At 63.2% G+C, this 56,117-nt stretch carries 49 protein-coding genes, 1 tRNA gene and 1 pseudogene (1 of these 51 cut by a window edge); 20 read left to right on the forward strand and 31 right to left on the reverse strand.

What is annotated here, in order from left to right; genetic code table 11:
• The 3 genes from PWG15_RS00275 to PWG15_RS00285 form a co-directional block, all read right to left on the reverse strand.
• Window positions 1-2,232, reverse strand: the 5' portion of a protein-coding gene (locus PWG15_RS00275) for a methyl-accepting chemotaxis protein (protein ID WP_275022508.1). 168 nt of this gene lie to the left of the window's left edge; only the first 2,232 of its 2,400 coding nucleotides appear in the window; the start codon lies at window positions 2,230-2,232; its stop codon lies off the left edge, out of view.
• A gap of 389 nt (window positions 2,233-2,621) precedes the next feature.
• Window positions 2,622-3,521, reverse strand: a complete 900-nt coding sequence (locus PWG15_RS00280; RefSeq protein ID WP_275022509.1) for a ribokinase — start codon at window positions 3,519-3,521, stop codon at window positions 2,622-2,624.
• Between the two features lie 51 nt (window positions 3,522-3,572).
• Window positions 3,573-4,766, reverse strand: coding sequence for a DNA recombination protein RmuC (locus PWG15_RS00285; RefSeq protein ID WP_275022510.1), 1,194 nt, complete (start codon window positions 4,764-4,766; stop codon window positions 3,573-3,575).
• Between the two features lie 151 nt (window positions 4,767-4,917).
• Between PWG15_RS00285 and def the strand changes: the two genes are divergently transcribed.
• The 3 genes from def to truA all read left to right on the forward strand — a co-directional run bounded on the left by def (window position 4,918) and on the right by truA (window position 7,226).
• Window positions 4,918-5,442, forward strand: a complete 525-nt coding sequence (gene def, locus PWG15_RS00290) for a peptide deformylase (RefSeq protein WP_275022512.1) — start codon at window positions 4,918-4,920, stop codon at window positions 5,440-5,442.
• 105 nt (window positions 5,443-5,547) lie between these two features.
• Entirely contained in the window at window positions 5,548-6,483 is a 936-nt protein-coding gene (fmt, locus tag PWG15_RS00295) for a methionyl-tRNA formyltransferase (protein ID WP_275022513.1), read from the forward strand.
• Entirely contained in the window at window positions 6,483-7,226 is a 744-nt protein-coding gene (gene truA, locus PWG15_RS00300; RefSeq protein ID WP_275022514.1) for a tRNA pseudouridine(38-40) synthase TruA, read from the forward strand. The genes fmt and truA overlap by 1 nt, the downstream gene beginning before the upstream one ends.
• A gap of 19 nt (window positions 7,227-7,245) precedes the next feature.
• Here the strand turns inward: truA and PWG15_RS00305 are convergent, their stop codons facing one another.
• From PWG15_RS00305 to PWG15_RS00325, 5 genes are all read right to left on the reverse strand, one after another.
• Window positions 7,246-7,842 (reverse strand): hypothetical protein, encoded by a 597-nt coding sequence (locus PWG15_RS00305; protein ID WP_275022515.1) that lies wholly within the window; start codon window positions 7,840-7,842, stop codon window positions 7,246-7,248.
• On the reverse strand, window positions 7,829-9,022 hold the full coding sequence (dapE, locus tag PWG15_RS00310; RefSeq protein ID WP_275022516.1) for a succinyl-diaminopimelate desuccinylase: 1,194 nt from the start codon (window positions 9,020-9,022) through the stop codon (window positions 7,829-7,831). Before dapE ends, PWG15_RS00305 begins: the two co-directional genes overlap by 14 nt.
• 208 nt (window positions 9,023-9,230) lie before the next feature.
• Window positions 9,231-12,416 carry an efflux RND transporter permease subunit gene (locus PWG15_RS00315; RefSeq protein WP_275022517.1) on the reverse strand — a complete coding sequence of 1,062 codons (3,186 nt, stop codon included), beginning with the start codon at window positions 12,414-12,416 and terminating at the stop codon, window positions 9,231-9,233.
• A 127-nt stretch (window positions 12,417-12,543) separates the two neighbouring features.
• On the reverse strand, window positions 12,544-13,746 hold the full coding sequence (locus PWG15_RS00320) for an efflux RND transporter periplasmic adaptor subunit (RefSeq protein WP_275022518.1): 1,203 nt from the start codon (window positions 13,744-13,746) through the stop codon (window positions 12,544-12,546).
• 83 nt (window positions 13,747-13,829) lie between these two features.
• On the reverse strand, window positions 13,830-14,654 hold the full coding sequence (locus PWG15_RS00325; protein WP_275022519.1) for an alpha/beta hydrolase fold domain-containing protein: 825 nt from the start codon (window positions 14,652-14,654) through the stop codon (window positions 13,830-13,832).
• A 140-nt stretch (window positions 14,655-14,794) separates the two neighbouring features.
• On the opposite strand from PWG15_RS00325, the gene PWG15_RS00330 reads away from it, so the two are divergent.
• Window positions 14,795-15,706, forward strand: coding sequence for a LysR family transcriptional regulator (locus PWG15_RS00330; RefSeq protein ID WP_275022520.1), 912 nt, complete (start codon window positions 14,795-14,797; stop codon window positions 15,704-15,706).
• A 3-nt stretch (window positions 15,707-15,709) separates the two neighbouring features.
• Here PWG15_RS00330 and PWG15_RS00335 read toward each other — a convergent pair whose 3' ends face one another.
• A complete protein-coding gene (locus PWG15_RS00335) occupies window positions 15,710-16,132 on the reverse strand; it encodes a winged helix-turn-helix transcriptional regulator (protein ID WP_275022522.1) in 423 nt (140 codons plus the stop codon).
• A 56-nt stretch (window positions 16,133-16,188) separates the two neighbouring features.
• On the opposite strand from PWG15_RS00335, the gene PWG15_RS00340 reads away from it, so the two are divergent.
• The gene (locus tag PWG15_RS00340) at window positions 16,189-16,506 is read left to right on the forward strand and encodes a DMT family transporter (protein ID WP_275022523.1); all 318 of its coding nucleotides are present in this window, start codon (window positions 16,189-16,191) and stop codon (window positions 16,504-16,506) included.
• A gap of 88 nt (window positions 16,507-16,594) precedes the next feature.
• Here PWG15_RS00340 and PWG15_RS00345 read toward each other — a convergent pair whose 3' ends face one another.
• From PWG15_RS00345 to dapD, 3 genes are all read right to left on the reverse strand, one after another.
• Entirely contained in the window at window positions 16,595-18,565 is a 1,971-nt protein-coding gene (locus PWG15_RS00345; RefSeq protein WP_275022525.1) for a DEAD/DEAH box helicase, read from the reverse strand.
• Window positions 18,566-18,704: 139 nt separating this feature from the next.
• On the reverse strand, window positions 18,705-19,088 hold the full coding sequence (locus PWG15_RS00350; RefSeq protein WP_275022527.1) for a DUF805 domain-containing protein: 384 nt from the start codon (window positions 19,086-19,088) through the stop codon (window positions 18,705-18,707).
• A gap of 5 nt (window positions 19,089-19,093) precedes the next feature.
• Entirely contained in the window at window positions 19,094-19,951 is an 858-nt protein-coding gene (dapD, locus tag PWG15_RS00355) for a 2,3,4,5-tetrahydropyridine-2,6-dicarboxylate N-succinyltransferase (protein WP_065372254.1), read from the reverse strand.
• Between the two features lie 366 nt (window positions 19,952-20,317).
• On the opposite strand from dapD, the gene PWG15_RS00360 reads away from it, so the two are divergent.
• Entirely contained in the window at window positions 20,318-21,217 is a 900-nt protein-coding gene (locus PWG15_RS00360) for an LOG family protein (RefSeq protein ID WP_275022528.1), read from the forward strand.
• 286 nt (window positions 21,218-21,503) lie between these two features.
• Here PWG15_RS00360 and PWG15_RS00365 read toward each other — a convergent pair whose 3' ends face one another.
• Both PWG15_RS00365 and PWG15_RS00370 read right to left on the reverse strand, forming a co-directional pair.
• Window positions 21,504-22,025, reverse strand: a complete 522-nt coding sequence (locus tag PWG15_RS00365; RefSeq protein ID WP_275022530.1) for an EF-hand domain-containing protein — start codon at window positions 22,023-22,025, stop codon at window positions 21,504-21,506.
• A 127-nt stretch (window positions 22,026-22,152) separates the two neighbouring features.
• Window positions 22,153-22,866 carry a pyrimidine 5'-nucleotidase gene (locus PWG15_RS00370; RefSeq protein ID WP_275022531.1) on the reverse strand — a complete coding sequence of 238 codons (714 nt, stop codon included), beginning with the start codon at window positions 22,864-22,866 and terminating at the stop codon, window positions 22,153-22,155.
• 156 nt (window positions 22,867-23,022) lie between these two features.
• Here PWG15_RS00370 and PWG15_RS00375 point away from each other — a divergent pair, with 156 nt between their 5' ends.
• From PWG15_RS00375 to bchE, 5 genes are all read left to right on the forward strand, one after another.
• A complete protein-coding gene (locus tag PWG15_RS00375) occupies window positions 23,023-23,814 on the forward strand; it encodes a sterol desaturase family protein (protein WP_275022532.1) in 792 nt (263 codons plus the stop codon).
• A gap of 57 nt (window positions 23,815-23,871) precedes the next feature.
• Complete coding sequence (locus tag PWG15_RS00380) at window positions 23,872-24,786, forward strand: EamA family transporter (protein WP_275022533.1); 915 nt, start codon at window positions 23,872-23,874, stop codon at window positions 24,784-24,786.
• Between the two features lie 77 nt (window positions 24,787-24,863).
• Window positions 24,864-25,943: a bifunctional transcriptional activator/DNA repair enzyme AdaA gene (locus PWG15_RS00385; RefSeq protein ID WP_275022534.1), complete on the forward strand. Its 1,080-nt coding sequence runs from the start codon at window positions 24,864-24,866 to the stop codon at window positions 25,941-25,943.
• Window positions 25,940-26,710, forward strand: a complete 771-nt coding sequence (locus PWG15_RS00390) for an isocitrate lyase/PEP mutase family protein (RefSeq protein WP_275022535.1) — start codon at window positions 25,940-25,942, stop codon at window positions 26,708-26,710. Before PWG15_RS00385 ends, PWG15_RS00390 begins: the two co-directional genes overlap by 4 nt.
• Before the next feature lie 146 nt (window positions 26,711-26,856).
• The gene (bchE, locus tag PWG15_RS00395) at window positions 26,857-28,431 is read left to right on the forward strand and encodes a magnesium-protoporphyrin IX monomethyl ester anaerobic oxidative cyclase (protein ID WP_275022536.1); all 1,575 of its coding nucleotides are present in this window, start codon (window positions 26,857-26,859) and stop codon (window positions 28,429-28,431) included.
• Window positions 28,432-28,558: 127 nt separating this feature from the next.
• Here bchE and argB read toward each other — a convergent pair whose 3' ends face one another.
• A complete protein-coding gene (gene argB, locus PWG15_RS00400) occupies window positions 28,559-29,446 on the reverse strand; it encodes an acetylglutamate kinase (protein ID WP_034797321.1) in 888 nt (295 codons plus the stop codon).
• A 157-nt stretch (window positions 29,447-29,603) separates the two neighbouring features.
• On the opposite strand from argB, the gene PWG15_RS00405 reads away from it, so the two are divergent.
• From PWG15_RS00405 to msrB, 4 genes are all read left to right on the forward strand, one after another.
• Complete coding sequence (locus tag PWG15_RS00405; RefSeq protein WP_275022537.1) at window positions 29,604-30,143, forward strand: sigma-70 family RNA polymerase sigma factor; 540 nt, start codon at window positions 29,604-29,606, stop codon at window positions 30,141-30,143.
• Window positions 30,140-30,862: an anti-sigma factor gene (locus PWG15_RS00410; protein ID WP_275022538.1), complete on the forward strand. Its 723-nt coding sequence runs from the start codon at window positions 30,140-30,142 to the stop codon at window positions 30,860-30,862. Before PWG15_RS00405 ends, PWG15_RS00410 begins: the two co-directional genes overlap by 4 nt.
• Before the next feature lie 160 nt (window positions 30,863-31,022).
• Window positions 31,023-31,580 (forward strand): fasciclin domain-containing protein, encoded by a 558-nt coding sequence (locus PWG15_RS00415; RefSeq protein ID WP_275022539.1) that lies wholly within the window; start codon window positions 31,023-31,025, stop codon window positions 31,578-31,580.
• A gap of 165 nt (window positions 31,581-31,745) precedes the next feature.
• Window positions 31,746-32,243 carry a peptide-methionine (R)-S-oxide reductase MsrB gene (msrB, locus tag PWG15_RS00420; protein ID WP_275022540.1) on the forward strand — a complete coding sequence of 166 codons (498 nt, stop codon included), beginning with the start codon at window positions 31,746-31,748 and terminating at the stop codon, window positions 32,241-32,243.
• 39 nt (window positions 32,244-32,282) lie between these two features.
• On the opposite strand, the gene PWG15_RS00425 is transcribed toward msrB, so the two are convergent.
• The 6 genes from PWG15_RS00425 to rpmH all read right to left on the reverse strand — a co-directional run bounded on the left by PWG15_RS00425 (window position 32,283) and on the right by rpmH (window position 37,121).
• Window positions 32,283-32,822 carry a DUF1269 domain-containing protein gene (locus PWG15_RS00425; RefSeq protein WP_057248054.1) on the reverse strand — a complete coding sequence of 180 codons (540 nt, stop codon included), beginning with the start codon at window positions 32,820-32,822 and terminating at the stop codon, window positions 32,283-32,285.
• Window positions 32,823-32,981: 159 nt separating this feature from the next.
• Entirely contained in the window at window positions 32,982-33,635 is a 654-nt protein-coding gene (gene yihA / locus PWG15_RS00430; protein WP_275022541.1) for a ribosome biogenesis GTP-binding protein YihA/YsxC, read from the reverse strand.
• A 56-nt stretch (window positions 33,636-33,691) separates the two neighbouring features.
• Window positions 33,692-34,624 (reverse strand): DMT family transporter, encoded by a 933-nt coding sequence (locus tag PWG15_RS00435; RefSeq protein ID WP_275022542.1) that lies wholly within the window; start codon window positions 34,622-34,624, stop codon window positions 33,692-33,694.
• 156 nt (window positions 34,625-34,780) lie between these two features.
• The gene (yidC, locus tag PWG15_RS00440) at window positions 34,781-36,568 is read right to left on the reverse strand and encodes a membrane protein insertase YidC (protein ID WP_275022543.1); all 1,788 of its coding nucleotides are present in this window, start codon (window positions 36,566-36,568) and stop codon (window positions 34,781-34,783) included.
• A complete protein-coding gene (gene rnpA / locus PWG15_RS00445; RefSeq protein WP_275022544.1) occupies window positions 36,568-36,966 on the reverse strand; it encodes a ribonuclease P protein component in 399 nt (132 codons plus the stop codon). Before rnpA ends, yidC begins: the two co-directional genes overlap by 1 nt.
• A 20-nt stretch (window positions 36,967-36,986) precedes the next feature.
• On the reverse strand, window positions 36,987-37,121 hold the full coding sequence (gene rpmH / locus PWG15_RS00450; RefSeq protein ID WP_077962533.1) for a 50S ribosomal protein L34: 135 nt from the start codon (window positions 37,119-37,121) through the stop codon (window positions 36,987-36,989).
• Between the two features lie 395 nt (window positions 37,122-37,516).
• On the opposite strand from rpmH, the gene PWG15_RS00455 reads away from it, so the two are divergent.
• From PWG15_RS00455 to PWG15_RS00465, 3 genes are all read left to right on the forward strand, one after another.
• Window positions 37,517-39,517, forward strand: coding sequence for a methyl-accepting chemotaxis protein (locus PWG15_RS00455; protein WP_275022545.1), 2,001 nt, complete (start codon window positions 37,517-37,519; stop codon window positions 39,515-39,517).
• Between the two features lie 491 nt (window positions 39,518-40,008).
• On the forward strand, window positions 40,009-41,490 hold the full coding sequence (locus tag PWG15_RS00460) for a sensor histidine kinase (RefSeq protein WP_275022546.1): 1,482 nt from the start codon (window positions 40,009-40,011) through the stop codon (window positions 41,488-41,490).
• Window positions 41,491-41,742: 252 nt separating this feature from the next.
• Window positions 41,743-41,819 (forward strand) — tRNA-Arg (locus PWG15_RS00465).
• 741 nt (window positions 41,820-42,560) lie between these two features.
• Here PWG15_RS00465 and PWG15_RS00470 read toward each other — a convergent pair.
• The 6 genes from PWG15_RS00470 to PWG15_RS00495 form a co-directional block, all read right to left on the reverse strand.
• Entirely contained in the window at window positions 42,561-42,983 is a 423-nt protein-coding gene (locus PWG15_RS00470) for a DUF1810 domain-containing protein (RefSeq protein ID WP_275022547.1), read from the reverse strand.
• 40 nt (window positions 42,984-43,023) lie between these two features.
• Entirely contained in the window at window positions 43,024-44,010 is a 987-nt protein-coding gene (locus tag PWG15_RS00475; protein ID WP_275022548.1) for an aldo/keto reductase, read from the reverse strand.
• 182 nt (window positions 44,011-44,192) lie between these two features.
• Entirely contained in the window at window positions 44,193-44,777 is a 585-nt protein-coding gene (locus tag PWG15_RS00480; protein ID WP_275022549.1) for an IMPACT family protein, read from the reverse strand.
• A gap of 366 nt (window positions 44,778-45,143) precedes the next feature.
• Window positions 45,144-48,851, reverse strand: coding sequence for a trifunctional transcriptional regulator/proline dehydrogenase/L-glutamate gamma-semialdehyde dehydrogenase (gene putA / locus PWG15_RS00485; RefSeq protein ID WP_275022550.1), 3,708 nt, complete (start codon window positions 48,849-48,851; stop codon window positions 45,144-45,146).
• A 187-nt stretch (window positions 48,852-49,038) separates the two neighbouring features.
• Window positions 49,039-49,353 carry a YkgJ family cysteine cluster protein gene (locus PWG15_RS00490; protein ID WP_275022551.1) on the reverse strand — a complete coding sequence of 105 codons (315 nt, stop codon included), beginning with the start codon at window positions 49,351-49,353 and terminating at the stop codon, window positions 49,039-49,041.
• Window positions 49,354-49,393: 40 nt separating this feature from the next.
• Window positions 49,394-50,200, reverse strand: coding sequence for a 2', 3'cyclic nucleotide phosphodiesterase SpdA (locus PWG15_RS00495; RefSeq protein ID WP_275022552.1), 807 nt, complete (start codon window positions 50,198-50,200; stop codon window positions 49,394-49,396).
• 195 nt (window positions 50,201-50,395) lie between these two features.
• Here PWG15_RS00495 and PWG15_RS00500 point away from each other — a divergent pair, with 195 nt between their 5' ends.
• The gene (locus PWG15_RS00500; RefSeq protein WP_034797259.1) at window positions 50,396-51,430 is read left to right on the forward strand and encodes a proline racemase family protein; all 1,035 of its coding nucleotides are present in this window, start codon (window positions 50,396-50,398) and stop codon (window positions 51,428-51,430) included.
• A 106-nt stretch (window positions 51,431-51,536) separates the two neighbouring features.
• Here the strand turns inward: PWG15_RS00500 and PWG15_RS36530 are convergent, their stop codons facing one another.
• Both PWG15_RS36530 and PWG15_RS36445 read right to left on the reverse strand, forming a co-directional pair.
• Window positions 51,537-51,821: a tetratricopeptide repeat protein gene (locus PWG15_RS36530; protein WP_425536767.1), complete on the reverse strand. Its 285-nt coding sequence runs from the start codon at window positions 51,819-51,821 to the stop codon at window positions 51,537-51,539.
• A 66-nt stretch (window positions 51,822-51,887) separates the two neighbouring features.
• A pseudogene (locus PWG15_RS36445) lies at window positions 51,888-52,397 on the reverse strand (sel1 repeat family protein); the annotation flags it as partial.
• A gap of 213 nt (window positions 52,398-52,610) precedes the next feature.
• Here PWG15_RS36445 and PWG15_RS00510 point away from each other — a divergent pair.
• Entirely contained in the window at window positions 52,611-53,234 is a 624-nt protein-coding gene (locus tag PWG15_RS00510; RefSeq protein WP_342457055.1) for a FecR family protein, read from the forward strand.
• A 66-nt stretch (window positions 53,235-53,300) separates the two neighbouring features.
• Here PWG15_RS00510 and PWG15_RS00515 read toward each other — a convergent pair whose 3' ends face one another.
• On the reverse strand, window positions 53,301-55,163 hold the full coding sequence (locus PWG15_RS00515; protein ID WP_275022555.1) for a CHASE2 domain-containing protein: 1,863 nt from the start codon (window positions 55,161-55,163) through the stop codon (window positions 53,301-53,303).
• A gap of 5 nt (window positions 55,164-55,168) precedes the next feature.
• The gene (locus PWG15_RS00520; RefSeq protein WP_275022557.1) at window positions 55,169-55,873 is read right to left on the reverse strand and encodes a Crp/Fnr family transcriptional regulator; all 705 of its coding nucleotides are present in this window, start codon (window positions 55,871-55,873) and stop codon (window positions 55,169-55,171) included.
• Window positions 55,874-56,117: the final 244 nt, after the last annotated feature.

Below are 56,117 nucleotides of genomic sequence, written 5' to 3' on the forward strand. Positions count from 1 at the left end.
GGCGGTGCCGCGCAGCATCTCCGACGAGGAAGGCTGGGCCGACGTTGTAGCCTGGGCGACGCGGAAACGGGCGACCAGCGCATTGAGCGTCCGGGCCTCTTCGTTGAGCGCCATGCCGGCGGCTGTCGTCTCTTCGACCATGGCGGCGTTCTGCTGGGTCACCTGGTCCATCTGGTTGACGGCCGAGTTGATCTCCTTGAGGCCGACGGCCTGCTCTGAGGCCGAGCTCGAGATCTGGCGGATGAGGCCGTTGATCTGAACGACCTGCTCGGCGATCTTCTCGAGCGCGCCGCCAGCCTTGCCGACGAGGTCGACGCCTTCGCGCACCTGGCCGGCCGAGGTGTTGATCAGCGTCTTGATCTCCTTGGCGGCATTGGCGGAGCGTTGGGCAAGCTCGCGGACTTCCTGGGCGACCACGGCAAAACCCTTGCCGGCTTCGCCTGCGCGGGCCGCTTCGACGCCGGCATTCAGTGCCAGCAGGTTGGTCTGGAAGGCGATTTCGTCGATGACGCCGATGATGCGGCTGACCTCGTGCGACGACTGCTCGATGCCCTTCATCGCGGCAATCGCCTTCTGCACCACTTCGCCCGACTGTCCGGCATCGCTGCTGGCCGCCTCCACAGATTTCGCGGCGACCTTGGCGTTTTCGGCGCTGGCGTTGACCTGTGATGTCAGCTCGTCGAGCGCTGCTGCGGTCTCTTCCAGGCTTGCTGCCTGCTGTTCGGTGCGGTGCGACAGGTCGTTGGCGGCGCTGCTGATTTCGCTCGTGCCGTTGCCGATGTTGACGACCGAATGGTTGACGGTGCGGATCGTCTCTTCGAGGCTTTCCATCGTCGCGTTGAAGTCGCGCTTGAGCTGGGCATATTCGCCCGGGAACTCGTCCGTGATGCGGAAGGCGAGATCGCCTGACGAGAGATGCGACAGGCCTTTGCCGAGGCGGGCGACGATGTCGCGCTGCAAGGCGCTGCTCTCGGCGCGCTCGGTTTCCGACCGGCCGCGTTCGCGCTCGGCCTGTTCGCGCTCATGGCGGGCTTCGCCTTCAAGACGCTTGGTGTCGGCAAGCTGGTGGCGGAAGCCTTCCAGCGCCTTGGCGACTTCGCCGGTTTCGTCGGAGCGCTCTTGCCCTGCGATCGCCTTGGTGTAGTCGCCATGGCTGAGGCTGTTCACGTCCTTGACGAGGGCGGAAAGCGGCTTCTGAACGAAGCCGCGCACGGCGAGGTAGAGACCGAGCAGCACGGCGCCGAGTACGACGAGGCCGCCGACGATCATCATGTAGGTCTGGTCCTTGACCGGCGCATTGATCGCCGAGCGCGGTACGTCGACAAGCACAACCCAGCTCGTGTTCACGCCCGAAAGCGCGAACGGATAGACGAGGCGATCGAAGGGTTCGTTGCCGTCGTAGGAAAGGTTGGAAATGACACCCGGCTTGCTGGAAGCAAGCGCGTTCTTGACGATGTCGTTGCCTTCGCCGTCATAGTCCTTGAGCAGCAATTCCGGGATCGGCGCGACCAGCCACTTGCCGCTCTGCGACAACAGGTAGACGCGGCCGGTGTCGAACGGCTTCAGCTTCGCAAGGCCCTCGGCCAGCGAGGCGAGCGAGATGTCGACGCCGGAGACGCCGATCAGCTTGCCGCCGGACATGACGGGGTAGGCGATCGAGCTCATCGCGGTCGGAACATCGGTACCTTCAGCCGTATAGGGCTGGGTGATCGCACCCTTGCCGCTCTTGGCCGCAAGCGCATACCACTCGGCCGGATAATCGGCCTTGAAGGTGGAGTACTGGATCTCGTTGTTGCGGGTCTTCGACCAATAGGGCGTGAAGATGCCGAGGTCGTTGCCGCCCAGTTCCTTGTTGTTGACCACATCTTCCTGGCGGCCGTCGAAGGCTTTGGGCTCTTCGGCGAACCAACTGCCGAAGGCGAAGGGGTTCTGCTCCAGGTTCGCCCTCAGAACATTGATCACCCCGGTGCGTTCCATCGACTTTTCGGCATGTGCCCGGCCGATGACGCCGGCCATCGAGCGGGCAGCGCTTGCAAGCTCGCCCACGTCGCCTGCGATGTCGGAGGCGATCGCGCGGGCTTCGCCATTTGCCTGTTCGAGGACCAGCGTTTCCACACGGTCCTGGGTCTGGGAGATGAGAACGAAATTCGAGGCGAGCAGGACAAGTGCAATCGTGCCGCCTGTCACCGCGATCAGTTTGGTCGCCAGCGATTTGGCTTGGAACTTGAACATGAAATCCTCACGTGCTGGGAGGTCCGCCGGCTTTCGCCTGCGGTGGACGCATTTCGCAATGGGGGTGAACTCCATCATGGAGCGTCAGATGCCGACCGGCATGTCGGAGACAACCGGGTCATGTCGACCGGCTTTCTCAGGGTCCTGAATAGACTGGAGAATCTTAAAATTGGGCCAACGCCAGCGCTAATTCACGCGTCGCTTTGATAAAATTACACGCAAAGTTTTATCTCCGCGACATCTGCTGTCCGGATTGCGCAAGCGGTGATTTCGAGAGGGTGGAAACGCGCGGCGGCAGAGAGCCGGCAAGAAAATGCGGGCGATTTCCGCCCGCATCAGATGTCCTTTGGGGTCTGTCACGGGTCGCTCCGACCCGTGGTTATCGCGATCTAGATACGCGACGCCACTTCCGAGGAAAGCGGGATCGAGGGCTGGGCACCACTCTTCAGGCAGGCGAGTGAGCCGGCGACGGCCGCGCGGCGCAGCGCGTCGGCAAAGGCAATGCCAGCGTCGAGGCTGGCGGCAAGATAGCCGCAGAAGGTGTCGCCGGCGCCGACGGTGTCGACCGGCTCGATCTTCAGGCCCTTGGCACGCTGGATCTGGCCTTCATGCACGGCCACGACGCCTTCGGCGCCGAGCGTGACGATGACCGTTTGGCCGGTCTCGGCGTGAAGCGCCTTCATCGCATCTTCCCGCTCAGCGCTGCTGATGCCGCTCTTGCCGGCAAGCAGCTCGAATTCGGTTTCATTGGCAATGACGATGTCGGCCATGCGTCCAAGGCGGGCCGCATCCGGGGTCAGCGGCGCGATGTTGATGACCGAACGCACGCCCTTTTGTTTGGCCTCAGTCAGCGCTTTTTCGACGGACGCGGCCGGAATTTCGAGTTGCAGCATCAGCGTGTCGCCGGGCGTCATCCCATCGACCGCCTTCACCGCATCGGCCTCATTGACGGTTGCATTGGCACTGGCGACGACGACGATGACATTCTCGCCGTCACCGCCGACCAGGATATGCGCGGTGCCGGTCGGCTCATTCACCGTCTTGGTCAGCGACAGGTCGGTGCCAGCACCCTTCAGCAGTTCCAGCGCACCTTCGGCGAAGCTGTCGGCGCCGACGGCACCCGCCATCTGCACCGTCGCGCCGGCACGCCGTGCGGCTAGCGCCTGGTTTGCGCCCTTGCCGCCCGCGGCGGTCGAAAAGCCCGTTCCGGCAACGGTCTCGCCCGGCTTCGGAAGGCGTGCGGTCGTGGCGATCAGGTCCATGTTGATGGACCCAAAAACAGTAATCATGTGAGAATGTCCCGTCGGATTGCAAAGTGGGCCGGAGAGTGCCCGACTGCGTCAGTCCTCGTCAACCACCCGCAGGCGCAATTGCCCGACGCGATTGTCGACGGCGGCACGCGGGTCGCTTGCCTCTCGCGTGCCCCCCTCGGCCTGGAGTTCGAGTGCCTCGATCTTGGCGCCGCGCCGGGAGAGCTTGCTGGAGGAGACAAGAATGTCCTCGACGTCCTTCTGGCTCATGGCGAAGTGGCCCTGAAGCTTGCGCACGCGTTCGTCAAGGCGGCTGAGGTCCTCCATCAGCCTTCCGACTTCGCCCTGGATCAGATGCGCCTGTTCACGCATGCGGGCATCCTTGAGGATCGCCTGGATCACCTGGATCGACAGCAAGAGCAAGGAGGGCGAGACGATGACGATCCGCTGGCGATGCGCTTTCTGTACGATCGCCTCGAAATGCTCGTGGATGTCGGCGAAGATTGATTCCGAGGGGACGAAGAGGAAGGCGGTATCCTGCGTCTCGCCCGCAATTAGGTACTTGCTGGCGATGTCGCGAACATGTGTCTCCATATCGCGGCGGAAGAGTTGCGCGATCTGCTGCCGACGCTCAGGGGTCTCCGCGTCGCGCATCGCGTTCCAGGCTTCGAGCGGAAACTTGGCGTCGATGACCAGCGGCGGCTGGCCGTTCGGCATGCGGATGGTGCAGTCGGGCCGCGCGCCGTTCGAAAGCGTCGTCTGGAATTCGAAGGCGCCGATCGGCAGCCCGTCGGCGATGATCGCCTCCATGCGTGACTGGCCAAACGCACCGCGCGTCTGCTTGTTGGAAAGGATCGCCTGCAGCCCGGCCATGTCCTTGGCGAGCGACTGGATGTTGTTCTGGGCGGTGTCGATGACAGCCAGCCGCTCCTGCAGCCGTCTGAGGTTCTCGTGCGTCGCCTTGGTCTGCTCGGTGATCGAGGCACCGAGCCTATGGGTCATGCCGTCGATGCGCTGACCGAGCGTCTGGTTAAGCTCCGCCTGTCGTGCGCCGAAAACCTCGGCCATGGCGGCGACCCGCCCTTGCATCTCCGTCTGGGCGGCAAGCAGCATCGCCATCTGTTCCTGCCGTTCCTCGTCACGGGTATCCCGCCGCCGCGAAAACGCCATCAGGACAGCAACGACGACCACAAGGCCGGCGGCAATTGCAAGATGGCCCAGAGTGATCGGCAATGTGCCGACGAAAAACAGCGGCTGGGCGAAGGGAAGGGGCGCAGGTTCCATGCGCTAAACCTAACAGATTCTTTGATTATGGATAGATCAAAACAAGAACATCTGCCGCGCTCAGCGAACGCGACCGGCGACAGCGGCGGGGGCTGGTGGTGGCAAGGCAATTTTCTTGCACGCCGATGGAAAGATCGGCTATGGGAGCAGCATGACGATCAAGCCGCTTATCATCCTTCCCGATCCTGTGCTTCGCCAGGTTTCCTCGCCGATCGAGACCATCGACGCGGACGTCCGCCGTCTGGCCGACGACATGCTCGAAACCATGTACGATGCCCCCGGCATCGGCCTTGCCGCCATTCAGATCGGCGTTGCCCGGCGCATGCTGGTGCTCGACGTGTCGAAGGAAGGCGACGAGAAGACCCCGCTCGTCTTCATCAATCCCGAGATCGTCGCTTCGTCCGATGCCCGCTCGGTCTACGAGGAAGGCTGCCTGTCGATCCCCGATTTTTACGCCGAGGTTGAACGCCCCGCGTCGATCACCGTCAAGCATCTCGACCGGGACGGCAAGCAACAGGTGATCGAGGCCGACGGTCTGCTTGCCACCTGCCTGCAGCATGAGATCGACCACTTGAACGGAGTGCTGTTCATCGATCACATCTCCAAGCTCAAGCGCGACATGGTGATCCGCAAGTTCACCAAGGCCGCCAAGACGCGCGGCGCGAAGGCGATCTGAACTGCCGGTCGCAGACGAAGTCCGACAAATCGCGCGAAGGGCTTGATTTGAAGGCGGGAAACCCGTTTGAAGGGGCCTGATTTCAAAAGGACGGAGTAAGCCGCCTTGTCGCTTCGCATCATCTTCATGGGCACGCCGGAATTTTCGGTGCCGACACTCGCAGCGCTTGCCGAAGCCGGCCATCAGATTGTCGCCGTCTATACGCAGCCCCCGCGACCAGGCGGCCGTCGTGGGCTCGACCTGCAGAAGTCGCCGGTGCATCAGGCGGCCGAGTTGCTCGGCATTCCCGTGCTGACGCCGGTCAACTTCAAGGACGAGGCGGATCGCCAGACCTTCCGCGATTTCGATGCCGATGTTGCCGTCGTCGTCGCCTATGGTCTGCTGCTGCCCGAAGCGATCCTCACCGGCACCAAGCTCGGCTGCTATAACGGCCACGCCTCACTCCTGCCGCGCTGGCGCGGTGCTGCCCCCATCCAGCGCGCGATCATGGCCGGGGATCACGAGACCGGCATGATGGTGATGAAGATGGACAAGGGGCTGGACACCGGCCCCGTTGCACTGACCAAGGCTGTTGAGATCGGCGAGACCATGACCGGCGGCGAGCTGCACGACCGGCTGATGCAGATTGGCGCCACACTGATGAAGGAAGCGATGGCCAAGCTCGAAGCCGGCGACCTGTCGTTGACGGCGCAGCCGGAAGAGGGCGTTGTCTACGCGGCGAAGATCAGCAAGACGGAAACCCGCATCGATTTCGCCCGTTCTGCCCGCGAGGTCCATGACCATATCCGCGGCCTGTCGCCATTCCCGGGCGCCTGGTTCGAACTCGAAATCGCCGGCAAGCCGGAACGCATCAAGGTTCTCAATTCCGAACTCGCCTCGGGCTCCGGCACGCCCGGCACGGTGCTCGACGACAATCTCGCGATTGCCTGCAGCGACGGTGCCGTGCACCTCACGCGCCTGCAGCGCGCCGGCGGCAAGGCGCTTGGTGCCGCCGATTTCCTGCGTGGAACGCCGGTTGCTGCCGGCACGAGGATCGGCTGATGCCACGGTTCAAACTGACCGTCGAATATGACGGCTCGGATTATGTCGGCTGGCAACGGCAGGACAACGGCCAGTCGGTGCAGGGCGCCATCGAAAAGGCGATCCTGTCCCTGACCGGCGAGACCGTTTCGATCCGCGGCGCCGGCCGAACGGACTCGGGCGTGCACGCCAGCGGCCAGGTCATGCATGCCGATCTCACCCGTCCGTGGAAGCCCTATACGCTGCGCAACGCGCTGAACGCGCATCTGGGTCTTGCGGGCGAGCGTGTGGCGATCCTCGAGGCCGAGGAAGTGTCGCAGGAATTCGACGCGCGCTTCTCGGCTCTTCGCCGGCACTATCTCTATCGCATCATTTCACGGCCTGCGCCGTTGGCGCTCGAAGCCAGGCGTGCCTGGTGGGTGCCGAAGCCGCTCGACCATGAGGCTATGCACGAAGGCGCGCAACGGCTCGTCGGCCATCACGATTTTACCACCTTCCGTTCCGCCCATTGCCAGGCAACGAGCCCGGTGCGTACGCTTGATCGGCTGGACGTTGCCCTTGTTGCCGGCGTCATCGAAATCCGCGCGACGGCGCAGAGCTTCCTGCACAACCAGATCCGCTCCTTCGCCGGCTCGCTGAAGCTGGTGGGCGAGAGCAAGTGGACACCCGACGACCTGCAGGCCGCACTCGAAGCGCGCGACCGCAAGGCCTGCGGACCTGTCGCGCCGCCCGATGGGCTCTACTTCCTGCAAGTGGATTATTGAATGCGCCTGGTCCCGGAGCTCAGCCCGGGATCAGCCCGAAGAACCGCTGCAGCAGGTCGCCGATCATCATCGACGGAAGCAGGAAGAGCGCCGTCAGAGCCGAGGCAAGCAGCGTCTGGTTGCCCGTCACCGTGCGCAACAGCCGGAAGAGCACGGCGACACTGACGACGAGCAGCGTCAGCCAGATCAGGCTGGTCAGGCCCTGACTACCGGGAATGGTGAGCCGTATCGCCGCCGGGACCGCCATCGCGTAGGAAAGCGGCACGGAGAGCCAGTTGGTGGTGACGATGATCGGAACGACCGCCCCGGCAAAACCGAGCGGACGGGATAAGATGGCGATCAGCACCAGCGGAAGCAGCCAGCTGACGAGATCGACGACCAGCAGCTTGAAGATGAAACCGACGCCGATGGTCGTGCCGGCGGGCATCGCCGAGAGATAATAGAACCGCCACGACGCCCAGGTGACGGCGATCGCCGGCAGACACCAGAGCATCGAGGTAAACGAGCGCCAGAGGCCGCTCTCGCTGAAATCGAGCCAGCGAAAACCCTCCTCATTGCCCTGGGCCAGGAGCCAGAGGCCCTTGATATAGGCAAGAACCTCGTCAAGCAGCGGCATGACCGAACCAGCTTGAGATGAAGGTCTCGTAGATGTTGGTCAGCGTCTCGAGGTCGGCGACGGCAACGCGTTCGTCGACCATATGCATGGTCTGGCCGACGAGGCCAAACTCGACCACGGGGCAATAGTCCTTGATGAAGCGCGCATCCGAAGTGCCGCCGGTCGTCGACAGCTTTGGCTGGCGCCCGGTGACCGCCTCGACCGCGCCCGAGAGCGATGAGATCAGCGCGTTGTTGCGTGTCAGGAACACGTGGCTCGGGCGTTCGGCCCAGGTGACCTCGTAGCGAACGGGTGTACGGTCGGGCCGGAGGCTGCCGCTCGCTGCCGCACGGTCGAGCCGGGCGATGATCTCGGCCATCAGGCTTTCGGCCGTCCAGGTGTCGTTGAAGCGGATGTTGAAGGCCGCAGTCGCCTTGGCCGGGATGACGTTGACGGCGCTGTTGCCGACGTCGATCGTCGTCACTTCGAGGTTCGACGGCTGGAAGCTTTCGGTGCCGTTGTCGAAAGGCGGGTCCATCAGCGCCTGCGTCAGTTGCAGGATGCCGCGCACCGGGCTGTCGGCAAGATGCGGGTAGGCAGCATGCCCCTGAACGCCGTTGACGGTGATGCGGCCGGACAGCGAGCCCCGCCGGCCGATCTTGATCATGTCGCCGAGCTGGTCGGGATTGGTCGGTTCGCCGACGAGGCAGGCATCCCAGCGCTCACCCTTGTCGGCTGCCCATTGCAACAGCTTGGTGGTGCCGTTGATCGCCGGGCCCTCTTCGTCGCCGGTGATGAGAAAGGATACCGAGCCCTTCGGGAGCCCATGCTTTTCGATGTGGCGAGCGATCGCCGCGACGAAACAGGCGATGCCACCCTTCATGTCGACCGCGCCGCGGCCATACATCTCGCCATTGGCGATGTCGGCCGAGAACGGTCCGTGGCTCCAGGCGGCTTCGTCGCCGACGGGAACGACATCGGTGTGACCGGCGAACATCAGATGCGGGCCTTCGCTTCCGAGCCGTGCGTAGAGGTTTTCGATATCGGGCGTTCCGACGTCCTTCGCCATCACGCGATCGACCGCAAAGCCGAGTGGCTTCAGCATGGTTTCGAGCGCGGAAAGCGCGCCGCCTTCTGCCGGGGTGACCGAGGGGCAACGGATGAGAGTGGCGAGGTTTGCGATCGGATCGGTGGGGGTCATCTAACGCTATGCCGTCTGCATGGCCGCATGGGCCTTGGGAATGGAGGCTGCTGGTTTATCCGATCGCCAGCGAACTGTCACGCACGATGGGTGCTACCGCCCAGGATGCAAAACGGCGCTGAACCTGGGCGGAGGCGCAGCGCCGTAGCTTCGACGGGCCGGAGTGATCCGGCCCGCCTGAAGATCGTGAAAGGGAAGCAGAAGGGCGTTATTCTCCCGGCGCCAGATGCGGCGCCTCGATTTGGGCCCCCGTGTGCTTCAGCGGCCGCTCGCCGGCGAGCTTGCGGATCAGCACATAGAAGACCGGCGTCATGAAGATGCCGAAGGCGGTAACGCCGATCATGCCGGCAAAGACCGCGATACCCATGGCCGAGCGCATTTCCGCACCGGCACCGGTCGACATGACAAGCGGCACGACGCCCATGATGAAGGCCATCGAGGTCATCAGGATCGGGCGAAGACGCAGCCGGCTCGCCTCGATCGCAGCCTTCACCGGGGTGCTGCCCGACAGTTCCAGTTCGCGGGCGAACTCGACGATCAGGATGGCGTTCTTCGCCGATAGCCCGACCAGCACGATCAGACCGATCTGAGTGAAGACGTTGTTGTCGCCTCCGGTCAGCCAGACGCCCACCAGCGCCGCCATGATGCCCATCGGCACGATCAGGATGATGGCGATCGGCAGTGTCAGGCTTTCATACTGCGCGGCAAGCACGAGGTAGACGAGCAGCAGCGCCAGCGGGAAGACCAGGATGCCGGAGTTGCCCGCCAGGATCTGCTGGTAGGTCAGGTCCGTCCATTCGTAGCCGATGCCCGGTGGCAGGGTTTCAGCAGCGATCCTCTCGATGGCCGCCTGTGCCTGGCCGGACGAGAAGCCCGGTGCCGGGCCGCCATTGATGTCGGCGGACAGGAAGCCGTTGTAGCGGATCGCCCGTTCGGCGCCGACCGTCTGCTCGACCTTCAGGAGCGCCGACAGCGGGATCATCTCGCCGGACTGCGAACGCACCTTCAGCTTGCCGATGTCGTCGGCATGGCTGCGGTAATTGGCATCTGCCTGGATGCGCACGCTGTAGGTGCGGCCAAAGGCGTTGAAGTCGTTGACGTACAGCGAGCCCAGGTAGATCTGCAGGGTCTCGAAGACGTCGGTGACGGCCACGCCGAGCTGGCGCGCCTTCACGCGGTCGAGGTCGGCATAGAGCTGCGGCACGTTTATCTGGTAGCTCGAATAGAGCCCCGCCAGTTCCGGCGTCTGGTAGGCCTTGGCGAGGAAGGCCTTGGCCGCCTCGTCGAGCGCTTGGTAGCCGAGGCCGTTCTTGTCCTCGAGCTGCAGCTTGAAGCCGCCTGTCGTGCCGAGACCCTGAACGGGCGGCGGCGGGAACATGGCGATGAACGCATCCTGGATCGCGCCGAATTCCTGGTTGAGCTGCATGGCGATCGCGCCGCCGGACAGTTCGGGCGACTTGCGTTCCTCGAAGGGCTTGAGCGCGACGAAGACGATGCCGGAGTTCGACGAGTTGGTGAAGCCGTTGATCGACAGGCCCGGGAAGGCGATGGCGTTTTCGACGCCCGGGTGCTTGAGCGCGATCTCGCTCATGCGCTTGATCACGTCTTCCGAGCGGTCAAGCGTCGCTGCATCGGGAAGCTGGGCAAAGCCGATCAGGTACTGCTTGTCCTGTGCCGGCACGAAGCCGCCGGGGACCGCGCGAAACAGCGTGAAGGTGACGCCGAGAAGCAGGACATAGACGACCATGATCAGCGACTTGCGCGTCAGGATGCGTCCGACGCCGCGGCCATAGGCTTCCGAACTTGCACCGAAGAACCGGTTGAAACCGCGGAAGAACCAGCCGAACAGCCTGTCCATCACCCGCGTCAGCCAGTCCTTGGGCGCGTGGTGGTCCTTTAAGAGAAGGGCGGCCAGTGCCGGCGACAGCGTCAGCGAGTTGAGGGCGGAGATCACCGTCGAGATCGCGATCGTCAGCGCGAACTGGCGATAGAACTGGCCGGTAAGCCCGGTGATGAAGGCGAGCGGCACGAACACGGCGACGAGCACCAGCGCGATTGCGATGATCGGGCCGGAGACTTCCTGCATGGCGCGATAGGTCGCCTGGACCGGCGACAGACCTTGCTCGATGTTGCGTTCGACGTTTTCCACCACGACGATTGCGTCGTCGACGACGATGCCGATCGCCAGCACCAGGCCGAAGAGGCTGAGCGCATTGATCGAGAAGCCGAAGACATACATCACCGCGAAGGTGCCGACGATCGAAACCGGAACGGCAACGAGCGGAATGATCGACGCGCGCCAGGTCTGCAGGAAGATGATGACGACGAGCACGACAAGGGCGATGGCTTCAAGCAGGGTGTCGACGACCGATTCGATCGAAGCGCGCACGAACTGGGTCGTGTCGTACACGATGCTGTAGTCGACGCCTTCGGGCATGGTGAGTTTCAGCTCGGCCATGGCCTTGCGCACGTCGTCGGAAATCTGGATCGCGTTCGACCCAGGAGCCTGGAAGACCGCCATGCCGACGGCGGGCTTGTTGTCGAGCAGTGAGCGCAGCGAGTAGTCGGACGCGCCCATCTCGACGCGGGCGACGTCGCCGAGTCGGGTCACTTCGCCTTGGGCGCCGGATTTGACGACGATGTTCTCGAAGTCTTCGGGCGTCTGCAGGCGGCCCTGCGCGTTGACGGAAAGCTGCAGGTCGAGACCGGGCACGGACGGTGAAGCGCCGATGACGCCAGCCGCCGCCTGTACGTTCTGGCCGCGTACCGCATTGGCGACATCGCCTGCGGCAAGGCCACGCTCGGCCGCCTTCTGCGGGTCGATCCAGATGCGCATCGAATAGTCGCCGCCGCCGAAGATCTGCACCTGGCCGACACCTTCGATGCGAGCCAGCCGATCCTTGACGTTAAGCACACCATAGTTGCGCAGATAGTTGATGTCGTACTGGCCGTTCGGCGAAAGCAGGTGCACGACCATGGTCAGGTCGGGCGAGCTCTTGACGGTGGTGACGCCAAGGCGGCGCACCTCCTCTGGCAGCCGCGGCTCGGCCTGCGAGACGCGGTTCTGCACGAGCTGCTGGGCCTGGTCCGGGTCGGTCCCGAGCGCGAAGGTGACGGTCAGCGTCATCAGGCCGTCGGCGGTCGCCTGGCTCTGCATGTAGAGCATGTCTTCGACGCCGTTGATCTGTTCTTCAAGCGGCGTCGCCACCGTCTCGGCGATAACGGCCGGGTTGGCGCCCGGATACTGCGCGCGCACGACGATCTGCGGCGGGACGACTTCCGGATATTCGGAGATCGGCAGACCGGTCATGCCGATCAGGCCGGCCACGAAGATCAGGACCGAAAGGACGCCCGCGAAGACCGGGCGGTCGACGAAGAAGCGTGAGAAATTCATGGTATCCCCCTTGGGATGAGTTCGGCAGACCTCGACTGTGCGCGGCGAAGAGCGTCGCCGCGCGGCAAGGTGTCTGCTGAGTGATGCCTGGGCCGCCTCTTCACACCGGGCAAAGAGGCGCTTCAGATTACTTGGCGATCGAAGCGGTCGTTTCCTCGACCTGCTGCGGCGCGACGACGACGCCGGGGCGAACCCGCTGCAGACCGTTGACGACAATGTTCTCGCCGGTTTTCAGGCCGCTTTCGACGATGCGCAGACCATCGGAATTCGGCCCGAGCTTCACCTGGCGGTACTCGACCTTGTTGTCGGTGCCGACGACGAAGACGAACTTCTTGTCCTGGTCGGAGCCAATGGCCCGGTCGCTGATCACGAGCTTTTCCTCGGGATCCGGCTCGCCGATGCGGATGCGGACGAACTGTCCGGGGATCAGCTTGCCTTCGGCATTTTCGAGCGCAGCGCGTACCCGGATCGTACCGGTTGCTGCATCCACCTCGTTGTTGATGAGCTGGATGTGGCCCGTGATCGGCGTGCCTTCGTCGGCAGCCGTGCCAACCTGGACCGGAAGGCGCTCGATCGCGTTGCCGCCGGCCGAAGCCGCGAGCTTGGCTAGCGCTGTCGTGACGACCTCTTCGCTGGCGTTGAAGCTCGCATAGATCGGATCGACCGAGACGAGCGTGGTGAGCACCGGCGAGGCGGAGCCGGCGGCGACAAGGTTGCCGGCGGTTACGTCAAGCCGTCCGACGCGGCCGGAGATCGGCGCCCGTACCTCGGTATATTGCAGGTCGAGTTCGGCGGTACGCAGCGCCGCCTTGGCCGAGCGCACTTCCGCCTGGGCCTCGTCATAGGCGCTGGCGCGCTGGTCGACGCTGCTCTGCGGCACGGCGCTGGTGGTTACCAGCTTTCGGCCGCGCTCGAGTTCGATCTTGGCAAGCGCCACGCGCGCTTCGGCTGCCTCGACCTGGGCCTTCGCCCGTTCGACGGCCGCGGCATAGGGCTCCGGATCGATGGTCACCAGCAGGTCGCCCTGCTTGACCAGTGCACCTTCGCGGAAATGTGCCTTGAGGATGGCGCCACCGACCCGTGGGCGAACCTCGACCCGCTCGATCGCTTCGAGCCGGCCGGAGAATTCTTCCCAGGTGGTGATGCGCTTGGACTGCGCCCGCGACACCGAGACCGGCACGGCCGGAGGCGGCGCCGCGGCGGTCTCGGTTGCGGCGTCGGCCTCGAAATGCTGCGGCAGGCCGAGCATGACGGCACCACCACCGGCGACAGACAAAAGGATACTCAGGCCGGCGCCCCAGAGGGCCCGACGGGTCACTGTCGATGTCATCTTTTCTCTCCTTGCCGGTTGGGAGCCGGCGCTTTGCTTTCGACGTCAGATCGGGGGATGGGCTGGGTGACCGCTGCCCGCGTCTAACGCACCGTCATTTCCGCCGGCTTTGCCCCCGCCTTCTGGAAGAAGCGGGAGAAGATGCCGGTAATTTCTTGCTGCTGCGTCGCCCAGCTTTCCTTGGCGACCGTGTTTTGCGGGAGCCATCCGGCGCGGCCGGGCAGGACGTGAGATTCGACCGTCACGCCCGCCTTGCGCAGGCGCTCGGCATAGGCTTCGGTCTCGTCACGCATCGGACACTCCTCGCTGGTGAGGATCAGCGAGGGCACCAGGCCGGCGAGCCGCGTGCAGTGGGCCGGCGCGGCGTAGGGGTGGGTGAAGCCACCGCTTTGCCCGAGGTAACGCTGCCAGCCGTCGGCGATCGATTGCGCCGAGGACTGCGGACAGTATTGCCTGAACGATTCCGTCGCCAGGCACGGATCGAGCATCGGAGAAAGCAGGATCTGTCCCTTGAGATCGGTCAGATACTGGTCACGCGCCATCAGCGCGGCGCCGGCGGCAACATTGCCGCCCGCCTCTTCGCCGGCCACGAACAGCGACGACTTCTTGTGCGCGTACTGCGGGCAGCGCGAGCGCATCGACGACAACATGGCATAGGCGACATCAAGTGCTGCGGGAAACGGATTGAGGCAGGCTGCCGAATATTCCGGCGAGATCACCACGGCTCCAGCCGCCGCAAGTGCCTCGGCGACGCGCTCACCGGCGGCGATCGTTCCGCCCATGAAGGAGCCGCCATGCAGGTGCAGCACGACCGGTGGCGGATTGAGCAAAGCTTCGCCGCGGTAGACGCGTGCCGTGCAGCAGCCTTGGCCGGTCTGCATCGTCTCCACTTTGAACTGTTCGCCCATCTCTCTTGCCTTCGGCCCGAGCTCAACCCACATGTGGCGACAACACGCCACGGTAGGAGAATAACATTGTCTTCTGTCTGGAATAGTCTTTTCAAACTGACTACACTATTCGTATTCTCGAACAATCACGGCTCTTGAAAATGGACCAGCTCACGGCCATGCGTGCGTTCCTCCGGGTCGTCGAAACCGGAAATTTTACCCGCGCCTCCGCTTCGCTGAATATGCCCAAGGCGACCCTCACCAATCTCATTCAGGGGTTGGAGGCGCATCTGCGCACGAAGCTCCTGAACCGAACCACGCGCCGGGTGCTGGTGACGCCGGATGGTGCGCTTTACTACGAACGCGCCGCCCGCCTCCTGACGGATCTCGATGAGCTCGACGGCAGCCTTTCGAGTGCCCAGACGCTGCCGAAGGGGCGACTGCGGGTGGAGATGGCAAGCGCGATTGCCAACCTGATCGTCATCCCGGCCCTGCCTGAGTTTCACAAGCGTTATCCCGACATCCAGATTGATCTCGGCGTTTCCGATCGCACGGTCGACTACGTGGCGGAGAATGTCGATTGCGCCATTCGCGTTGGCACGCTCACCGACCAGTCGCTGATCGCGCGGCGCATCACCGAGATGAGCTTCGTTGCCTGTGCGGCACCCGACTACCTCTCGCGCCATGCGATACCACAGCACCCGTCGGACCTCTCGAAGAACTGCTATGTCGTCGGCTATTTCCGGCCGCAAACCGGACAGCAGATGCCGTTCTATTTCAAGCGTGGCAACGAGGAGATCGAGGTGAATGGCCGCTACACGGTGGCGGCCAATGAATCGACCACCTACCTCGCCGCCGCCCGTGCCGGTCTCGGCGTCATCCAGGCGCCGCGTTTCATGGTGCGCGAGGATCTCATATCGGGGGCCATGCGCCCTGTTCTTGAGGATTGGGAGGTCGAATCCATGCCGATCTATCTGGTCTATCCGCCAAACCGGCACTTGAGCAGCCGCCTGCGCGTCTTTGCGGACTGGGTGGTCAAGGTGGTCGCCCAATCGCAGCTCGATGCCGCCTGAGCTTCACTTGCGGCGCTCGGCGTCATAACGCTCGCGGGCGGCGTCGAGTGTCCCGAAATGCGTTTCCGCCCAACGGTCGAGCACCAACAGGGTTTCGCTGAGCGACCGGCCGACCGGGCTCAGGCTGTATTCCACATGCGGCGGCACGGTCTTCTTGTCCTCGCGGATGACTAAGCCGTTTCGTTCCAGGTCCTTCAGCGTCTGAGTCAGCATCTTCTGCGAGATGTCGCCGAGCCGACGCATCAGCGCGGCATTGCGCATCGGCCCTTCTTCGAGCGCCGAAATGAGCAGCATCGGCCACTTGCCGGCGATCAGCTCCAGCGCATGGCGTGACGAACAGGTCGGATCGAAGACGTCGGGGACGGACATCGCGGGCGCTGGCTTGTCGGGATTTTCCATAGTTACCAAAAGGTGCGTAATTGTCATTCGGTGCCTATGCTACCAGCTTGTTCGTCATGTGAGAATTCCAAACGGAGACGAACATGGCATGGATCATTCTAATAGCGGCGAGCCTGATCGAGATCGTCATGGGGCTGGCTCTGAAGTATGCGGAGGGCTGGACGAAACTGGTGCCGAGCGTGATCGGTATCACGGCGGCGCTCGGCAGCGTCTACCTCCTGACGATCGCCATGCGCGATCTGCCGGCCGGCACCGCCTACGCCGCCTGGACCGGCATCGGCTCGGTTGGCATTACGGTGCTCGGCATCGTGCTCTTCGGCGACCCGGTCTCCTTCATGCGCGTCACCTGCATCGCGATGATCATCGTCGCTGTCGCCGGTCTTCGTTTCCTGGAAGCCTGAGACCACATCGCCCGCACTGCTCACGAAAAAAACGCCACGATAGGATCGCGGCGCTTTTTGATTGTCTATGAACTCTGCCCGTGTCGGCTTAGCCCTGGCGGTTCTTGGCGTTGCCCTTCGGCTTGGTCTTGGGCTTGAAGCCGCCGTCCTTGCCGGCGTCCGGCTTGCCCTTCTTCTTGTTGCTCCAGGGCTTGTCGGCAGCCTTTGCCGGTGGACGGTCCTCGGTATAGGCCGGTCCCTCAGAGTAGCCGGCCTTCTTTTCGAACTTGCGCTTCGGCTTGAAGTCGCCGCGATCATCACCGCGTGCCGCATCGTCGGAATAGGGGCGCTTCTTGGCAAAGGCCGGCTTGTCCTTGGAGAAGCTCGGTTTGTCCTTGGAATAGCCAGGCTTTTCCTGCCTTTGCTGCGAAAGGTCCGGCGCACCGGCGAGCGGCTTCACGCGGATGCCCTTCTCCAGCATCTTGTCCTTGCCGATCGCCGACAGGAACCGTTCGGCGCCATCGGCGGTCATCTCGACGAAGGTTTCTTCCTGTTGCATGCGGATGGCGCCGATGTCGCGCTTCGTCAGCTTGCCGTGACGGCACAGCATCGGGATCAGCCAGCGCGGCTCGGCGCTCTGCTTGCGGCCGACGGACAGCGAGAACCAGCTGCCGTCGCTGAAATCCGCGCGCTCTGCGCCAAAATCCTCGCGCGGTGCACGGTCATCGCGTGGTGCGCGTTCGTCGCGGCGCGGCTTGGCGCCAACGGCAACCTCGATCAGGTCTTCCGGTGCCGAGCGGCCAGAACGGAACTGGCGCACGAAGGCGGCGGCCATCTGTTCAGCACCGTGGCGCTCGAGAAGGGCCGCAACGATCGACTGTTCGTCCTCGCGGATCGGCTCGGCAAAGCTCGTGTCGGCAAGCAGGCGTTCGTCGTCACGCTGGCTGACCTCGTCGGCCGACGGTGGGCGTGCCCAGGTGGCGGTGATCCGGCCGCCGTCGAGCAGGCGCTCGGCCTTGCGCCGCTGGTTGACCGGCACGATCAGTGCGCTCACGCCCTTCTGGCCGGCACGTCCGGTACGGCCGCTCCGGTGAAGCAGCGTCTCGGAGTTGGTCGGCAGGTCGGCGTGAATGACCAGTTCCAGGCCAGGGAGGTCGATACCGCGTGCAGCAACGTCGGTCGCGATGCAGACGCGGGCGCGACCGTCGCGCATCGCCTGCAGCGCATGGGTGCGTTCGTTCTGGCTGAGCTCGCCCGACAGCGCCACCACCGAGAAACCGCGGTTGTTGAAGCGGGCCGTCAGATGGTTGACGGCGGCGCGGGTCGAACAGAAGACGATCGCGTTTCGAGCTTCATAGTAGCGCAGCACGTTGATGATCGCGTTTTCGCGATCGTTCGGAGCAACCGTCAGTGCGCGGTACTCGATGTCGACATGCTGCTTCTGTTCGGACGCGGTGCTGATGCGCACGGCGTCGCGCTGGTAGTTCTTGGCAAGCGTCGCGATCGACTTCGGCACGGTCGCCGAAAACATCAGCGTGCGGCGGTCTTCGGGAGACTCTTCAAGAATGAATTCGAGATCTTCGCGGAAGCCGAGGTCGAGCATCTCGTCGGCCTCATCGAGCACGATGGCACGCAGCGAGGAAATGTCGAGCGAGTTGCGGCGGATATGGTCGCAAAGGCGGCCGGGCGTGCCGACGACGATGTGCGCGCCGCGTTCCAGCGCACGCTTCTCGGTGCGCATGTCCATGCCGCCGACGCAGGAAGCAATGGTCGCGCCGGTTTCTCCGTAGAGCCATTCGAGTTCGCGCTTCACCTGCAGCGCCAGTTCCCGCGTCGGGGCGATCGCCAGCGCCAGCGGTGCGCCGGCCGAGCCGAAGCGGCGCTCGTCACCCAGCAAGGTTGGCGCGAGCGCAAGGCCGAAGGCGACCGTCTTGCCGGAACCGGTCTGCGCCGAGACCAGCGCGTCCCTGCCGGCCAGCTCCGGGTCGCGCATCGCCTTTTGAACCGGCGTCAATTCGTTGTAACCGCGTTTTGCCAACGCCTCGGCGATCGCAGGCGCGATCCCTTCGAACTCAGTCATATCTTGTCTTTCGGATTTCGGTCGTCATGCCCAGGACGATCGGATCGTCATTGGCGCGAATTGCCGTGGCCAGCACGTCGCGGGCCTGTCATGGCGCGCTACATACGCGCTCGCACGGTTCTTGTACAGGGGCGAAGGGTCAGGGGCCGGGTTCGTCGCTGCGCGCGCCGAATTCATTGGGTCCCGGCTCGCCCGGCCACAGGCAAAGAGCGATGAAAACCACGGGGCTCAGGACAGGAATGAACAGGCAGAGCGAGAGCGGTCCGGGGTAGCCGATGTCGTGCAGACGCTTGATCGCCAGCACGGCGATCGAGGGCAGAGAGACGATCGCCGAGATGGCGAACGCCAGGGTCCAGAGGGTCAGCGCCGTCTCATGTTCTTCATTGGCAACCATCCTGGCGACGATGAAGCCGCCGATCAGGAACCAGAACAGCCAGGACAGGAAGAAGGGCAAGCGGCCGATGCGACCGGAGGGGCTGAAGAACAGCCAGATCATGCTCGGCTGCGGCCCCTCCGGTGTCATCGAAATCAGTCCCGAAGCAGTTCGTTGATGCCGGTCTTGGAGCGGGTCTTTTCATCGACACGCTTGACGATGACGGCGCAATAGAGGTTCGGTGCCGGCTGGCCGTTGCCCATCGTCGAGCCGGAAGGCATGGAGCCTGCGACGACGACGGAATAGGGCGGCACTTCGCCATAGGTCACTTCGCCGGTGGCGCGGTCGACGATCTTGGTAGACTTGCCGATGAAGACGCCCATGCCGAGGACCGAGCCCTCGCGCACGATGCAGCCTTCGACGACTTCCGAGCGGGCGCCGATGAAGCAATTGTCCTCAATGATCGTCGGTCCGGCCTGCATCGGCTCCAGTACGCCGCCGATGCCGACGCCGCCCGAAAGGTGCACGTGTTTGCCGATCTGAGCGCAGGAGCCGACGGTCGCCCAGGTATCGACCATCGTGCCTTCGCCGACATAGGCGCCGAGGTTGACGAAGGACGGCATCAGGATCGCGTTGGGGGCGATATAGGCCGAGCGGCGCACGACGCAGTTCGGTACGGCGCGGAAGCCGGCCTTCTCGAATTCGTTGACGCTCCAGCCGTCGAACTTCGACGGAACCTTGTCCCACCAGACGGACTGGCCAGGTCCACCCTTGACGATTTCCATCGGGTTAAGGCGGAAGGAGAGCAGCACCGCCTTCTTCAGCCATTGATTGACCGTCCACACGCCATCCTCGCCGCGCTGGGCAACCCGGACCTTGCCGCTGTCGAGCAGATTGAGCGCCGTCTCGACGGCATCGCGCACTGCGCCGCGCGTTCCGGTGTTCACGGAATCGCGGTCTTCAAAGGCGGTCTCGATCGTCTGCGACAGGGAGGTGAGGTCGTGGTTCGTCATCGGAATTCCTTAAAGTTCGGCGGTTATCCTGCGAAAGCTCTACTGCATAATTCCTCAAATCGGAATCGATTTAAGGACAAAAATATGCAGCAGAGCTAGGTGCTGCAGCGATCTTGACACGTCCTGGCGGACGGGCGGTGCTGTAGAACGCAATCCTGAAAAGTTGAAGGGCTTTTCAGGCCGATGCGCTTGCCCGGGGTTGGCAAATCCGGGCGATTCCTGCACTACAGCGCCGCGCACCCGTTCGGGCGCGCAAGGGGCGCGCAGCGCATTGGTGCGCTTGCGACCTTCATGACCGAGGATTGAGGATAGGACGCGTCTGGACGAGATGCCGATTGTCCGGAACGCGACGGGAAAGACGACACGATGGCACGCATGAAGAAGCGCGCACTGCGCCGCAAGGACGGGGTCTGGGATCCACTGGCCGACAGCTCGCAGAGCCGGCAACGCGCACAGACCGTTCCGCTTACGCCGCAATCGGCTTCGCCTTCCTACCGTCTCGCCTATATCGACGACGATTTTCTCTGCCGCGAGGAGTTGCGCCCGATCCGGCTGCAGCTTGAGCTGCTGAAGACCGAAATGATGCTGGAAGAGCGCGGCATCAACTCGACCGTGGTGATGTTCGGCGGCGCCCGCATCCCCGAGCCCGGCGGCGATGCCTGGGCGGCAAAGAATGAGACGCAGCGCAAGAACCTCGAAGCGGCCTCGGTCTATTACGAAGAAGCGCGCAAGTTCGCGCGGATCTGCTCCGAACATTCCGCCAAGCTCGGCCACAAGGAATATGTCGTCGTCACCGGCGGCGGACCGGGCGTAATGGAGGCGGGCAACCGCGGCGCCGATGATGTCGGTGCGCCGTCGATCGGCCTCAACATCGTGCTGCCGCATGAGCAGGCGCCGAACCGTTTCGTGACGCCCGAACTGTCGTTCAATTTCCATTACTTCGCCATCCGCAAGATGCATTTCCTCTTGCGCGCCAAGGCCGTCACCGTTTTCCCCGGTGGCTTCGGCACGCTCGATGAGCTCTTTGAAACGATGACGCTGATGCAGACCGGACGCCTGGCGCTGGTGCCGCTCATCCTCTTCGGCGAAAAGTTCTGGCGCTCGATCGTGAACTTCGAAGCGCTGGCCGAGTTTGGCACGATCGCACCCAATGACATCGATCTGGTGCAGTTCGTCGAAACGGCTGATGAGGCCTGGGAGATCATTTCCCGCTTCTACGAAACCGTCGATCCGAAGTCGGTGCCGATGGCGAACGGGCGGCGTTAACGCTTGCAGCATGTCTCCTTAAATCGACTTCGATTTCCAGGACGAAGGCATGCAGCAAAACAAACAGCGACTGCGACCTTTGCGCGTCTGATAGGACGCGCGGCGCTGTAGCCTTCGCCGGATGAAACGAAGACGCCGTGCACCATAGCTGGTGCACGGCGTCTTCGTTTTTTGGGGGGGGCTTTTTGGAGTTCACGCCTCCCCCCGGCATCGCGTCCGATGCGAGGGGGAGGCGCCACGCAGACGACACGCCCTACCGGGCGGGAGAGGGTGCCGCCATCCGGATTCAGATCTTCTTGGTGAAGTCGGCTGCGTCGATGACGCCGTCGCCATTCTTGTCGTGTCGCTTGAACATGGCCTCGGCGGCGCTCGCAACCTCGCTGGTGCTCAGGGAGCCGTTGCCGTCGGTGTCGACGCGCTTGAAGGCTTTCGGTCGCAGACCCGGCAGCATGGCGGGGTGAACTTCCTTGAGCTTGGCAAGGGCCGTTTCGCGCTCGGCGCCGGTCTTGTCCTTGGCCTCCTTCCAGGCCTTGCGTGCGTCGCGGAAGGCTTCGCGTTTTGCGTTCATCTCATCCGCGCTGATCTGGCCATCACCATTGGTGTCGAATGTCTTAAAGTTGGTGGTGATCTGCGCCTTGAACTCGGCGAGCGAAACCTTCTGGTCCTTGTCGCTGTCGAGCCGCTGGATCATGCGCTCGGCCCGCTGTTCCGGCGTCAGCTTTTCGCGCGCTGCAAAGGAGGGAGCGGCCATTCCGGTGACGGCAACGGCGAGCGCGGTCACACCGAGGATCAGGTTCTTTTTCGGCATCATGCTTCCTTTCGGTCGGGTTGTCCCTGATCGAAAGGATAGACGTCGGCGCCGGCCTTACCAGTTAAACTTTTGTAATTTAAGTCATTGGCCGGAAAGAGGTTTTTTGCCGGCCAAATTGTGACGGTCAGACATTTGAGAGGACGTTGCGCAGGAAGCGGGTGAGGTCCTCAGTCACGTAGTCGATCTGCTCGTCGGTATCGTTCGACTTCTCCCAGGACTCCGCAAATGTGTATTCGAGGTTCTGCGGGACCAGCAGCACCGTCTTCATGCCGAGCGCCTTCGGCACCAGGAGGTTGCGCGGCAAGTCCTCGAACATCACGGCATTCCGGGTGTCGACCCGGTGCAGGCTCATGAACTTGTCATAGGTTTCACCAGCCGGCTTCGGCACGAAATCGGCCGCGACGATGTCGAAGATGTCGTCGAAATGGTCGAGGATCCCGAGCGCGCGCGCGGTCATCTGCGCATGCGCGACACTGCCGTTGGTGAAGATGAACTTGCGGCCGGGAAGCGCCTTGATGGCCTCGCCGAGTGCCGGGTCGGCCGGAACGATCGAATAGTCGATCGCATGCGCCTGCTCGAGGAACTCGTTCGGGTCGATGCCGTGATGGATCATCAGGCCTTTGAGCGTCGTGCCGTGGTCGCGGTAGTAGTCTTTCTGCAGCTTCTTCGCATCGGCCGGGTCCAGCGACAAGAGCTTCGCCACATAGGCCGTCATGTTGCGGTCGATTTGCGCAAACAGGTTGACGTGGTGCGGATAGAGCGTGTTGTCGAGGTCGAACACCCAGTCGGTGACATGGGCGAAGTCGGAATGGTTCGGCAGGCGGTCGAGCTTTTTCATGATCGCCTTATGACATGGGGAAAGGTGGCGGCAAATGAGAAAAATGCAAATCGCCGTTCGGGCCGCAATGTTGGCGCATAGAATTCCACTTTGAATTGTCAAACCGGCGTGGCATCTTCCGGCACGCGGTTTTGGCTCGGGGGAAAACAGGTGCCAATGTCGGACGAACTTTTCTATCTGCTGTTTCTGTTCGGATTCTACTCGTTCACCGTCGTGACCTATTTCGCGCTCGGCTACGGCATCACCTGGCTCAACGAGCGCAATCCCGAGCGAAAGATCCAGAAGGGACGCGGCTCCGACAAGCGGCGCAAGGCCGAGATCCGCCAGAGCCTGGCATCGATGTTCAGCGCCTGCCTGCCGCTGACGATCGGTCTCTATGCGCAGCAGAAAGGCTGGGCGCCGGCACCCTGGGATTTCAGCTGGTGGTGGGCCGTGCCGCTCTTCGTGCTCAGCATGATCCTCTACGATGCCTGGTTCTATTTCATGCACCGGCTGCTGCACACCAAGTGGCTCTATCCGCTGCACGCCCTGCATCACAAAAGCGTCGCGCCGACGATCTGGAGCACCTATTCGGAAGATGTCTTCGACAACTTCCTGCTTCAGAGCTTTTCCGCCGTCGTCGTTTTCGTCGTGCCGTTTCCTCCGGCGATCCTCATCGGGCATAGGCTGTTCGAGCATTTCAACGGCATGATCGGGCATTGCGGCTTCGAGTACTTCGCCACGTCGACGGCCCGTTATCCGTCTCCCCTGTTGTGCACGACTTTTCATGACCAGCATCATTCAGGCTTCAAATATAACTACGCCAACTATTTCTCGTTCTGGGATCGTGTGCTCGGCACGCTCGCGCCCAACTACGATCAGCGCGTGAAGACGTTTGAGGACGAGGCACCGCGGATCACGGTCAGTCCGTCCGTTGTGCTTGCCGAGGCCCGGGAAAAGGCGGACTGAAACGCTGGAGGGCGCGGGGCCTTGGCAATGCCTCGAGCCGCGTGCTAGCTCGCAGCCATGGAAACCTGGGTTCTCATCACCGTCGCCGCGGCCTTCCTTCAGAACGTCCGCTCCGCAATGCAAAAACACCTGAAAGGCGTCATGGGCACGACGGGCGCGACCTTTGTGCGCTTCGGCTTCGGCCTGCCATTCGCCTTCCTCTATCTGTTTCTGCTCTGGCAGGTGGCCGGCCGCCCGCTGCCGGTCCCGAATAGCACCTTCTTCCTTTGGGCGGTGATTGGCGGCTTGGCGCAGATCGCGGCGACCTTCCTGCTCGTCCACCTCTTCTCCTTCCGCAACTTCGCCGTCGGCACCGCCTATTCCCGCACCGAGCCGGCGCAGGCGGCGGTGTTTGGCCTGATTTTTCTCGGTGAAAAGGCAAGCCAGGGAACCCTGGTGGCAATCGCCATCTCGGTGGTCGGCGTAATGCTGATCTCGGTGGCGCGCACGACCTTGAGCGCGCGCACGCTCTTGACCTCGGTGTTCAGCCGCACGGCCGGCATCGGTCTGCTGTCAGGCACGTTCTTCGGTCTTTCGGCCGTTTCCTATCGTTCGGCCTCGCTGGCGCTGGCCCCGAGCCTTCCAGCGCCCGACTACATCATGCAGGCGAGCTATACGCTCGGATTCGTCATTCTGCTGCAGACAGTGGTCATGCTGATCTGGATCGTGCTTCGCGAGCGTGACGAGCTGCCACGCATCGCGGCCGCCTGGAAGCCCGCCTTCGTCGTCGGCTTCGTCGGTGCATCCGCCTCCTTCGGCTGGTTCATGGCGATGACGCTGCAGCAGGCGGCGGTCGTCAAGGTCGTGGCGCAGGTGGAAATGCTCTTCACCTTCGCCTCGTCCTTCTTCATCTTCCGCGAATGGATCAACCGGCTCGAACTTTTCGGCTGCTTGCTGATCGTGCTCGGCGTAGTGATGCTCGTGCTGATCTGAAAACGCGTGCTGACCTGCAAAAAATAGACGCCCGAAAACCGGCGTCTTCCGACCTGTGGTCGTGGTAGAACGCCAGCATGTTGTTCGATCTTCCCTCCGATGAAACGCTCTACGACGCATTGATTGCGCGAAGCAGCGAATACGAAGGTTCTGCCTTCGTCTGCGTCAAGACGACAGGCGTCTTCTGCCGCCTGTCCTGCCCGGCCCGCAAGCCGAAGCGGGAAAACACGATCTTCGTCGGCTCGATCGGCATCTGCCTGGAGACGGGGTTCCGTCCCTGCCAGCGCTGCCGTCCGCTCGCCACCTTCGGTGCCAAGGATCCGATGGTGCGAGAGTTGCTGCAGGCGCTGGAAGCAGCACCGGAGAGGCGCTGGAGCGAGGGCGACCTTGTTCGTCGCGGCTTCGATCCCTCGACGGTCCGGCGCGCCTTCAAGCGCAGCCTCGGCATTACCTTCCTTGATCTCGCACGGCACCGACGCTTGGGCCTGGCTGCACGGCAGCTCGCCGACGGAGGGCGCGTGATCGACGCTCAGCTCGAAGCCGGCTACGAATCGCCGAGCGGCTTTCGTGCCGCCTTCCAGCGCTTGCTCGGCGATCCGCCGGCCGCCGCTTTGGGGCGGGAGCTGCTCTTCTTCGATTGGCTCGAGACGCCGATCGGCCCCATGGTTGCAATCGGCGACGCCACACATCTGCATCTGCTCGAGTTCCACGATCGCAAGGCATTGCCGACGGAACTCGCGGCGCTGAAGCGAGCGACGCGCTCGGCGATTGTCCCCGGCAGGACGGCGCCGATCGACCGGATCGAAGGCGAGTTAAAGGCCTATTTCGCGGGCGATATGGGCGCATTCCAAACGCCGCTTGCGCCCGGCGGGACACCTTTTGAGCGCAACGTCTGGGAGAAGCTTGTAAAAATTCCCGCCGGCGGAACGCGGTCTTATGGTGACATTGCCCGCGAGGTCGCTACGATCCAGTCCGCGCGCGCCGTGGCCCATGCCAACGGGTCCAACCGGATCGCCATCGTCATTCCCTGCCACCGCTGCCTTGGCGCGGACGGTTCGCTCACGGGTTATGGCGGTGGGCTCTGGCGGAAACAGTGGCTGCTCCGGCACGAAGCAAAAGCGAAACCTGTCAGCCCGTTCGTGGAGGAAACGCAATGAACCAGAAGGAAAAGGCGCTCGCCTTTGCCGCCCTGCATAAAAAGGGCGATCCGGTGGTGCTCTACAACATCTGGGATGCCGGCAGCGCCAAGGCGGTGGCCGAGGCTGGCGCCAAGGCGCTTGCCACCGGCAGCTGGTCGGTGGCTGCTGCCCATGGCTTCGGCGATGGCGAGAAGGTGCCGATGGCGTGGCTTGCCGATGTCTCGCGGCTGATCGTTGCCTCGACGGAGCTGCCCGTTACGGTGGACTTCGAGGGCGCCTATTCCGACGATCCGGCGACGGGTGCTGCCAATGTCTCCCGCATCCTCGATGCCGGTGCCATCGGCATCAACTTCGAGGACCAGGTGGTCGGCAAGGGCGGCGTGCACGCGGTCGAGAAGCAGGCGGCCCGTATCCGTGCGATCCGCGAGATGGCCGACAGGCGCGGCATTCCGCTGTTCATCAATGCCCGCACCGACGTGTTCCTGCAGGAGAGTGACGAGACGAAGCACGCCGGCCTCGTCGATGAGGCGATCGCCCGCGGCAAGGCGTTCGCCGAAGCAGGCGCGAACGGCTTCTTCGTACCGTGGCTGGTGGACGAAGCGCTGATCGCCAAGGTCTGCGCCGCCTCGAGCCTGCCGGTCAACATCATGATGCGCCCCGCAGCACCCGATTTGAAGACGCTCGCCCAGGCCGGCGTTTCCCGCGTCAGCTACGGCCCGGGGCCCTACCGGGCAATGATGGAAAAATTGAAAGCCGCGGCGACGGAGATCTACGCGCCACGCTGATGACGGCGCACTTGCGTGCCGTGCGGCGCACGGTACGCCATCTTACCGCGAAATCGTACGGTTTCAGCCACAGCCTGGAGCTGATGTTTCCGCAATCTTCAGTTTTATCATGTCTCTGCCAGGGCTTTCCGGCACAGAGGCAGCGAATGAAGATTGTCCTTCTCAATCCGCCACATACGGCCATAGGTAGCCGCATCCCAGACGACCATCTGCCACCCCTTGGCCTTCTGGCCGTTGGCGGACCGCTCATCGACGACGGGCATGACGTGCGGCTCGTCGATTGTGAGTTCGTGCCATTGGGTCTTGCCGATAGCGTCGCGCGCGCTCTGGATGATCGCCCCGATCTCATACTGATCGGCCACTCCGGGTCGACATCCGCGCATCCGACGGCGATCCGCATCGCGGCCGACATCAAAGCGGCTGCCCCGTCCATCAAAGTGGTTTATGGCGGTGTTTTCCCCACCTATCATTGGCGCGATGTCCTCAGTGAAACGGGTGTCTTCGACTATATCGTCAGAGGAGAGGGCGAGGAGACGGTGCGGCTGCTCGTCGCTGCCTTGGCGAATTCGGGTTCTCTCGGTGACATCCCCGGTATCGCCTATCGCACCGATGACGGGACGCCGATTGCCACGCGACCGGCGCAGGCGATTTCGGATCTCGACGCTTATCGCATCGGCTGGGAACTGATCGATCACCGGGACTACAGCTACTGGGGCGGCAAACGAGCCGTGGTCCTGCAGTTTTCAAGGGGATGTCCGCACCTCTGCAATTACTGCGGCCAACGCGGCTTCTGGACGCGTTGGCGTCACAGGGATCCGGTCGCCTTCGCAAAGGAGATTGCGCGCCTCTATCGTGAGGACGGCGTCGAACTGATCAATCTTGCCGACGAGAACCCGACGTCGTCACGCAAGGCTTGGCTTGCCTTTCTGAACGCGATGGTCGCCGAGAACGTACCGGTGCAGATCGTCGGTTCGACGCGGGCAGACGATATCGTGCGTGACGCCGACATCCTGCATCTTTATCGCAAGGCCGGTGTCGTTCGCTGGCTGCTCGGCATGGAAAACACCGATGACGCGACGCTGCGACTGATCAAGAAGGGCGGAACGACGACGAGCGATCGCCAGGCGATCGCACTCCTGCGCCAACACGACATCCTCTCGATGGCCACCTGGGTGGTCGGCTTCGAGGAGGAACGCTTGAGCGATCTTTGGCGCGGGTTCAAACAGTTGCTGTCCTATGACCCGGATCAGATCCAGGCCCTGTATGTGACGCCGCATCGGTGGACACCGTTCTTCGGCTTGGCCAAGGACCGGACGGTTATCGAGCCTGACATCCGCAAATGGGACTATAAGCATCAGGTGCTCAGGATGAAGCACCTGCGTCCGGCGGTGCTCTTCTGTTGCGTCAAGCTGATCGAGGTTGCTGTCCAGGCGCGTCCGAGGGCCTTGGCGCGTATTCTCTTTCATCGTGACGGGCAACAGCGCCACTCAATGCGCTGGTATACCCGCATGGGGCGAAGGGTCTGGTTCCATGAACTCTACGAGTTCATATTCCGACGCCGGCATCTCGATGCCGGGCCGTCTCTTCAGGAATTCTGGGGAGCGCCCCAGGAGGCGGAAGAAGAAAGCATGCTGCCGCCGCAGAGACGACGCCTGCAGAAAACGGCAGCAGCCTCGAACTCCGTGCGTTCAGATGAGGGCACAAAGCGCGCTTTGATCTAGAGCATCTCCTCCGCTTTCAAGGAGACCACTTGAAAGCGGGATGCTCCAGAGCAACTCCGGGGAACGAACGCATCGTCGGTGCAGGATCATCCCATTGTCTCGATGAAGCAATGGAATGATCTCCGGATCAGGGCACGATCAGCGTGCCGGCGCCGCGTTCGGTGAAGATTTCGAGCAGCACCGAATGGGCGGTCTTGCCGTTGAGGATGACGACGCCCTGGACGCCTGCCTTGATCGCGTCGATGCAGGTCTCGACCTTCGGGATCATGCCACCGGAAATCGTGCCGTCGGCGATCAGCGCGCGGGCCTGGGATACCGACAGTTCCTTGATCAGGTTGCCCTGCTTGTCGAGCACGCCGGGAACGTCTGTCAGGAACAAGAGGCGCGTGGCGTTCAGCGCACCGGCGATGGCGCCGGCGAAAGTGTCGGCGTTGATGTTGTAGGTGTGGCCGTCACGGCCGGGTGCCACCGGCGCGATCACCGGAATCATCTCCGAACGGGCGAGCAGGTCGATCAGCGTGCGGTCGACTTCGACCACTTCGCCGACGAAGCCGAGATCGAGTACGCGCTCGATATTACTGTCCGGATCCTTGACGGTCTTGCGCGCCTTTTCGGCGAAGACCATGTTGCCGTCCTTGCCGCAAAGACCGATCGCCCATTCGCCCGTCTGGTTGATGAGGGCGACGATCTCCTTGTTGATCGAGCCGGCAAGCACCATCTCGACGATCTCGACGGTCTTTTCGTCGGTAACGCGCAGGCCGCCCTCGAACTTCGATTCGATGCCCATCTTCGTCAGCATCGCGCCGATCTGCGGGCCGCCGCCATGCACGACGATCGGGTTGACGCCGGATTGCTTCAGGAGTGCGATGTCGCTGGCAAAGGCACGGCCGAGCTCGCTGTTGCCCATGGCGTGGCCGCCATATTTGACGACGATCGTCTTGTTTTCGTAGCGCTGCATGTAGGGCAGGGCCTGGGTAAGCAGGCGTGCCTGGATTTCACTTTCATTGGCGGACATGGCGGACCCTCGAAAAATACCGGCTGCTGTTTAGCGCAAGTTCCGGACCGATGGAATGATCGGCGAGCAATATAAAGCCGGAATGACGGACATGGCTGGCGCATTGTGATCCGCGCCCTATCTCTGTTTGCGGACGTGGTTTTGGGGCGTACGCCGGATGATCGACGAGGATATAGCCGAGTTGCTTGGTCGCGTCTCGCTTGGCGATCGCGACGCCTTCGCCGAACTCTACCGGCAGACGAGCCCGAAACTCTTCGGCATCTGCTTTCGTATCCTCGGAAATCGGGTTGAAGCGGAAGAAGCGCTGCAGGAAATCTACGTCAAGATCTGGCAGCGGGCTGGCCGATTTTCCCAAGGGCAGGCGGCGGCGACGGCCTGGCTTGCGGCCGTGGCACGCAATCAGGCGATCGACGGCGTCAGAGCGCGAAAACCGGCCGCCAACGCGATTGACGAAGCCTACGATTTGGCTGATCCTGCTGCCGATCCGGAAAAATCGGCGGTCGTCAGAGCAGAGGGCAGGCGGATCGATGCCTGCATGGAGGAGCTTGAGAAGGACCGCGCGGAGGCGGTTCGGCGTGCCTATGTCGAAGGTCTGAGTTACCAGGAACTGGCGGATACCTTCGCCGTGCCGCTGAACACGATGCGGACTTGGTTGAGGCGCAGCCTCATGAAGTTGCGAGAGTGTATGGAGCGATGACGACACCAACCCCAGAGGGCCGAGACTTCCGCCGCGATGAGGTGATCGCCGGCGAATATGTGCTCGGCGTGTTGTCCGCCGACGACCGCCGCAAGGTTGAGGCTCGCCTTGCTTCCGATCGCAACTTCGCCGCCATGGTCGACCGCTGGCAGAGCAATCTCTCATCCTTCGATGAGGCTTATGATGCGGTGGTGCCCCCACCCAGAACCTTTTCGGCAATCGAACGGCGGCTCTTCGAGACGGTGCGGCCCGAGCCGGTCGCGCCGCGCCGTGGGCTGTGGAACTCGCTGACGCTTTGGCGGAGCCTAGCACTGGCCTCGCTTGCCGCTGTCACGGTCATGGGCGCTTCGCTCGCCGGCCTGTTCAACGCGCCGTTGGGCGGCACGTCCCTTGTCGCGGAAATGACAGGAAAAGGCACTGCCATCGATCTCGTCGCCCACTTCGACCGGACATCGGGGCGGCTGAAGGTAACGCCGGTCGCAGCAAGGCAGGCGGAACAGAAATCGCTCGAGCTCTGGCTGATCAATGGCAACAATCCGGCGATCTCGCTCGGCGTGCTGCCCCAGTCCGGCGAAGGCGAGATCGCCGTTCCATCGGCCTACCAGTCGAGAATTTCGACGGGCTCGGTCCTTGCCGTCAGCGTCGAGCCGCTGGGTGGATCACCGACCGGATCAGCGACCGGGCCGATCATCGCGCTCGGCAAGGCGCGAAACCTCTAATCCGCCACAGAGCAAGAATTACCATTTCTTATCAGATAGATAAATTTCAGGAAAATTCCTGAAACTCTTTCTTTCGCGCTTCCGTTGCTTGTCATGTTCCCGCGGTGGGAACGGCGGGGCGGCGTAAGCGTCGCCTCCCTCAACAGGAAGGAAGAGAAAGATGTTCACGCCCGCTATCCGCCTGGTCGCAACAGCGTCCCTCTTTGCGGCAAGCGTATTTGTCGCCCATGCCGAAAACCCGATGGTCGGCGGCGCGCCGATGTATGCGAAGAAGAATATCATCGAGAACGCGGTCAATTCGAAGGATCACACGACGCTGGTCGCGGCCGTCAAGGCAGCCGGTCTGGTGAAGACCCTGGAAGGCAAGGGGCCGTTTACTGTTTTCGCGCCGACCAACGAGGCCTTCGGCGCATTGCCCGCCGGCACCGTGGAAACGCTGCTGAAGCCCGAAAACAAGGAAAAGCTGGCCAAGGTCCTGACCTGCCATGTCGTTGCCGCTGACGCGATGTCCTCGGCGATCGCCAAGATGGTCAAGGACGACGGCGGCGAGCATGACGTGAAGACGGTCGGAGGCTGCGTACTCAGGGCCAAGGAAGACGGTGGCAAGCTGACGCTCACCGACGAGACGGGCGGCACAGCGACAGTCACGATTGCCGACGTCAAGCAGTCGAACGGTGTCATTCACGTCATCGACAAGGTGCTGCTGCCGAAGGGCTGACGTGTTTGCGCCGGGGCGGCGGTTCGCCGTCTCGGCGCCTTGCCAGCGGCCAGATGGTCGCTGGCCTTTTCGAACAGCGCCTCACGGTGCTTTGATCCGCATTGTTTTGCCGTCGTTGTGGCCGGTCGCTATGCTCACGCCAAGGACCGGGGAGGGGAGGCTTTGATGATCAACCGACGCGTCTTCCTGATGGCGGGCTCTGCATTCGCCGCAGCAATCGCGTTCCGCGGTCTGACGCCTCCTGCGCGGGCGGCCGGCGAATCCTTCGAGATCGTCAAGAGTGATGAGGAGTGGCGCGCGACGCTGACGGACGACCAATACCGGATCCTGCGACACGAGGATACGGAGCGTCCCTTCACCAGCGCGCTCAACCACGAGAAGCGCAAGGGCATCTTCCAATGCGCCGGCTGTGCGCTTCCGCTCTATTCGTCCGAGGCGAAGTATGACAGTGGCACCGGCTGGCCAAGCTTCTGGCAGTCACTGCCCGGCGCCGTGGCAACGCGCGAGGACACGTCCCTGTTCATGAACCGCACGGAGTGCCATTGCCGCCGCTGCGGCGGGCATCTGGGTCACATTTTCGATGACGGCCCGCCTCCGACCGGCAAGCGCCATTGCATCAATGGCCTGGCGCTTGCCTTCGTACCGGCGGCCAAATCCAGCTAGGCGCTCCTCTTGGTGCGCTAGCGTCGGACTTCCACGAGACTAGAACGACCCCGCCGGCGGCGATGCCGCCGCGGCACCGGACAATGCTGCCTGCAACTTTTGCTCCTGCTCCGGTGAAAGCGACGTCTTCAGGACACGGCCGCGCAGATCCGGGAATTCGGCGAGCACCTTTTCCGGCTGGACCTTGCGCACCAGGATGAACAGCGCCGAGGAGTTGTTGGGAATGGTGTTGCCGAGCGATTTGATGAACTCGTCGTCGATGCCGTAGTCCGTCAGCGACCCGGAGAGGGCGCCGGCGCCGGCGCCGAGCGCACCGCCGATCGCAAAGCCTGCAAGGGGGTTGAGGAAGAGGAGGCCGACGAGCCCGCCCCAGATCGAGCCCGAAAGCAGCCCGGACGTCGCACCGACCGCCGTCAGGTTCAGGCTCTGCTTGAGATGAACCTTGCCTTCCGTGTCGCGCACGACGACGACCGCGTCCTCGAGGTCGATCAGGTATTCCTTCTTCAGCCCGGCGAGCCGGACGAGGACCCTGTCGGCTTCCTCAGGGGAATCGAACCCGACAACGATCAAATCGGACATGACTTTCTCCTATCTCTGGCCGCGCCACCGAACTGGACGCAACGCAGAGATAGAGCGGATTGCATGTCGGGGTAGTGACAGAGATCAAAGACTTTGAGTTGATCTGCCTTTGCGCAGCGCGCACGTCGCAGTGCACGTCGAACCGTTGCCGGAACCGCCCTATCGGGCGATCGCCGTGCCGATTGCGGCGCGCAGGTCGTCGATCCCCTCGCTCTTTTCCGAGGAGGTCGAGAGAACCTCCGGGAAGGCCGCGGGACGCTTCTTGATCTTCTCGAGCGTCTCGGCGATCAGCCGCGGCACGCCGGCAGCCTTGATCTTGTCGGTCTTGGTGAGCACGACCTGGTAGGAGACGGCCGCCTTGTCGAGCAGGTCTAGTACGTCGTCGTCGTTCTTCTTGATGCCGTGGCGGCTATCGATCAGCACATAGACGCGCTTCAGCGTCGAGCGGCCGCGCAGATAGTCGAACACCAGCTTCGTCCAGGCGTCGACCTGGTCCTTCGGCGCCTGGGCATAGCCGTAGCCGGGCATGTCGACGAGCGCCATTGGCGGCAGGTCGTCGGCCTCGCCGGAGTAGCCATCGGGTACGAAATAGTTGAGTTCCTGCGTACGGCCCGGCGTGTTGGAGGTTCTCGCCAGCCCCTTGTGGCCGACCAGCGCATTGATCAGCGACGACTTGCCGACATTCGAACGGCCGGCAAAGGCGATTTCCACCGGGCCCTCCGGCGGCAGGAATTTCATCGCGGGCACGCCGCGAATGAAAATCCACGGCCGGCCGAACAACGGCTTGTCGTCTTTGGTTCTGGTTTCGGCCATCGGCGGTCGGTCCTTCATCGAGAAAGCTCATGGCTTCCCGGTTTTGGCCGTGGATGTCAAGGCGTCGGCGTGCGGACCGGCCGCGTGGGGATCGTTTGCGCCCGCCGGAATTCGTTGAAAAGGTAGGCAAGCAGCGCCAGAAAGATGAAGGTGCCGCCGATGATCGTCCGTCCGCTCGGCACTTCGCCATGAATGATCGCGACCCAGAGCGGACCGAGCACGGTTTCGGCGGTGCCGAGCAGAGCGGCGAGCGCCGAAGGTACCAGCCGGGCACCGGTGACGAAGAGCGCCATGCCAAGACCGAGGTTGAAGGCGCCGAAGACGAAGAGCAGAGCGAGTTCGCCGGAGGTCACCGCAAGACCCGACGACTGGCTTGCGGCAATGGCGCTCGCGGCGAAACAGCCGAAGCAGGTGGCCGGCGTCATCCGCACGTGCGGATAGCGGCGCGTGATGACGGTTGCGAGCGCGAAGACCACGGGGATCAAAAGCGCCAGCGCATCGCCAATCGGCGACACGCTGCCGGTCAGGCTTTCCGACACCATGATCGCGACCCCGACAATAACGGCCGTGATCGCGCCCCAGGTGAAGCGCGAAACCCGCTCGCGAAACAGCACCCAGCTCATCAGCGCCGCAAACAGCGGCACGCCGGCGCCAAGCAGAACGACATTGGCGATCGTCGTGTAGGAAATGGCGATGATGAAGGAGGTCGAGGCGATGGTGAAGCAGAGCCCCACGGCGACGCCCGGCCAGCCCATGCCCTTGAAGAGTGCCAACGTGCCGCGTGGTCCATCGCGCACCAGCATGAAGGCAAGCAGGAAGAGGCCGGCAAACAGGCAGCGCCAGAACACGATCGTCCAGCTGTCGGGAATCTCCAGGAAGCGGGCAATGGCTCCGCCGAAACTCCAGAAGAAGGCCGAGCCGAAGACGAGCAGGGCGCCAAGCTTCTCGCTGGCGGCGAACGGAGCGGAGGTGGCCGACGGGTCGGTCATGGCAAGATGTCCTGGAGCGAGGCGCAGAGATTTCAGTATCGCCTGATGCCTGCACTGCGCGCCCGCGTCAACGCCATTGCGTGTCGCGCGATGGCGGCAAAACGAAAAAGCCCCGGACCGTGGTCCGGGGCTCTGGAATGGTCGTGCCTGCCGGCGTCATTCCGCCGGTTTGGGTTTCTTCGAAAACAGGCTCTTCAGATTGTCGAAGAGCTCGATCTTCACGCCCTGGCGCTTCATGATGATCGACTGCTGCAGCACCGAAAGGGTGTTGTTCCAGGCCCAGTAGATCACGAGGCCGGCCGGGAAGGATGCCAGCATGAAGGTGAAGACGACGGGCATCCAGGTGAACAGCATCGCCTGGGTCGGATCCGGCGGGGTCGGGTTCATGCGCATCTGCACGAACATGGTGACGCCCATGATGAGCGGCCAGACGCCGAGATGCAGGAAGGTCGGACCGTCGAACGGCAGCAGGCCGAAGAGGTTGACGATCGTCGTCGGATCCGGCGCCGAGAGGTCGTGGATCCAGCCGAAGAACGGCGCATGGCGCATCTCGATGGTGATGTAGATCACCTTGTAGAGCGCGAAGAACACCGGAATCTGGATGAGGATCGGCCAGCAGCCCGCCAGCGGATTGATCTTCTCGTCCTTGTAGAGCTGCATCATCGCCTGCTGCAGGCCCATGCGGTCGTCGCCGAACTTCTTCTTCAGTTCTTCCATCTTCGGCTGAACCTTCTTCATGTTCGCCATCGAAGCGTATTGCTTGTTGGCGAGCGGGAAGAAGAGACCCTTGACCACGATCGTGGTGATCAGGATCGCGATGCCGAAATTGCCGAACAGACGGAAGAAGAAATCCATCATTTTGAACATCGGCTTGGTGATGAAGTAGAACCAGCCCCAGTCGATCAGCTTGTCGAAGTTGGGGATCGAATAGGCCACTTCGTAATTGTCGACGACAGGAACTTCCTTGGCGCCGGCAAAGACGAGGTTCTTGACTTCGGACGTCTGGCCGGGAGCGACGGTGACGGCGTCGCTCTTGTAGTCGCTCTGGTAGCGGGCGCGACCGTCGGTGAAGTGCGTGAAGCGGGTGTCGTATGGCGTCGCCTGCGGCGGGACGATCGCTGCTGCCCAGTACTTGTCGGTGATGCCGAGCCAGCCGCCCGTCGCCTTGCCGGGTTCGACGGACTTTTCGTCTTCGATCTTGCCGTACTTCAGTTCCTGCAGGCCGTGTTCGCCGAGGACGCCGATGAAGCCCTCATGCAGCACATAGACACTCGGCGTCGTCGGCTTGTTGAAGCGGGTCACGCGGCCATAGGACGACAGCGCCAGCGGCTCGGCCGTGCCGTTCTTGATGCTGTCGACCACCTGGAACATGTAGTGGTCGTCGACCGAGATCGTGCGGGTAAAGGTGACGCCCTTCTCGTTGGTGAAGGTCAGCGTTACCGGAGTGGCTGCGGTCAGCTTGTCGCCGCCAGCAAGCGTCCACACGGTCTGCGGGCCCGGCACGCTGCCGGTCGCGTCGCTGCCGACATAGCCGAGCTCGGCGAAGTAGCCGTCGGTCGTCTCGGCCGGGCTGAAGAGCGTGATGACGGGGCTCTTCGGATCGACCGTCTCGCGGTATTCCTTGAGCTTGAGATCGTCGAAGCGCGCGCCGGTCAGGTTGATGGAGCCGGAAAGGGCCGGCGTGTCGATCGCAACGCGAGCCGATTTCGCAATCGCCTGGTCGCGGTTCTCGCCAGCGCCCGGAATTGCACCGCTGCCCGGCAGAGCTTGGCCCGAAGGCTGCTGCGTCGGGGTCGCCGACTGCGACTGCGCCTGTTGCGCCTGCAGGGCTTCCGCGGCGATGCGTTCCTTTTCCATCTTCGGATTGACGTAAAGGAACTGCCAGGCAATGAGGATCAGCACGGACAGGCCAATCGCCACGAAATAGTTGCGGTTTTTTTCCATCATGGTTTCCTGGAACCGGCCGGCGGCCGCTTCTGTTTCGGCTTGTTTTCGATGCGCTCGCCAAGCCCCCGGGTCAAGGCGTCGAAGGGGGCGTTCAGGAGATCGCGTCGGGCGACAATCACATAGTCGTGTCCGGGTTTCATTGCAAACCCGGCGGAAAGCCGCACCGCCTCTTTCAGGCGTCGGCGCATCCGGTTTCGCTCGACGGCATTGCCGTGTTTCTTGGTAACGGTGAAGCCGACGCGGGCTTCGCCCTCCGGATCGTTGCGGTCGAGCACTTCGAGGAGAAACAAGGGGCCTCTACGGCTTTCTCCTGCCCGAACGGCCAAAAACTGCGGACGGCTTTTCAGCCGCCCGACAGTCTTTTTGTCTTTTTCTGACGTCATGTGCCCGGACACTGGTTTCGGGCAGTTTCGGCTTAAGCCGAAAGACGCTTGCGGCCACGAGCCCGGCGGGCTGCGAGGACCTTCTGGCCACCCTTGGTAGCCATACGCGAACGGAAGCCGTGACGACGCTTGCGGACAAGCTTGGACGGTTGGTAGGTACGCTTCATTTATTTAATACCGCGGTGTGCGGCCCTTCTTGGGTTTGCGTGTAGCAAGGAGCGTTTACGTTACCGGACGCGGCTCCGCCTTGCGGGCAGGAGGGCTTGACCGGACGTGCGCGGCTTATAAGGGGAAATTTCCCGGAAAGTCAATTGCAGCCGGCGATTCAGTGGCCGCGGGATCGTAAAAGTAAACCGACACGCTCGATTGCGGCGTGTAACGGCCGCGCGAAAGGCGGGCATCTAGCCGAGATTGGTAAACAGAACTCTAACCGGCGCTCCCCAGAATGCCAGCCGGCGACGATGACCTTTATTAACCACGGCTATTTTAGGGTCGCCTCGGTGCAATGGGGTAGCGGCGTGTTCGATAATCGGACAGGTCCAGCGGCCTCGTGGAGGTCGGGATGAAAATACGCGGTAAGATCAATCTAATCGTCGGCATCATGAGTGTGCTGGCGGTTGCGGTGACCGGCATGTCGCTGGTCGCTGTCAGCAAATACAACGAGAAATTCCACCAATACGAGAATGTTGCGAAGCGCGCCTTCAATGCGGAACGCCTCAACCGTCTGGTGACCGCGGTCGTCATGGAATCTCGCGGTGTCTACGCCGCCCCGACCATCGAGAAAGCCAAGCCGTTCGCCGAGGGCATTCGCAAGAACCTCGACAAGATCGACACGCTGCTCACCGAGTGGCGGCCGCTGATCCCCGCCGAAACGAAAGCGTCCTTCGATACGCTGGTCGCCCGCGCCGCGGAGTTCAAGACGTTCCGCGTCGAGACAGCGCGGCTTGGCGAAGAAGTTTCGCCGCAAGCTGCCAACGAGCAGGGCAATACCGACGCCAATCGCGCCAACCGCAAGGCTTTCCAGGAGCAGATCGACGGCGTTGTCGACATCAACCTGAAGACGCTTGAAGTCGTTACGGCTGACACTGCGACCTTCGAGCGCAGCGTGATCATCACCATTCTCGCCATCGCCGGCCTTGGCCTCATCGCCGGCATTGGAGCGGCATTCTACATCGCGACCAACCACCTGAGCCGTCCGATTCTCGAATTGACAGGCAAGATGAAGCAACTGGCCGGCGGCGATCTCACCGCGGACGTGCCTTTTGTCGGCCGCAAGGACGAGATCGGCGAAATGGCAGAAGCCGTCGAGGTCTTCAAGCAGAACGGCCTTGCCGTCCGCGACCTCAACGCGCAGGAAGCGGTGCTGCGTGAAAAGAGCGCCGACCTCCAGTCGAGCATCGGCGTCGTCGTGGCGGCTGCTGCTGCTGGTGATTTCACCAAGCGCATCAGCAAGGATTATGAAAACGACGATCTCAACCGGTTCGCAAAAAGCGTCAACGAACTGGTCGGCAGCGTCGATGCCGGTATCGCCGAGACCCGCCGGGTCGTCGCGAGCCTTGCCGGTGGCGACCTGACCCAGAGCATGAACGGCCATTTCCAGGGCGCGTTTGCCGAACTGCAGAAGAACGTCAACGAGACGCTGTCGACGCTGCAGAAGACGCTGCGCGAAGTCCGCGTGACGACCGACACGATCAATGGCAACTCGTCCGAACTGCGCGCTGCTGCCGATGATCTTTCGAAGCGCACCGAGCAGCAGGCTGCAGCGCTTGAAGAAACCTCGGCCGCACTCGACGAAATCACCGTTGCGGTGAAGAGTTCGACCGAGCGGGCACAGGAAGCGACCGTCATGGTCAATGAGGCCAAGCATAGCGCTGCGCAATCGGCCGCCGTCGTGCGCAATGCCGTCGATGCCATGGGCCGAATCGAGCAGGCTTCGAGCGAGATCGGCCAGATCACCAACGTGATCGACGAGATCGCCTTCCAGACAAACCTTCTGGCGCTAAACGCGGGCGTCGAGGCGGCGCGCGCCGGCGATGCGGGCAAGGGCTTTGCCGTCGTTGCACAGGAAGTGCGCGAGCTGGCACAGCGTGCGGCAAGTGCGGCCAAGGACATCAAGTCGCTGATCTCGAAGTCCGGCAGCGAAGTGGCGACCGGCGTCCGGCTGGTCCAGGAAACCGGAGCGGCGCTCGGCGAGATCGAAGACCGCGTCCTGAAGATCAACGATCATATCCACTCGATCGCAACGGCGGCGCGCGAGCAGTCGACCGGCTTGAGCGAAGTGAGCACCGCGGTCAACCAGATGGACCAGGTGACCCAGCAGAATGCGGCGATGGTGGAGGAGGCAAATGCTGCCACCCACAAGCTCTCCGCCGAAGCCAACAACCTCGCCAACCTCATTGCCTACTTCAAGGTGGACAATACCGCGACAAGGCCGGTGGTCGTTGCGCGTGAAACCGCCCGCCCGGTCGAATCGCCGGCGCGCCGCATGATGGGCAACGTCGCCCGCGCCTTTGGCGGCGGCTCTGCAGCGGCGGTGGCTAGGGACGACTGGGAAGAGTTCTGATCGGCGGCTTCTTGCTGAACTGATGGAAGCCCGCGGTGCCGTCATGGTGCCGCGGGTTTGCTGTTTTTTGCAGCCTTGAGCGTCTGCCGCCGTTGTGGCGTTATCGCCGTCTGCCGCCGCCCCTGGGGGTGTGCGGCATTGTTCCCTGGGTGACTTACACCGATCCGGATTCTGTGCACGTAGGTCCGACCGAGGCGGCAGTGCGTCGAAAATATTCCCGTCGGCCGCCAGCTTCCGGCTGGCCTGGTGATCAATCAGCATGCAGACATCGACGTATGGGGAGGGAGACGATCAGAATGTGGTCCTTTGCGATTGCCGGTGGTGCGGCGTTGAAACATGTCCGCGCCTATGTCGCACCCCGCCCAATCGCTCTGAGATTGGAAAACAGGCGGCCTTCTCCTATTATGGGCCCTCGGCACGAGGCCCGTTGGCTAGGGCACTTGTGCGGGGTCTGGGGCGTTTTGGTTGACGGGCAGGGAAGTTTGTAAGGCATGGCGGAAGAGACGCGTCCGGCAACGGCAAGTGAGCCACTGAAGACGAGTCCGGGGTTCTTCCGAGGGCTTTCCGGCAAGCTGCTACTGCTAACCATCGTCTTCGTCATGTTGGCGGAGGTGCTGATCTTCGCGCCGTCTGTCGCGACCATGCGTATTCGGTGGCTTGAGGATCGTTTGAATACGGCTGCCGCAGCGGCCGTCGTCGTCGACGGCTTGCAGAATGTCGAACTGCCGCGCAGCGTGCAGAAGGACACGCTGATGGCGACGGGCACCAAGGCGATCGTTATCCGCCGCAAGGACGCGTCGCGCATGATCGCGCTCACCGACATGCCCCTTGAGATCAACGGCGAGTACGACGTCGCCAATTCTACCGGCTTCGGGGCCATCCGCGATGCCTTCGATACCCTGCTCTTCGGTGGCGATCGCGTGATCCGTGTCTATGGCCCGCTCGGGGAAAGCGACGCGACGATCGAGCTGTTGATGAAGGATGCGAGCCTGCGCAAGGCGATGCTCGTCTATTCGCGGAATGTCTTTGTTCTTTCGCTCATCATCTCGCTGATCACGGCGGCACTGATTTTCCTCGCCATCAACCGTATGCTGATCGCACCGATCCGGCGGATGACGGCGAACATGCAGGAGTTTTCAGACGATCCGGCCGATCCTGGTCGGGTGCTCGTGCCGCCGGAGGGACGCGACGAACTTGCCGTCGCCGGCCAGCATCTCGCCAGCATGCAGAGCGAGTTGCAGAAGACGCTGAAGCAACAGAAGAGCCTCGCCGAACTTGGCCTTGCCGTGTCGAAGATCAATCACGACATGCGCAACATCCTGTCCTCGGCGCAGCTGATCTCCGACCGCTTGGCCGACGTGGACGATCCCGTGGTCAAGCGGTTTGCCCCGACACTGCTGCGCACCATCGACAGGGCTGTCGGCTATACGCGCGAGGTCCTCTCTTATGGCCGAACGACAGAGGCAGAGCCGCATCGTCGTTTCGTGGCGCTGAAGCCGCTCGTCTCCGACGTTGCCGAACTGCTGGCGATCGATCCCCAGGCGGGTATCGACTTCCAGATCCAGATGCAGGACGACATCGAGGTCGATGCGGACAGCGAACAGCTCTTCCGCGTGGTGCACAACATCTGCCGCAATGCCGTCCAGGCTTTGACCAATCACGAACCGGAGGACGGCCGTCCGCGGCTTGTCACCGTGTCGGCCATGCGGATTGGCAGCGTCGTCACAATCTCCGTCGACGATACCGGCCCCGGAATGCCACCCAAGGCGCGGGAGAACCTGTTCGCCGCTTTCCGCGGTTCGGCACGCTCCGGCGGCACCGGTCTCGGGCTTGCGATTGCGCGCGAACTGGTGCTCGCCCACGGCGGCACGATCGCGCTTGTCGAAAAGCCGACGCCCGGCACGCTCTTCCGCATCGAGTTGCCCGACCGGCCGGTGCCGCTCGACGCATTCCGCTCGAAGTTTCGCCATTAGCGCACGGCAATCACGGACCCATCCGGCGGGTTGCTGTCGAGGCTGCCCCCTCCAACAAATTTTTTTCAGTCCCCTTCCGCAGTGCAACACCCTGTTTTTCAGGGCGTTGCTGCACCGCCGTCGCCTCGACTGTCCACAGCAAGTCGGGCCATCGTCGTAAAAATGAAATTTTTTGCCGAACGGCGCTTGCAATCCCTGAGAGGACCCTTTAGAGAACCGCTCACGCAAGCGGTTCCGCCGCTTCAGGCAAAAGCACCCGTAGCTCAGCTGGATAGAGCACCAGACTACGAATCTGGGGGTCAGGAGTTCGAATCTCTTCGGGTGCGCCATTCTTCTTCAATAGCTTAGGCTACTCCATATCCCCGTCGTTGCGCGGGGATTTTTGCGTTTCAGACCATTGTTCCAGTTTGACATCGCGACGCGCGCGATCGACCGCGACCCCGTTCGGTCACGCTCGGCTGCGAAGCCGATTCGCTGTGGCGGAGGTGTAAGAACGACCACGGACGATCTCGGTCCCTTGGGTAGGCAGCAGCCACCGCTGCGAGGACCGCAAGAATGGTCACGGCAATCGCGCTGAGAATGGCTGGGCTGTTGAAGCCTGGCGACCGGATATCCTCGATAAGGCCTGCCTGCAGCCACGGCTGTTTTCCAGCGCAAAATATTCGCCGCACGGAGCGGCAGGAGAGGCAATTGTTCAACCCTCCGAACTGGTTAGGTGACAAATAATATATATTAGTATAATGTAATTTTTATAGGTCGTGGAGGCGCCGAAACCGTCTCGGAGCCTTTGGAGGATAGCGACTCCGGATCACAAAAAGGCGGAAGCGCCTTCACGAACTTTTGACGCCTGTATCTGAGAATTGGCCCAATGACTTCCTATATTTAGGAAGATACCGCGGCCACTGAAGGAAAGGAGGTGCTGGATGTATCGCTATATGATGAAAGAACTGCTGGTGATCGTTGCCGGCCTTTCGATATGTGCCTTCACGATCCTGTTCTTCCTGGCTAACTCGACGCCCAATCTCTGACGGACGCCAAAGCGCGATCCGCCGCCGCTTGAGCACGGGGCACTAGCGCTGTTGCAGAATGTCCAGCGTGCGCCGATCCTTCTCTCCCCCGAAATAACATTCAAGCGCTTGCACAAATGGGCTCTCCTCGACCTCGGCAAACAAGGTCATCGACGAGCGGAACTTCACGTCGTCGGGGCTGGAAAAGATGTCGTGCGCCGATTTCCCTGAAACCGCATTGACCAGTTCTGTGCATTGCCGAAGCCGCAGCCCGAGCAGCGGATGGGAGAGATAGGCCCGCGCTTCGTCGAGCCCGGAGATCGCATAGCGCTCTGCCATCGGCGAGTGGCCGAGGCCGGCGATCTGCGGGAAGACGAACCACATCCAATGCGTCCGTTTGCGGCCGTGGCCGAGCTCGTCCAGGACCGCGGCATAGACGCGGTCCTGGGCTTCGACGAAACGCTTGAGCTCGAAGGGATCAGCCATGCTGCGTTTCCTTCCGCGCCTGCAGCAGCGGTGACGTCAGTTACCAGCGATGATGAACATGAACCTTCACCAGCCGTTCGTAAACTGCGGCGATGGCGGTCTTGGTCTGCGAGTTGACGGCCGCAAGTGCGCTGGCGGCTGCGTTGGACTGTGCCTGTGCCTCGTTGCGAGCGCCAGGAATGACCACCGAGACTGCCTGCTGCTCGAGGATCCAGCGCAGCGCAAACTGTGCCATCGGCACGCCCTCGGGCACCAGCGGACGAAGCTGCTCGACGGCTTCCAGTGCCGCTTCGAGCGGCACGCCGGCAAAGGTTTCACCGACGTCGAAGGCTTCGCCGTGCCGGTTGAAGTTGCGGTGATCGTCAGCAGCAAAGGCCGTATCCCGGGTGATCTTGCCGGAAAGCAGACCGGAGGCGAGCGGCACGCGTACAATCACGCCGACATTCTTCTTGCTTGCCTCCGCAAAGAACAGGTCATGCGGGCGCTGGCGGAAGATATTGTAGATGATCTGCACGGTCGCGACGCCCGGATATTCGATCGCCTTCAGCGCTTCCTCGACTTTTTCGACCGACACGCCGTAGTGGCGGATCTTGCCCTTGGCAACGAGCTTGTCGAGCGCTCCAAACAGCTCAGGCCGATAGTAGATCTCGGTCGGCGGGCAGTGCAGTTGCACGAGGTCGAGCGTCTCGATGCCGAGATTGGCGAGGCTGCGATCGATGAAGGCTTCGATGTTCTCGCCGGTGTACCCTTCAGCGACGTGCGGGCTGAGCCGGCGGCCGGCCTTGGTCGCGACGAACGGCTTGTTGCCGCCGCGCTCCTTCAGCACCGCCGCAATGATCTTTTCGGACCGGCCATCGCCATAAACGTCGGCCGTATCAACGAAGGTAACGCCGGAATCGAGTGCCGCATTGAGCGCACGCTTGCCGTCCGCCTCGCTGACGTCACCCCAGGAGCCGCCGATCTGCCATGCGCCGAAGCCGATCTCGGAAATGGTTGCGCCGGTCTTGCCAAGAACTCTCGTTTTCATGGTGCTGTCTCCTGTTGTGCGTCGTCGATCATGGGTTGCATGGAGCGCTTCTATTATGACTGGTCTGATCGAGTAAATTAGAGCGAGATAGAGAGCGGGAAACGGCGCACATTTTTCTCGGCAGACTGCCCGAAAAAGGCGGCTCGGCCGGAAGCTGATATCCAGGGCGTGGGCGCCGGGAGCTAGTCGTCGAGCGAGACTACGGCCCTGCCGCGGGTGAGATCGACGACCATGGAAAGGATCGCCTCCGCTTCATCCTTGCGCAGGTCTACGGTCAGGACCGGGCCCTTGTCCGTGAAGCTCTCGCCGGCAATGGTCACGTCGCGGGCAAGGAGCCGCGCCTTGACCAGCGCCATGTCGGAAAAGTCGACCGCGACGGTGGCGCGCACGGTCTCGATCATCTCGATCTTTTCCGCCGCCCTGAGGCAGAGCGCCGCGGTGCCGCCATAGGCACGCACCAGGCCGCCGCTGCCAAGCAGGATGCCACCAAACCAGCGGGTGACCACGACGGCAACCCGGTCGAGTTCCTGGCCGTCGATCGCCGCCAGGATCGGTTTTCCGGCTGTCCCGCTCGGCTCGCCATCGTCGCTGAAGCGATAGGCCTGGCCGACACGCCAGGCCCAACAATTGTGATTGGCCGTGGGGTCGGAGTGAGCTGCGAGGAACTCTTTCGCCGCCTGTTCATCGGCAATGGGCGCGGCAACGGCCAGAAACCGGCTCTTCTTGACGTCCTGTGTTGCCGTTTCGATGCGCTTGAGGGTGAACATGGCCGCTTCCGTTTCTCAGACGCTGATAACGGATTGCGGGGAAGGGCGCCACCACGGTTTGGGTGAGTCGTGGGCTTGGCTGATGAAAGGGCGGGTGAACGTGCCAGTCCCTCATTTCTGTGCTGGTCACAGAAATCCAGTCACGGCGCGTCCGCGCCGTGAGGAGACGAGTTTATGCCTGTTTGACTGAGATGGTTCTTTCGCGCCGGCCGACGCGGCACGGCGGGTACTCTGTAAACTGTACAGAGATGAGGAGGAGAGGGGCAGGGTCGTGGAAAGCAGCGTGGCTGGCGGGTGAAACCCAGTCCCGTCATCGCCTCTCCCGCATTCGGGAGAGGACATTCTTGTCCCGCGGACCGGCTTCGATCAGCCGATCGCCATCAGGCTGGCATTGCCGCCGGCGGCGGCCGTGTTGATCGAGGTCGAGACTTCCTCGAGCAGCCAGTTGAGGCAATAGGCGTCGGGGTTCTTGCCGATCTCTTCGGTCGACGCCGCCTGGACGAGAACCAGCGGACCCGGCAGGCCCGCGATCGCCTTGCTGACCTCGCGCACCCGTTCACCGTTGCCTTCGACGAGCGCGCCGGCATAGGGACCGTCGGCCGACCAGTCCTTCGACCAGGAAAGCCGGGCGGCGATGCTTGCCGGCAGGCCCTTCAACGATGCCTGAAGACCTGAGGCAGCGTCGATGACGACCGTGTTGCCGGTGGCAAGGGCTGCACCCAGCTGGTGGTAGAGACCGGTCTCCGTCGCCGGAACCAGGAGGACGCGGCCGCGCGGATGCAGTGCGTAGAGGTTGCGCTCGCCGACCGGGCCCGGAAGCTCCGAGAGCAGGCCGAGAGCGGAGTTGCTGCCGGCAGTACGGGCGGCTTCTGCTTCGGCCTTGGCACCCTTGCCGTCGAGCCACTTGGCGAAGTCGAGCAGCGCCGGGTCCGTGTGGACGGAGCTGTGCTGCGGCGGCACCGGGGCGGTGGCGACCAGGCGGCCGAGATAGAGCGGGCCGCCGGCCTTCGGACCGGTGCCGGAAAGGCCGCGTCCGCCGAAGGGCTGCACGCCGACGACAGCGCCGATGACGTTGCGGTTGACGTAGAGGTTGCCCGCCTTCACCCGCGAGGTGACGTGGGCTATCGTCTCGTCGAGGCGCGTGTGCAGGCCGAAGGTGAGGCCATAGCCGGTGGCGTTGATGTCGTCGATCAACCGGTCGAGATCGTCGCGGCGGTAGCGAATGACATGCAGCACCGGACCGAAGACTTCGCGCTTGAGATCGGAGAGCTTGTCGAGCTCGATGATCGTTGGCGGCACGAAGGTGCCCTGTTCGGTTCCGGAGGCAGGGCCGATCTGCTCGACCTTGCGGCCGAGGCCGCGCATCGTTTCGATGTGCTTCTCGATGATGCCCTTGGCTTCCGCGGTGATGACAGGACCGACGTCGACCGAGAGCCGGTCCGTGCGGCCGATCTTCAGCTCATGCAGTGCACCCTTCAGCATAGAAAGCGTGCGGTCGGCGACGTCTTCCTGCAGGCAGAGAACACGCAGCGCCGAGCAGCGCTGGCCGGCGCTGTCGAAGGCCGAGGCGATGACGTCGCCGACCACCTGTTCGGCAAGCGCCGAGCTGTCGACGATCATGGCGTTCTGGCCGCCGGTCTCGGCGATCAGCGGGATCGGCCGGCCGGCTGGCGAAAGCCTGTCGGCAAGCTGCGCCTGGATCAGCCGGGCGACTTCGGTAGAACCGGTGAACATCACGCCGGCGATTTCAGGCGCCGCGACAAGGGCAGCACCAATGCGGCCGTCGCCGGGCAGCAACTGCAGCGCGTCGGCCGGGATGCCGGCCTCGTGCAGGATGCGCACGCCTTCGGCGGCAATCAGCGGTGTTTCTTCGGCAGGCTTTGCCAGCACCGGGTTGCCGGCAACGAGTGCGGCGGCAATCTGGCCGGCGAAGATCGCCAGCGGGAAGTTCCACGGGCTGATGCAGACGATGGGTCCAAGCGCCTTATGTGCCGGGCCGAGGGTGCGGCGGGTCTGTTCGGCGTAATAACGCAGGAAGTCGATGGCCTCGCGCACTTCGGCAATCGCGTTCGGCAGCGACTTGCCCGCTTCGCGCGAGATCAGGCCGAGCAGGGTCGGCATGCGTGCCTGCATCAGGTCGGCGGCGCGGGTGAGGCAGGCCGCGCGCTCGCTCGGCGAGACGGCAGCCCAGCTTGCGGCGGCCTTGGCGGCAAGGCTTGCGGCCTGGCGGGCGTCGGCTTCCGAAGCCTCGGTAACCGAGCCGACAACGTCGCGGTGATCGCCGGGGTTGACGACGGCGCGGGTTTCGCCGGACGCAGGGCCTGTTGCCAGTTGCGGCACGGCCTTCCAGTCGATCGCGGCGCTCGCCTGGAGTGCTGCGGTCAGCGAGGTCAGGCCCGCTTCGTTGGAAAGGTCGAGGCCGGCCGAGTTGCGGCGCGTTTCACCGAAGAGGTTGTCGGGAAGCGCAATTTGGTCATGCGGCGCGCCGACGACCGGCATGGTACGAACGATCTCGACCGGATCGGCAATCAGCTCGTCGACCGAGACCTTCGGGTCGGCGATGCGGTTGACGAAGGAGGAGTTCGCGCCGTTTTCGAGCAGGCGGCGAACGAGATAGGCAAGCAGCGTCTCGTGCGTGCCGACAGGCGCATAGATGCGGCAGGGACGGTCGAGATTGCCCTTGCCGACCACTTCGTCATAGAGCGGCTCACCCATGCCGTGCAGGCACTGGAACTCGTACTTGCCGACCTTGAAGTCCTTGCCGGCCATCTCGTAGATGGTCGCGAGCGACTGGGCGTTGTGGGTGGCGAATTGCGGGAAGATCACGTCGGTCGCGGCCAAGAGCTTCTTGGCGCAGGCGATATAGGAGACGTCGGTGTAGATCTTGCGGGTATAGACCGGGAAGTCTTCGAGACCGTCGAGCTGCGCGCGCTTGATCTCGGCATCCCAGTAGGCGCCCTTGACCAGGCGCACCATGACGCGGCGCTCGGCGCGGCGGGCAAGGTCGATGATGAAGTCGAGCACGTAGGGGCAGCGCTTGCCGTAGGCCTGGACGACGAAGCCCATGCCGGCCCAGCCCGCGAGGTCCTTGTCGAGGCACAGCTCTTCGAGCAGGTCGAGCGAAAGTTCCAGGCGATCGGCTTCCTCGGCATCGATGTTGAGGCCGATGTCATACTTCTTGGCGATGACGGCGAGAGCCTTCACCTTCGGCAGAAGCTCTTCCATGACGCGCGAGGCCTGCGAACGGGCGTAGCGCGGGTGCAGTGCCGAAAGCTTGATCGAGATGCCGGGGCCTTCATAGATGCCGCGGCCGGCCGACGCCTTGCCGATGGCGTGGATCGCCGTCTCGTAGTCGCGATAGTAGCGCTCCGCATCGGCAGCCGTCGTCGCTGCTTCGCCGAGCATGTCGTAGGAGTAGCGGAAGCCCTTCTGTTCGAGCGCGCGCGACCGGCGCAGCGCTTCGTCGATGGTCTCGCCGGTGACGAACTGCTCACCCATCATGCGCATCGCCATGTCGACGCCGCGGCGGATCACCGGCTCGCCGCAACGGGCGATCAGGCGGGTGAGTGCTGCCGAAAGGCTGCGGTCGTTGACGGTCGAGGTGAGCTTGCCGGTGACGACGAGGCCCCAGGTGGCGGCATTGACGAACAGCGAGCGCCCGCCGCCGATATGCGATTTCCAGTCGCCGTCGGCGATCTTGTCGCGGATCAGCGCGTCACGCGTCGCAGTGTCCGGGATGCGCAGCAGCGCTTCCGCAAGGCACATCAGCGCCACGCCTTCCTGGCTCGAAAGCGAATACTCCTGCACGAGGCCCTCGACGCCCGAGCCCTTGTGCTTGGCGCGCAGCGCCTCGATCAGCTTGCGGGCGGTCTTGGCAGCCGCCGCGCGGGTCGCGGCATCAAGGGTGGCTGCCTCGATGAGTGCGGGCAGCGCTTCGGTTTCAGGACGGCGGTAGGCGGCGGTAATGGCCTGACGCAGCGTGCTCTGCGGTCGAACCGGCGGAGCGAACTCGGCGAACGGAGCCTGCGGCGCGCCGGTCTCTGCAGTGGTCTTGTGAAGCGGTGTCTGGCTCATAGAGCGCTATCCTCCGGGAAGCGGTTTCTAAGGGCGCGGCGCACCCTCGATCGTGGGCGGAAAATACGCTTCCTTTCACCGTACATCCATCCGGCAAATTCCAAGTTTTGCGGAATGTTTCACCGTCTCGACTAATCGAGACCGGAGAGGATGCGGAATCTTGGCGATATTGCCGGATGATCCTGTGTCAGGCCGCCTTGCCGAAGTGCTTCTCGCGCGCCATCAGGCATTCGTCGTCGCCGGGCATGCAGGTGCGGCAGACGATCGGCCGGATTGCGTAGATCTTGCAGCCGACGTGCTCGCCGAGCTTGCCGCCGAGTGCGGAACAGCGGTCGTCCTCGCAGCGCATGCCGCCGAGATCGGCGGACACGTACTCCGCCGGGATCAGGTCGAGCTCCTCGTCCGTCTCCAGCGAGAAGCGCGGCCAGTCGGCCGAATAGGCGCAGCATGCGCCACAGCTCTGACAGTCGAAGGTTTCGTCAATGGATGCGGGTTCGGTCATGCGTCAAACTAGCATGAAGGTCCGCGGTCTGAAATGGCCCTCACGCGATAGCGGCATCGCGGCGTGCGATCTCGTAGTCTTCCGTATGCACCAGCACGCCATCGTCCGTCACCACCGCGATGCCATAGGCAGCAGGTTCATCGACGGACAGTGACGCGTCTGGTGCGTCGAAGGGCATCGGTTGCTGGTGCACCGGGCTCTTGAAGACCGAGAAGGGAATGCCGCGGCTGGAGCCGCTGATCGTGCGGTGTACGTGCCCGGCGAAGATATGCCGGACGTTACCGTGCCGTTTGACCAGATCGTAGAACTCCGTCTCGTTGGCGAGCCGGATCATGTCCATGCCGGTAAAGCCTGTCCGGTGCGGCGGATGATGCATGAAGATGAGCGCCGGCTTGTCGCCGGCCTCGCCAAGCTGCCGGTCAAGCCAGGCAAGGCGCTTGGCGCAGAGAAGGCCGGCATGGCTGGTTGGATAGTCATAGGGCGGCGCAAAGAGCGTATCGAGCAGGATGGCACGGCAATCCGGAAAATCGATCGCCTGCTGCACGAAACCGTGCTCGTCCGCTGGCGTGCCCGCGAAGACATCGAGAAAAATCTCGCGCCGGTCGTGATTGCCGATGGTGATGGCGACCGGTGGGACAAGCTGATCGACAAGCTGCTTCAGCCGTTCGTAGGAGGCGCGATCGGCGTAGTGGGTGAGGTCGCCGGTGAAAATCACGCGGTCGGCGTCCGCATGGTAGCGGTTGACGTGCTCGATGCCGGTCGCAAGGCGCTGAAAGGGATCAAGGCCGATGATCGTCGTGCCCTCGGGCACCATGTGCAGGTCGGTGAAAATGATCAGCTTTGTCATGGGGATCCAGGGTAACGTCGTAGGTGACCCAAGCTGTCTCGTGGCGTGTGACGCGTCAAGCGGCAACTTTGGGGCGACTCGCTCGGAGCCCGGCGGTTTTTCTTGCGGCGGGCTCGGGAAAGCGCTAATGCAAACGCATCTGATATATCAGCCATCAGCGCCACTGGGCGATGGCAAACGAGTTGGAGAAACGGCATGCGGTGGAAGCGCACGATCCAGTTGCTGGACGTTCATTGCGAGGGTGAGATCGGCAAGGTCGCGATCGGCGGCGTGCCGAAGATCCCGGGAAACTCGATCGCCGAGCAGCTCAACCACATCAATACCGTCGATGACAGCCTGCGCCGGTTCCTGTGTCTGGAGCCGCGCTCCGGCTCGATCGGCTCGGTCAACCTGCTGGTACCGCCGAAGCGGCCGGAAGCCGATGCCGGCTTCATCATCCTTCAGGCTGACCAGGCGCATGCCATGTCCGGCTCGAACTCGATCTGCGTCACCACGGCGCTGCTTGAATCCGGCATCATCGAGATGAAGGAGCCGGAGACCGTGGTGATGCTCGACACGGCGTCGGGCCTCGTCAAGGCCACTGCCACCTGCCGCGACGGTCGTTGCGAAAAAGTGAAGCTGACGATGGTTCCGTCCTTCGTGCACGAACTCGACGTCGAGGTCGATACGCCGAAGTGGGGCAAGATCAAGCTTGATCTCTGCTATGGCGGCATCTTCTATGCGCTGGTCGATGTCGGCCAGATCGGCACGACGATCGACAAGGCCAACGCCCGCGAGATCGTCGAAGCCGGCATGATCCTCAAGGACATCGTCAACCGCACGATCCCCGTCGTCCATCCGGAAATCCCTGAGATCAAGGGTGTCGCCTATGTGATGTTCCGCGATGTCGAGGCGGATGGCACGATCCGCACCTGCACGACCATGTGGCCGGGCCGCGTCGACCGCTCACCCTGCGGCACCGGCAGCTCGGCCAACCTCGCGACGCTGCACGCACGCGGCAAGGTCAAGGTCGGTGATGTCCTGAAGTCCCGCTCGATCATCGGTTCGGAATTCGAAGTCGGCCTCGAAGGTGTGACCACCGTTGCCGGCCGCGAGGCGATCATCCCGACGATCGCCGGCCGCGGCTGGACCTTCGGCCTGCACCAGGTGGCGCTCGACCCCTTCGATCCGCTCGCCGACGGTTTTGCGCTCACCGACACCTGGGGACCGCAGGCAGGCGAGATTCGCTGACACACACCTGCCAGCGACGCTTCACGCTCCCTGTGCTCCAAACGAAAGCGCGGGCCGAAGATCTTGAGATCTCCGACCCGCGCTGGCCCTTGGGAGGCGTGTTCAGTTACTTGATACGGCTGGTCTTGCCGAGCATGGCGGTCTGCAGGGCGTCGCTGCCACTAAGTTCCGCGAGCTTGCGTTCGGCGAAGGCGTCACCCTCGTTGGCGGCCTTGCGGAAGATCGCACGGGCGGCCGGGATATCCTTGGCGGTGCCTTCACCGTTCTCGAGCATGAGGCCGAGATTGACCATGGCATCGACATTGCCGCGGTCTGCGGCCAGGCGATAAAGCTTGGCAGCCTTGGCGTTGTCTTCCGGTACCAGCTTGCCCTCGTCCAGGATGACCGCCAGGTTGAAGGCGGCGACGTCGTCGCCGGCGAGCGTTGCCCGTTCGAACCATTCGACCGCCAGCTTGCCGTTGACCGGCGTGCCCATGCCGTCGCGATAGGAAACGCCGAGATTGTAGGCGGCGAGAACATTGCCGGCGGCAGCGGCCTTCTGGTTCAGTGCGAATTCGGTGGCGGTGTCGCCCTGTTCACCCATGAGGACAGCGTAATTGGTCATCGCCAGCGCGTGGCCGTGTTCGGCTGCTTCGCCGAGAATGCGCAGCGACTGGGCCTTCTGGCCTGCCTTGTCGAGCACGCGGGCAAGCTGAAATTCGGCGCGCGCGCCGCTCTTCTGGTTATAGGCCTCGCGGCAGGCCGAAAGCGCCACGCCGATGCTGATGTCGTCGGTGGCAACGGCCGGGAAAGTCTGGTTGCGTTGCAGGTCGAAGATGCTGCCCGCTTCGCGGTCGCAGACTTCGGCAGCGGAGAGCTCGGCAGCACGTGCCGACGGCAGGGCGATCGCCGCCACCGCGAGCAGGCTGACGATCGCCAGCAACAGGGCGTTGATGATGCGGGTGCCGGATGTGCTGCGCTTTTCCATGGTGCTCTCCCCTTCTCTTGACGATGAATTTATCGGCGACCTTCGCGGAAGGCTGTTCCGGCGGGAACAGCCCGCAGGCAAAAGCTCTGGCGGAGTGACGGAGGAACATGTGGGGCGGCCTTTGAGCCGGCTTGCATCCGGGAACGCCGGGGCTATCCTCGAATGTCGCAACGCTCAAACGGGAGAGGGGCAATGGAAGATCTGGCAGCGCCAATGCGCAAGATGCTGGTGAGCCGACGCGTCGTCGTCGGTGGTCTGTTGCTGGCGGCGGCCGGTGGTGGTGTTGCCACCTCCTGGGCAAGCCCCTCCCTTGGCGAGGCAACGGAGGTCCGCGGCGACGTTCGACGGAAGCAGGCGGATAAGGATGACCCGCTCGCGGGCGGCAGCCAGCTCTTTGAGAATGACCGCGTGCACACGAGCGCCGAGAGTTTTGCGACCTTGAACCTCGGCACCGACACGCGCGTGCTGCTCGGCGCTGAAACCGAATTGCTCGTCGATAGCTTCATCGCCGGTCAGGGCGGCACGCTCGAACTCGGAACGGGTCGCATGGTCTTCGACCGGCCCGAGGGCCTGCCGAAGGTCGATGTAGCGGTTCGCACCGCCTTCGGCATGATCGGCGTTCGCGGCACCAAATTTTTCTGCGGGCCGAGCCGAGCCGCATTCGCCGTCTTCGTCGAACATGGCAGCGTTTCGGTCGCGCGTGGTAGTGTGACCCGGATCGTCGCTGCGGGGCAGGGGGTGGAGTTCCATCACCGTGGTGACGCCCCGAGCGAGCCCATCAACTGGGGTGAGCCGCGTATCAGGGAAGCCTATGCCAGCGTCGGCCTGACACGTTGAGCCGACGCTATTCCGGACAATAGGCTGCCTTGCACGTTGTGTCCCGGCAGCTGGCTTTCCGGCGCTTTAATCCGCAACCGTAAAAAGCTCCATCGTCGCAAAGCCGCGAATTTCGTGGCTGCCGAGCGGGCGAAGCGGCTGCCTGCTTTCCGCCGCCGCGGCGGGCCCAACGCAGATTGCGGTGCCGAGGAACTTGTTCGCCTCCTGCAACCGTGCGGCCAGGTTGATCGCGTCCCCATGGGCCGTGTAGTCGAGCTTGCCGCCGGCGCCGACTTCGCCGACGACAGCCGGCCCGGTCTCGACGCCGATCCTCGTCCTGCCGAAGCTGTTGGCCGCGAACTGCGGACGCCGACGCATCTCTTCGGTCAGCGCATGGATCGCCCTGGCGCAATCGATGGCCCTGTCGACATGCTGAGGGAGGTCTTCGGGCGCATTGAAAAAGGCGTGCACCGCATCGCCGACCACCTTGTCGACCATGCCACCATGCGCCGCCACCAGCGCATTGACCTCGGCAAAGTAGATGTCGAGCAGCGCGATGAGGTCCCGCGGTTTCAGCCTTTGCGACAGGGACGAAAAGCTCTCGATATCGGTGAAGAGCGCCGTCACCTGCCGCTCCTCGCCGGCCACGCGCGCAAGCCCGGGATTGTCGATGTAGCGGGCGACGACCGATTGCGGCAGGTATTGCGAGAATTTCTGCCGCGCCGCGGCTTCCGCTCGCCGCACCCGGGTAAACTGCAGGACGCTCGTGACCGCGAGAACCACGGCGAGCGCGACGGAAATGCTGACCGCATCGATAAGCCAGCCGCTGATGTCATAGATGGAGGCTGCTGCCGCGACAACGGCGGCAACCGCACCAAGGCCGAGCGCCGCCGATATCAGCGGTCGAAGGCGGGCGGCCGCGAAGGCGATGCCGAGTCCGGCGATGAGGGCCATGGCGGCCTCGGCGAGCGGAAGTCGATCGTCGCGCTTCGGTATGAAGCCGGTCAGGATCGCGTTGGCAATATCCGCGTGGATCTGAACCGAGGGCTCGAGCGGCATCGAGGCGCTGGGCCGCAAGCCCCCAAGGTTCGGCAGGCTGCTGCCGATGAGCACGAGTTTGCCGGTAAACCGGTCTGCTGCCGCCTTGCCGGACAGCACGTCGGCGGCGGAAACGGTGCGGGCGGCGAGCCGGTCCGCGGCACTGGCGACGAAGCGCAGGCTGCCGGTTTCGTCGAGCGCGATCACCTGTCCGTCGATGCGCAGCCAGGCGGGTGTGCCGCCGAGGATGGGCGTTCCGGCTCCACGCATCAGCCGTGTCGCCTCGATCGCCAACGTCGGGTAGGCGTCGTTGCCGAGAATGGCATACGCCTGAACCCGGCGGATGCGCGCATCCTCGTCACCAACGAGAAACGAGGCCGCCGCCGCCTTCGCACGGTCCATGAACGCGGCACAGGAGGTTTCGGCGCCATCGAGGAACCAGAGCTCGGGCGGGGCGAAGGGGCGGCTCAGTGCCAATGGCGGCACCGGGCGCGGCCGCTCCTGCACCGTGTCGGCCACAAGAAAGCCGAGCACGACGGGAACGCGTCCAAGGGCGGAAGCGAGGGCCGCGTTGCCATCGCCGGTCGCATTGCAATCGGCGCTAAAGACGAAGTCGACGGCCACGGCCTTGGCGCCAGCCGACGCAAGCCCCGACAGAAGATCGGCGGTTGCGGTCCGGTCCCATTCGCCAGAGGGGCGTGATTGGTTGGCCTGGCGGTCGATGTCGACGACAAGGATGTCAGGCGATTGCGGGGCAGGAATCCATTGCGTCAGGCTGTCGAAGAACAGCTCGCGCTGCGTTTCGAATACCGGCTCGGCGAAGAGATAGAGAGCGACGGCAACCAGCAGGCTCGTCAGGAACCCGCCGGCAAGCGGAGTGAGGCGCAATTGCCGGCGCGGCTCAGCGGCCATGCGGTCTAGTCCTCCTCCGGGTCGGCAATGCTGTGCAGGCGGCCGACCTTGCAGGCTATGATGCCGTCGCTGCGCTTGATCGCGCCGCTCTCCTCCAGCCATTGGATGGCGCGGTTGACCTTCGGCCGGCTGGCGCCGAGCACACCGGCGATATCCGTCTGGCTCATGGTCAACCGGAGATTGGCACTTTCCGGCAGCTCGTTTCCGTGAATCTGCCTGAGCGTGGCAAGGAAGAAGCGCGCGACGCGGGCATTGAGATCGTAAAGCGCGATGGTCTCGAGCCGCTCGGTCGTGTCGCGCAGCTGCGCGCAGAGAAAGCGGATGACGGCTTCGGCCGCTTCCGGCCGGTTGGTGACGATATCGAGAAAGGCCTTCTTGCCGATCACGTAGCCCTCGGAGGCGGTCATCGCCGTGGCGTCGGCAGACCGCGTCTGGCCATCAAGCACCGCCATCTCGCCGAAGATCGCCCCGGCTTCGTGCTGGCGCAGCATGAGTTCGCGGCCTTGTGGCGTGATCAGCGACAGCTTGATGCGCCCGGAGATGACGACAATCATGTAATTGCCTTCGTCGCCACGCTGGAAGATTACGGTGCCGGCCGGCCACTTCCTGTAGGTCGCAATATCGGCAAGTTCGGCAATGGCATCCTTGTCGAATTCTTCAAAGATTGGAAACGAGCGCCAGAATGTCGGGCTCCGGTTGATTTCGTTCATGACATGCCCCCGCGCGGCGTCCCCTGCCGCGCCGAAATTCTTCGCCCAGCCGCCTCGTCCTTGCAATAGAAAAGAACGATGCGCCGACGATGTGGTTCCATGTTCGTCCGCGGACAAGTCAGCAAGCGCCAGGCTCCGAGGTTGACGATGTCAGCTGGTCGTTTCATTTTCTTGAACGATCTGTCGCTTCCGAAGCGGCTAGATGATTTTGAAAATGCTGATACTTCTGTTGCCAACAACCGTT

Source organism: Ensifer adhaerens, assembly GCF_028993555.1.
In the GTDB taxonomy this organism is placed as follows: domain Bacteria; phylum Pseudomonadota; class Alphaproteobacteria; order Rhizobiales; family Rhizobiaceae; genus Ensifer; species Ensifer adhaerens_I.

Excerpts from the sequence above, each read along its gene's own strand:
- PWG15_RS00405 (WP_275022537.1), top strand. The coding sequence starts at position 29,604 with ATGATCGACGAGGATATAGCCGAGTTGCTTGGTCGCGTCTCGCTTGGC.
- PWG15_RS00480 (WP_275022549.1), bottom strand. The coding sequence starts at position 44,777 with ATGTTCACCCTCAAGCGCATCGAAACGGCAACACAGGACGTCAAGAAG.
- dapD (WP_065372254.1), bottom strand. The coding sequence starts at position 19,951 with ATGACGAACCACGACCTCACCTCCCTGTCGCAGACGATCGAGACCGCC.
- PWG15_RS00390 (WP_275022535.1), top strand. The coding sequence starts at position 25,940 with ATGAACCAGAAGGAAAAGGCGCTCGCCTTTGCCGCCCTGCATAAAAAG.
- argB (WP_034797321.1), bottom strand. The coding sequence starts at position 29,446 with ATGTCCGCCAATGAAAGTGAAATCCAGGCACGCCTGCTTACCCAGGCC.
- PWG15_RS00455 (WP_275022545.1), top strand. The coding sequence starts at position 37,517 with ATGAAAATACGCGGTAAGATCAATCTAATCGTCGGCATCATGAGTGTG.
- PWG15_RS00495 (WP_275022552.1), bottom strand. The coding sequence starts at position 50,200 with ATGACAAAGCTGATCATTTTCACCGACCTGCACATGGTGCCCGAGGGC.
- PWG15_RS00425 (WP_057248054.1), bottom strand. The coding sequence starts at position 32,822 with ATGTCCGATTTGATCGTTGTCGGGTTCGATTCCCCTGAGGAAGCCGAC.
- PWG15_RS00410 (WP_275022538.1), top strand. The coding sequence starts at position 30,140 with ATGACGACACCAACCCCAGAGGGCCGAGACTTCCGCCGCGATGAGGTG.
- PWG15_RS00365 (WP_275022530.1), bottom strand. The coding sequence starts at position 22,025 with ATGCCGAAAAAGAACCTGATCCTCGGTGTGACCGCGCTCGCCGTTGCC.
- dapE (WP_275022516.1), bottom strand. The coding sequence starts at position 9,022 with ATGACCCCCACCGATCCGATCGCAAACCTCGCCACTCTCATCCGTTGC.
- PWG15_RS00385 (WP_275022534.1), top strand. The coding sequence starts at position 24,864 with ATGTTGTTCGATCTTCCCTCCGATGAAACGCTCTACGACGCATTGATT.
- PWG15_RS00320 (WP_275022518.1), bottom strand. The coding sequence starts at position 13,746 with ATGACATCGACAGTGACCCGTCGGGCCCTCTGGGGCGCCGGCCTGAGT.
- PWG15_RS00330 (WP_275022520.1), top strand. The coding sequence starts at position 14,795 with ATGGACCAGCTCACGGCCATGCGTGCGTTCCTCCGGGTCGTCGAAACC.
- PWG15_RS00500 (WP_034797259.1), top strand. The coding sequence starts at position 50,396 with ATGCGGTGGAAGCGCACGATCCAGTTGCTGGACGTTCATTGCGAGGGT.
- PWG15_RS00285 (WP_275022510.1), bottom strand. The coding sequence starts at position 4,766 with ATGGAACCTGCGCCCCTTCCCTTCGCCCAGCCGCTGTTTTTCGTCGGC.
- PWG15_RS00470 (WP_275022547.1), bottom strand. The coding sequence starts at position 42,983 with ATGGCTGATCCCTTCGAGCTCAAGCGTTTCGTCGAAGCCCAGGACCGC.
- truA (WP_275022514.1), top strand. The coding sequence starts at position 6,483 with ATGCCACGGTTCAAACTGACCGTCGAATATGACGGCTCGGATTATGTC.
- PWG15_RS00360 (WP_275022528.1), top strand. The coding sequence starts at position 20,318 with ATGGCACGCATGAAGAAGCGCGCACTGCGCCGCAAGGACGGGGTCTGG.
- yidC (WP_275022543.1), bottom strand. The coding sequence starts at position 36,568 with ATGGAAAAAAACCGCAACTATTTCGTGGCGATTGGCCTGTCCGTGCTG.
- PWG15_RS00340 (WP_275022523.1), top strand. The coding sequence starts at position 16,189 with ATGGCATGGATCATTCTAATAGCGGCGAGCCTGATCGAGATCGTCATG.
- PWG15_RS00315 (WP_275022517.1), bottom strand. The coding sequence starts at position 12,416 with ATGAATTTCTCACGCTTCTTCGTCGACCGCCCGGTCTTCGCGGGCGTC.
- PWG15_RS00335 (WP_275022522.1), bottom strand. The coding sequence starts at position 16,132 with ATGACAATTACGCACCTTTTGGTAACTATGGAAAATCCCGACAAGCCA.
- PWG15_RS00520 (WP_275022557.1), bottom strand. The coding sequence starts at position 55,873 with ATGAACGAAATCAACCGGAGCCCGACATTCTGGCGCTCGTTTCCAATC.
- PWG15_RS00510 (WP_342457055.1), top strand. The coding sequence starts at position 52,611 with ATGCGCAAGATGCTGGTGAGCCGACGCGTCGTCGTCGGTGGTCTGTTG.
- yihA (WP_275022541.1), bottom strand. The coding sequence starts at position 33,635 with ATGGCCGAAACCAGAACCAAAGACGACAAGCCGTTGTTCGGCCGGCCG.
- PWG15_RS00435 (WP_275022542.1), bottom strand. The coding sequence starts at position 34,624 with ATGACCGACCCGTCGGCCACCTCCGCTCCGTTCGCCGCCAGCGAGAAG.
- PWG15_RS00380 (WP_275022533.1), top strand. The coding sequence starts at position 23,872 with ATGGAAACCTGGGTTCTCATCACCGTCGCCGCGGCCTTCCTTCAGAAC.
- PWG15_RS00305 (WP_275022515.1), bottom strand. The coding sequence starts at position 7,842 with ATGCCGCTGCTTGACGAGGTTCTTGCCTATATCAAGGGCCTCTGGCTC.
- PWG15_RS00345 (WP_275022525.1), bottom strand. The coding sequence starts at position 18,565 with ATGACTGAGTTCGAAGGGATCGCGCCTGCGATCGCCGAGGCGTTGGCA.
- PWG15_RS00370 (WP_275022531.1), bottom strand. The coding sequence starts at position 22,866 with ATGAAAAAGCTCGACCGCCTGCCGAACCATTCCGACTTCGCCCATGTC.
- PWG15_RS00415 (WP_275022539.1), top strand. The coding sequence starts at position 31,023 with ATGTTCACGCCCGCTATCCGCCTGGTCGCAACAGCGTCCCTCTTTGCG.
- PWG15_RS00515 (WP_275022555.1), bottom strand. The coding sequence starts at position 55,163 with ATGGCCGCTGAGCCGCGCCGGCAATTGCGCCTCACTCCGCTTGCCGGC.
- PWG15_RS00490 (WP_275022551.1), bottom strand. The coding sequence starts at position 49,353 with ATGACCGAACCCGCATCCATTGACGAAACCTTCGACTGTCAGAGCTGT.
- PWG15_RS00460 (WP_275022546.1), top strand. The coding sequence starts at position 40,009 with ATGGCGGAAGAGACGCGTCCGGCAACGGCAAGTGAGCCACTGAAGACG.
- rpmH (WP_077962533.1), bottom strand. The coding sequence starts at position 37,121 with ATGAAGCGTACCTACCAACCGTCCAAGCTTGTCCGCAAGCGTCGTCAC.
- PWG15_RS00325 (WP_275022519.1), bottom strand. The coding sequence starts at position 14,654 with ATGGGCGAACAGTTCAAAGTGGAGACGATGCAGACCGGCCAAGGCTGC.
- msrB (WP_275022540.1), top strand. The coding sequence starts at position 31,746 with ATGATCAACCGACGCGTCTTCCTGATGGCGGGCTCTGCATTCGCCGCA.
- PWG15_RS00375 (WP_275022532.1), top strand. The coding sequence starts at position 23,023 with ATGTCGGACGAACTTTTCTATCTGCTGTTTCTGTTCGGATTCTACTCG.
- PWG15_RS00280 (WP_275022509.1), bottom strand. The coding sequence starts at position 3,521 with ATGATTACTGTTTTTGGGTCCATCAACATGGACCTGATCGCCACGACC.
- putA (WP_275022550.1), bottom strand. The coding sequence starts at position 48,851 with ATGAGCCAGACACCGCTTCACAAGACCACTGCAGAGACCGGCGCGCCG.
- def (WP_275022512.1), top strand. The coding sequence starts at position 4,918 with ATGACGATCAAGCCGCTTATCATCCTTCCCGATCCTGTGCTTCGCCAG.
- bchE (WP_275022536.1), top strand. The coding sequence starts at position 26,857 with ATGAAGATTGTCCTTCTCAATCCGCCACATACGGCCATAGGTAGCCGC.
- PWG15_RS00350 (WP_275022527.1), bottom strand. The coding sequence starts at position 19,088 with ATGACACCGGAGGGGCCGCAGCCGAGCATGATCTGGCTGTTCTTCAGC.
- PWG15_RS00475 (WP_275022548.1), bottom strand. The coding sequence starts at position 44,010 with ATGAAAACGAGAGTTCTTGGCAAGACCGGCGCAACCATTTCCGAGATC.